The organism is Amphritea sp. 1_MG-2023 (assembly GCF_030547545.1).
Classification (GTDB): Bacteria; Pseudomonadota; Gammaproteobacteria; order Pseudomonadales; family Balneatricaceae; genus Amphritea.
Genome location: NZ_JAUOQE010000016.1, coordinates 1 through 57,671 on the forward strand (window position 1 = coordinate 1; position 57,671 = coordinate 57,671).

Below are 57,671 nucleotides of genomic sequence, written 5' to 3' on the forward strand. Positions count from 1 at the left end.
TTAGTCGCGGGCCAAGCACAAAGTGGTAGTCTCGCGTTTGCGGCAGGCGTTGCGACGCAAACCTTCACCGTTGAAGTACTGGGCGATAAAACCATCGAAGCGGATGAAGTGCTGAGTGTGAGCCTGTCCAACCCTGGTGATAACCTCACGTTAGGTTCTATCACGCAGGTGGATACAACGGTTACCAATGATGATGTTTTCGTATCCATTAGCGTTGACCGTACCGCAGTGCTAGAAGGGACCGATGGTGAAGCAACGCTATTGACCTATACCGTTGTCAGAGGCACGTCGGTAGGTGAAAACAGTGTCGATTGGGCGATCAGTGGTGTTGATCAAACCGATCTATCTAGCGGTCAGCCGATGAGTGGTACGGTTAACTTTGCTGATGGCCAAGATCGGGTCTCTTTCACCGTCTCGGTGGCGGGAGACCGTACGATTGAAACCGATGAAAGCTTACAGGTTACGTTGTCTAATCCGGGCGATAACCTTGAAATAACCATCCCTACGGCCTCTACGACACTGACCAATGATGATGGCGAAGTGGCGATCTCGGTTAGTCCTGCGAGTATCCTAGAAGGTGATTTGGGTAGTAGCCAGACGCTAACGTATACACTGACACGTGATAATACATTAACCGCCAGTAATGTTGAGTGGGCATTAACGGGCCTAGATCCGCTGCGCTTTGATGGAACATTACCCAACGGTATAGCAAGCTTTGCGATCGGTGAAGCGAGTACCACGGTAGAGCTGACCGTGAACGGTGATCGGGTGATAGAACCGGATGAAAGCTGGACACTGACGTTGAGTAATCCTGGCGCCAACCTGAATCTTGATGCTGCCGCCAGTAGTACCAGTGCGCAGGTATTGGATGATGATGCGTTGATCTCTATTGCCGCAACTCAAGTGCGCGTTGATGAAGGCCAAGAGGGTGAAGTCACTGATGTGGTCTTCAAAGTCACTCGGACATCGGCTCTTGAGGCGACAACGGTGGATTGGCGCGTAACGGATGGTGATGTTGATGCCAGTGACTTTGTTGGCGGTTTGATACCTTCTGGCTCACTGAACTTTGCTGTCGGTGAAACAGAACAGTACGTGACGGTACAGATAGCGGGCGACCGGACATTGGAAAACGATGAAACCGTTACCATGATGCTTGAAAATGCAGGCAACAATGCGTCTATTGGTGTCGAGTCGGCGAGTACGAGTGTGACGACTGACGATATTGGTTTTGGTATTTTCTCTGAAGTCACCGATGTGGTGGAGGGTGCCTCGGGCACTCAGACAGCGATCACTTTTACGGTAGTGCGCTCCTCAGTGATTGATGAGGCAACCAGTATCGATTATCGCTTGATTCCAACCGGCGATAGTGGCGTCGATTCTGCCGATTTTGTCACCGGTCAAGATCTGCTCAGCAGCAATGCTGGCCGTCCAAGTGGTAGCGTTAATTTTGCTCCAGGTGAAACTACGCAAACCGTTACCCTGTATGTGCAGGGGGATGCGATTCCGGAAGCGAACGAAAGTTTCAGCATCGTTCTTGCCAATGCACCGAGCAATGCCCAGATTATCTACGGTGAAATTTCGGGCCAAGTGCGCAGCGATGAAATGCAGTACAGTATTGAAGCTGTGACAGCTTCAACCATGGAAGGCACCGGTGTTGGGGGAACCGCTCAGTTTCTGGTGACTCGAGTGGGTGACACATCCCTAGCATCAACGGTGGGTTATCAGATTGAAGGTGTAGGGGAAAATCCGGCGGATGTGAGTGATTTTGATGGCGGCATTTATCCCTCTGGCAGTGTAACCTTTGCAGCGGGCGAATCGACGCAATTAATCGATGTGCTGTTGTCGGGTGATACCCAGTTAGAAGGCTTTGAAACCTTCGTTGCAACGCTGTTAGCGGAAGATGATAACACACTGATCATCACGGCCACGGCGAGCCATACGATAAACCCTGATGATGCCGCGGTTTCTATTGAAGCAACTGATACGGTTTTGAAAGAGGGTTCATCGGCGAGTCAAGAACATACCTTTACATTGACTCGTACCGAGTATGAAGATTCGGAAATTAGCGTTAATTGGAGTCTTGTTGGCAGCGGCGCAAACCCAGTTGATGCAGATGATTTTGGTGGTACGCTGCCATCCGGTACGATCACCTTTGCCGCAGGCGAAACGCAAAAAACACTGACCATAACACCATCGGCGGATACCTCATTTGAAGGTAATGAAGGCTACGGTATTGTTCTCACCACCGGTTCGGCTGGCTTCGAATTGTTAAATGATACGGCGGCGGGTGTAGTACTCAATGATGACGTTGGTTTAACGCTGGAAGCGACTAATCTCGATGAAGTGGAGGGTAACCCCGGTAGTCCTTCGCAGATTTCATTTACGGTACAACGTAGCGGTGACTTAAACTCGGTGACGTCTGTCGATTGGACGATCGTAGCTGATGCGCTGGATGGTGTCTCGGCTGCTGATTTTGCCGATGGCTCGGCGGCGCTTTCTGGCACGTTGACGTTTGCTCGAGGCATCAGTAGCCAGGTGGTGAATATTACCTTGGCGGCAGACAATGATCTCGAGGTAGATAAAGGCTTCAGTGTTCAACTGAGTAATCCGGATCCCGCTATTGGCACTGAAATCTTAGTAGGTGAGGTGAGCGGCAGCATTCTTAATGACGACGCGGTGTTTAGTCTGTTGCCATTGAGTGCTGTGACCGAAGGCGATAATGGTAGTCAAACCGTTACCCTGACCGTTGAGCGCAGTGGGGATCTATCCAGCACCGATAATGTTGAATATTCTTTAGCGGCGGCAGTCGGTTCGGCTATCTCTGGTGCTGATTTCGTGGGCGGAGCCTACCCTTCAGGTACATTGACCTTTGCGCCGAATGAACTGAGTAAACTGATCAGCTTTGATATCGTATCTGATTCGGTTGTCGAAGATGATGAAAGCTTTGTCGTCACCATTGATAATCCTAGTGCGGGATCAACCGTGGATGTGGATGCCAGTGAAGCGACGGTTGTGATCAGCAATGATGATGATGAGCTTACACTCTCGGCTGCTTCTGCCGATCTTGTTGAAGGCGAAAATGGTACCACCACTGAATACACCTTTACCCTCAACCGTAGCGGGTTCATCGATAAAACCACGAGTATTGACTGGAGTGTACAAGGGACGGGAGTTAATGCGGCGGATGCCGATGATTTCTCCGGTGCTGTGTTACCGAGCGGAACAGTCGATTTCGCTGTAGGACAAACCAGCGCAACCATCACCGTCACGGTTCAGGGCGATTATCTAAGAGAAGCGGATGAAAGTTTTGACGTTATTTTGGCGTCGCCAGCCGCTGGCACCGATGTCGTTGTCGGTTCGGCCACAGGGGTAATCGGTAATGATGATACCGGCTTAGTAATCGCCGCGACCACCACCGATCTCGCCGAAGGTGATAGTGGCTCAACAACGCATATCTTTACTGTGTCTCGCACCGGCACAACCTTTGGCACCACAACCGTTAATTGGACCCTATCGGGTGATGTGGATGCAGACGACTTTGGCGGTACTCTGCCAGCTGGGGTGCTGACCTTTGCCGATGGTGAATCAAGTCAAACCATCGAGTTAGCGGTGATGGGCGATACGGATATCGAAGCGGATGAAGCCTTTACCGTGACATTGTCCGGAGCCAGTGGTAATGCGGATATTGAAACCGCTTCCGCATCGGGTTCGATCTTAGCCGATGATATTCAAGTGTCGATCAGTGCATTGGCCGCCTCGGTGGTCGAAGGCGCGAGCGGCAGCAATCAAGTCGTACAGTTCAGTGTGACTCGGACGGGCGATTTGAGCTCAGCGGTGAGCATCGATTGGGCGGCAACGGGTTTGACAGCGGATGACTTTAGCGCAGGCGTGCAGTTTAACGGCACGCTGTCTTTTGCGGCGAATGAAACCAGTAAACTGATTAGCTTAACCTTAGCGGGTGATAATACCCTAGAAACGGATGAAACTCTGTCGGTTGCGTTAACCAAGCACAGCGGTGATGCCGCTTTCGATCGGACTTGGCTGGGGACAGACACAGCAACAACGCAAATCAATAATGATGATGTGCAGCTGACCATCAGTGCCGATAGTGCCGCCGTTGTTGAAGGAAATGCTGCCGATACAGCAACCACACCTTATACCTTTACCATTACTCGAAGTAGCTTGCTGGGGCCTACATCGATTGATTGGGCTGTCCAAGTGGCTGGCGGATTAACGTCGGCGGCCCTGAATGACTTTGTTACCGGTCAGGATACATTGGGCACTAATAGTGACCTACCATCCGGCACCGCGGTATTTGCTGCGGATGAGTTGACGCAGCAGATTACTGTTAATATTGCCACCGATGACAATGTTGAACAGAGTGAAACGTTTAGTGTTGTGTTGAGTGCCGCCGATGCGGATAACGTCGATCTGTCGTCACCTTCGGCAACCGGGGCCATTAGTAATGATGATTCCGGCTTCTCTATCTTTGCTGCTGACAGTGTGAAAGATGAAGGTGATAACGGCACGACAGCATTCACTTTCGAGGTGGTTCGCGCCGGTGATTTATCTGGGGCGGCTTGGGTTGATTGGAGTGTGAGCGCGGGGACGCAGAACCCTGTCGATGCTGATGACTTTGGTGGTAGCTTACCTCAAGGTACGCTCAATATCCCAGCTGATACGGAAACGGTCACGTTAACAATTGAAGTGTCTGGCGATCAGCTTGCCGAGTTTGACGAAGCCTTTAATGTGACGATCAGTAATGCACGTTTGCAGTCCGGTGGTGACTTGGGTATCTCCGCTGAAACCAATACAGCGGCTGGTAGTCTCGGTAACGATGATCAGAATTTTACCGTGACTGCGGCTAACATCAGTTTGGCTGAGGGCGATAATAGTACTCAGGAGGTTGTCTTTACGGTTACCCGCACGGGCGATGTGTCAGGCGCTGCCAGTATTGACTATGTAGTCACGGGTGACGTCGGTGTTGATAGTGATGACACTAGTAGCGCGCTGCCATCCGGTGCACTCGCATTTGCCGCTGGCGTGAGCGAATTAACGGTGTCTGTGTTTGTTAATGGCGATCTGCTAGGTGAAGACGATGAAACCTATACTCTCACATTGAGTAACCCAAGCGTGGGTATTATTACCGCCGCCTCTGCGACGACGGTGATTACCAACGATGATGCCAGCTATGAAGTGTCTGCACCAGCGGATGCCTATGAGGGGGATGCTGGTGTGCCGACCGCATTCACCTTTGTCGTGAATCGTACCGGTGATACCAGCCTTGCGGGTACAGTTGAGTGGGCGGTGCAAGCGGCAACAGGCTTAACCGCAGGCGATTTTGTCGCCGGCCAAGACGCGTTAAGTAATGGCGGTTTACCCAGTGGCGTGGTGTCATTCGCTGCCGGTGAAACTAGTCAAACCATTACCATTAATGTCTTGGGCGATCTGAATCTGGAAAGTGACGAGACGCTGTCGGTGCTGTTCTCCAATCCAACCAATGGCATTTTCTTGGATGAGACTGGCGCACAAGTCAGCAGCGTGACGGATTCGGCGACGATTCTTAGCGACGATGATAGTTTCAGTATTGATGCTCAGACCACCTCAATATTTGAAGGGAATGTCGATGATAGCACGCTGACCTATAGCGTTAGCCGTAGCGGCTCATTGGTGGGCGCTAGAGAATTGACCTGGACAATCACGGGCGTCGATGCGGCCGATTTAGGCGATGCTCAGGATATGACCGGCACGGTCAGCTTCGCCGATGGACAGGATACGGCGGATATCGAGATTACGCTCAAAGCCGATACGGTAACCGAAGCTGATGAGACTCTCACGGTAACCTTATCGGACGCGCCGGCTAACTCAGTCATTGGCACAGCTGCGGCGAGCACTGAGATTGTTAATGATGATGCCACGCTGTCGATTGCGAATTTGTTAGCGGATAAGGTAGAAGGTAATAGTGAAGAGGCATCAGGAGAAGTGCCCGACGATATTACTTCTACATTTACTGTGGATAGCACTGGGGTTGCTATTGGTGATGTTGAGGTTGCATATGATAAGGATTGGTATCGTGTCAATTTAATAGAAGGGCATACTTACCAAATTAGTGTCAATGGAAGTCCTGCCGGTGAAGGAACAATTACCTACCCTTATCTTTGGGGAGTATATAGCAGCGATGGAGATTATTTAGGGGCTGAGGATTTTAGTTATGACTCAGGATTAGGCGGCTATAAAGGACAAAGCAGCTACACCGCTAATGAGACAGGTGTCTACTTTGTGTCAGCAGGGGGCTATTCAGGTACTTTTAGTGGGACAACTGGAACTTATACCTTAGCTATTTCTGATCAGACTGCGTCAGGCACAGATGTAAGTGCACCAATAATTACGTTGGTCGACTACACGTTTACGGTGACTCGTAGCGGCTATCTTGATCAGGAAAGTAGTGTTGAGTGGCGTGTTGGTGGCGGTGATGATGCGGTCACGACGAGTGATTTTTACGGCACTGTGGATACCTTGGGTGACAATAGCGGTCTGCCCAGTGGTACCGTGACGTTTGCCACAGGAGAGACCACTAAAACCCTAACCGTTCAGATATCAGCTGACTCGGTGCTTGAAGCGGATGAGAGCCTTCAGGTGACGTTGACAGATCCTAGTAGTGGATCTGTTATTGGCACGGCCGTTGCCACCGGTGTGGTGCGCAATGATGATGCCGAATTGAATATCACCGCCGGTACTGCTTCACAGGTTGAAGGTGATGCAGGGCATGGTACTGGCGTGGCGTACACCTATACCGTCACTCGCACCGGTAATACCGATCAAGTCACTACCGTCGATTGGGATGTGGATCATGGTACTACCGATAGCAGCGATTTCAGTAATGGCAGCAATGCCAATATCACCCCTAGCGGCACCTTGACGTTTAGTGCTGGTGAAACATCGAAAGAGATTACTGTATATGCCTATGGTGATACGGGTGTTGGCAGTGTAGAAGGCGATGAAAGCTTCAGTATTTCGCTGAGTAATGCCAACGCTGGGAGCTCAATAGGGAGCGAGGAAAGTTTCGACAGTACTATTCTAGATGATGATGTAAAACTAACGCTGTCTGTCGATAATTATACTAAGGCGGAACTAAAAAGTGGTGAAACTTCAACCTACACTTACACAGTGACTCGAACGGGTGATCTGAGTGGTACGACGGATTATAATTGGTCTGTTGGAACGACCAACCTAGCAAATGATACCAATTATCCATCTTATATGCACTGGGATGAAAATAGTGGCTATTCGCTCGAGTATACAGCCTCGACAAGTGATTTTTTAAACAGTGTTTTCCCTTCAGGCACTGGCTCCTTCGCTGAGAATCAATCAACAGATAGCTTTACGATTACCATTAATGGTGATGACAGTCCGGAAAGTGATGAATGGTTTATCACCCAAATAACCGCTACCAGTGGTTATGACGAAATTGATGTTGTATACGATAATCCAGATAAGGATGATGGAACTCTCCTGCTTAGGTCATACTATCCAGGTTATAATAATTATTATGACAGTACAGCCGTAAGTAGTGCGGATAATGATGTTGCTTCAAATACAAATTACTTGTATACAGAAATTGCACGGGACGAAGCTGTTTTCTATCTCAGTGACCGCGAGGTCGCTGATACAACCGTTGAAACGCTCTCCCCGGGCAATGATCTCTATCAACGATTGGAAGGCGATAGCGCCGCCGATGGTGGCGCCGGGGCAGTCACCGTTAATGTGGCGGGCACCGATTACTCTTATGTTGAACATATTTTTGCGGTTCAGCGTCAAGTAGCTACGGCGGGTGAGGCATCGGTAGATTGGAGTGTTGGCACCTACAGCGGTAATCTGGTTGACGTTGACGATTTTATCGACCTTACCTTTGATACTGATGGCGTCGTTACAGCCGCGAGTGTGTCGAGTGCGTTTCCTTCTGGCACCGTGACCTTTGTCGACGGCCAAGAGTGGGCGTATATCACGTTTTATACACTGGCCGATGATGTGGGTGAATACGATGAAAGCTTTAGTGTTTATCTAGAAAACCCTAGTGCGGGTTCTTCAATCAATTCTTATGATACATCGAGTTATAAACAGTACAACGTGGGTATAATCGATAACGATGACACCCGCTTTGATGCCGCAGCCAGTGATACTATTGAGGGTGGCACCATCACTTTCACTATTACACGGGATGGCGATACTCGTGGTACGGATACGGTGGACTGGTTCATCACCTTTACGGGGGGTGAAACAACCAACGAAAATACCAGCGATGAGTCGACCTGGTATCAGCTTGATGCGTCTGATGTGAATGATCCTGTGCCAGAGAATGGTACTGCGACATTTGATACGGGTAACGATCAATGGACCGGCACACTGACCTTTGCCGATGGTGAAACCAGCAAAACCATCACCATGGAAACCCTCGATGACAGTTGGACAGAAACTTGGCGTGAGAGTGTTTCAATCGCATTAGGTAATGCCAATAATGTGGATGAAGGGGAAGCGAATCACGATGCCGAAACGGCTGCCACAGGTTATACAGATACGGCGTATGTTTATGATAACGAGCCAGACCCTATTCTAACCTTGACGGTCGATAACACCTCTGTATTTGAAGGCACTGCGGATAGCGTTGCCTATAACGATCAGAATACCGGCAATACCGTTACCTTCACGATTACTCGAACCGACCAAGACGGCGACTCACTCGACTATTCTTCGACGGTGGCGTGGTCCCTTAGCGGTTCACAGATTAACTATTACAACTATGGTGATGTGAAAGATTACGGTGATGTTAATCGAGCATATGAAGATACCAGCGCTAACACCTACGGTAATGTCTTCTTTGCTGCCGGAGAAACCGAGCAGACGGTGACGATTACCTTCAATGGTGATGATTATGTTGAAAACGATGAAACCCTGACGTTCCGTTTATATGAGGCCGATCAAGCAGAGAGTTGGCTCTACGATGTATACGGCGGTACCGCTGATCAGAATGGTTATGGCCCAGCTAACCTCGATACCGATACCGAGAATAATTACATCGAACAACAGGTCACGATCAAAAATGATGATGTGCGCTTGTGGGTCGGTGGTTGGGATACCTACAGCGGTGATGCTGATGGCTACAACACTAACCTCAATGTCAGTGCTTATGAGGGCAACCCGCTTTCATTTACTATGGTACGTGCCGGGCGGATGGATAACGATGTCACGGTGGGTTATGAGATTATTACCGGCAGTGCAACGACAGGCGATTTTGTCACCACCAGTGGTACCTTCACCCTAGATGCTCAAGCTTACAGTTACAGTAGTAGTTACACCTATACTATTTCAATCGAAGATCTGCTGACCGATGATGCCTTGGTGGAGGCGAATGAAACCTTTACCTTACGGTTAACAACGCCCGATGATGCCGAAGGTTCCTATGTCCGTTTCCAGAGTTATGCCACTAATTCGACGGCGTGGAATAACGGTTACAGTGGTGAATCGACCACCTTAGACCTGTCTGCCACGCTTTATGACGATGACACGACTTATACCTTAACGCCCGCGAACACGAGCCTCGTCGAGACAGATGCCGGCTCGAACCAAACCTTCTCCTTTACGGTGGATCGTGCCAGCACCGGCTATAGTGGCGCTGCCACCCTTAGCTGGCGCGTTGAAGCGGTAGGCACCGACGGGACCGATGCCGATGACTTCAGTACCAGTGATGCACTCGGCAGCAATAGCGGCTTACCGAGCGGTACGATTTCGTTTTCCGATGGCGAGTTGACCAATCAATTCAGTGTTATCGTTTCAGGCGATATCATCGCTGAAAATAACGAACAGTTCCGTGTGGTGTTATTTGAAGATACGCTCACGTCCCCGAGCCCCGATATCACCAATACTCAGAGTATTGCTAGTGCGGATCTGACGATCCTGACCGATGATACCGGTATCAGTATTGCGGATGCAGAAATAGCCGAAGCGGATGCGGATCAAACATTGACCTTTACCGTGACCCGTAGTGGTGACTTGAGTGGCACCTCGACGATGGATTGGAGCCTGGTGAACGTCTCCACAGCAGCGAGTGATTTTGTTGGCGCAACAACTGGCGCCATCAGCTTTGCTTCGGGTGAGAGCAGCCAGCAGATTCAGGTGACCGTGGCGGGTGATATCTCGCCGGAAGAGTCAGAAACCTTCACTATACAGTTGAGCAATATTGTTGATATTGATGAAGTCATCGATAGCTCGGCGGCGGGTACGATCCTTAATGACGATAGCAGCTTCTCAATTGAAGCGGGTGCTGCCGCGATTGAAGGCACGGCACAAACCTTTACCGTGACGCGAAGCCATGACACGGCGCAAGCGCAAACCATTAATTGGTCGGTCAGTGCGGGCACCGACACGGATGCAGCGGATTTCAATGGCAGCTTCCCTAGCGGAGCGGTGACGTTTGCTGCCGGTGAGCTGAGCAAGACCTTTACGGTAACCGCCCTCGATGATACGAGTGCGGAAACGCCGGAGGCGTATGCGGTTGACATCAGCTTAGGCGCGGGTACCGATGGCGATAGTATTGCCACGGCCTCAGCGGTGGGGCAGATCATTGATAATGATGCTGAATTTAGTATTACGGCCAGTGCCGCCACAGAACTAGAAGGTAACAGTGATACCCGTTCGTTGACCTTCACGGTGGATAGCGTATCGGGCTATGGCACCGTGAATTGGGCCTTATCCGGTGCCGCCGAGCTGACCGACGCGGACTTTGTGACCGCGGATGAATTAGGTACTAACAGCGGTTTACCCAGTGGCTCACTGACTTTTACCGGCGAGCGTTATCAGACCATCACTATCGAGGTCAGTGGTGATGAGACCTTAGAAGCCGATGAGCTGTTGACCGTGACCCTGTCGGATGCCGCCTCAACCAGCGATGGGTCGGCAACGATTGCCACGGCAACGGCTGAGACCACCATCGTTAACGATGACTCCACGTTGTCGATTAGCGCCACGGATGCGGTTAAGACGGAAGGGGATTCAAGCTTGACCGCCTTTACCTTTACGGTCGCGCGTAATGGTTATTTAGCGACGGCGGCTACCGTTGAATATGTGATTACCGGCAGTGGTGCTCAAGCAGCCGATGGTGATGACTTTGAAGGTGCATTGCCGTCGGGTACTCTGAGCTTAGCATCCGGCGAAGCGTCGACCATCTTAACGGTCTATGTCAGTGGTGATATTGCCGGTGAGTTTGATGAAGGCTTTACGGTGACCCTGAGTAACCCGAGTGAGGGCGTGACGCTGACACAGGCATCGGCTGAGGGTGTGATTCAAACCGATGACGTGGTGTTTGATATCAGCGGGCCTGATACACCGGTGGTCGAAGGTGATACGGGCACGACCACCTACTACGATTTTGTTGTCACGCGCAGTGGCAATCTCGATGCTAGTCAAACATTGACATGGAACGTTGCCGGTATCGGTAGCAACCCGACCGCCGACAGTGACTTCGATGCCATTACCGGCACCGTTACATTCGACGTGAATGACACCGAACAAACCATTCGTGTCCCCGTGACCGGCGATTACTTGGTTGAAGATAATGAAAGCTTCCAGATCAGCCTGACGGGCCCTGACGGTATTCATTTTATCAACAGCACTGCCGATGGGGTGATTGTCGATGATGAAACCGCCGTTAATATTACCGCAACGGATGCTTATAAAGCGGAAGGACAAGAAGGCGATCTGACCTATTACACCTTTGTTATCAGCCGTGAGGGCAATAAGGCACTGGCGGCGGATGTCGATTGGAACCTGACATTGCCAACAGATCAAGATGCCGCGAGTCTCGCTGACTTTGTTACCGGGCAAGATAGCTTGGGTGTTAATGGTGGTTTACCGTCAGGACAGGTGAGTTTTAGCGCCGGTGATACTGAGTCTAAAACCATTACGATTGCCGTTCAGGGTGATCTCTTAGTCGAACCGGATGAGCTCTTTAATATCGAAATCTCGACCAGTTCCATTGGTCATGGGGTGGTGGATGACAGTGCTACTGGCACAGTGGTCAGTGATGATGTTGCCTGGAGCGTCGAAACGACGACTATACCGGTGGAGGGCGATAGCAATAGTGAATTTGTGCTCACGGTTTCACGCACCGGTAGTTTGTCGGCGACAACTCTCGATTGGTCGATTGCCGGTAATGGTGCTGATGCCGCTACGGCCAGTGATTTTGTCGGCAATTTACTGCCATCGGGTACACTAACCTTTACTCAGGGACAGGTTAGCCAAACCTTTATCGTTAATATCAATGGCGATAATCAGCTAGAAGCCGATGAAGGCTTTACTGTTTCACTGGCCGCACCGACCGATGGGCTTAACCATACCTTTGCTCAGCAAACCGCAGATGTCACCATCGTCAATGATGATGATGTGATGTCCATCGTTGCATTGGATGCTGATCAGGCCGAGGGGTCTGGCACGAACACCGGCTTTACCTTTACGGTCACCCGAGACGGTAGCTTGGATGGGGTATCAACCGTCGGCTGGCAGATTGTTAATACGGAAACATCGGCGGCAGACTTCGAGGCGACCTCTGGCGTCGTTGAGTTTGCCGATGGTGAGTCCAGTCAGGTGTTGACCATTAATGTTATCGGTGATCGCGATGTTGAAACGGATGAGGCATTCGCGGTCGAACTTTACGAAGCGGGCAGTGGTAGCACTCTTTCGGCAACGGCAGGCAGTGCTAATGCGTTGATTAGCAATGATGATGTTGATCTGGCCCTCAGCGGCTTGGTTGTCAGTGCGGTCGAGGGGGATGAATCCAGTGCCAGCTCAACCACGTTTACCGTCAGTCGCAGTGGTGATTTGAGCGTAGAGACAACCGTGGATTGGCAGGTGGTTGCGGGTTCGGCGACCGCTGATGATTTTGTTGGTGCGGCTTTACCCTCCGGCAGTCTCACCTTCGTAGCGGGTGAAACCAGTAAAACCATTACCGTTGATCTTGCCGCCGATGGTTTGGATGAAGGTGACGAAACCTTTAATGTTGAATTGCTAAACCCAAGCAGTGAAGCGGATATTACCGTTGCGAGTGTAGAGGGCACGATTGTTGATGACGATGATACGCTGACGGTGGAGGCTGTATCGGGGGCGCAAACCGAGGGAGACAGCGGTAGCCGTTCGTTTACCTTTAGTATCGCTCGTTCTGGCACCGCCACGGGGGCTGCCAGCGTTGATTGGTCGGTGGTCGGGGCGGGTGAACATCCCCTTGAATTAGCTGAGTTTGTTAATACTACCGGTACAGTGGTGTTTGCCGATGGTGAAACCAGCCAAACCTTCACGGTTGAAGTTTATGGGGATAACGCCGGTGAATATGATGAGAGCTTTAGCGTATCGTTAGAAAGCCCTAGCTTTGGTTCGACCGTGGCTGAGGTCACGGCCGAGGCGACGGTATTGAACGATGATGCCGTATTAACCATCGCTGCCGATCAGGTATCGCGTAACGAAGGCGCTGATGGCATTGAAACGGTGTTTACCTTCACCGCCACCCGAAGCGGTGATATCAGTGGTTCGAGCAGTGCCGCTTGGACCGTTCAGCCGAGTGGTGATAATCCCGTCAATGCGTTGGATTTTGGCGGCTTCTATCCTTCTGGTGTGGTGGGCTTTAGCCCAGGCCAGGAAACCGCGACCATTAGTGTCACGGTGATGGGCGATGATACCGGTGAGTTTGATGAAACCTTTACGGTTGTTCTGTCTGAACCTGATGGTGTGGATATTCTTCAGGGCGAGGCAAGCACGGAAATCGCTAACGATGATACCGGCGTGTCGATCTTCGCGGTCGATGCGGAAAAAGCCGAAGGTGATAGCGGTGAAACCAGCAGCTTTACCTACCGTGTTGAACGTGTCGGTGATTTGTCTGCAACAACCATTACCTGGGCCGTTGAAGGCTATGGAAGTTATCAAGCCGGTGCCGATGATTTTGTCGGCGGTGTGATGCCATCGGGCACGATTGAGTTTGCTGAGAATCAAGCCTCTGCGGAGATCGTGATGGTGGTGGCCGGTGATAATGAGCCGGGCGAAGATCAAACATTCAGAGTCGTGATTGATGGCGATAACCTCGTCAACGATACGGCTCTGGGCTTGATACAAAACGACGATAGTCTGATGGCCATTACCAATGAGGGCGCGGCGAGTCAGCTAGAAGGTGATACTGGCAGCGTGATTTATGAGTTCACGGTAACCCGCAGCGGCGAGGTGGATAAAGTGGATACGGTCGAATGGACGGTGATTGGTAATGGCGGTAATCAGGTTGATGCCGACGACTTTATCGGCGGCATCTTACCGAGTGATACGATCACCTTCGATATTGGCGAAACCAGTAAAACGATAGCCGTTGAAGTGGCGTCCGATATGATTACCGAGGTCGATGAAGGGTTTGCCGTGCAGTTGCAAAACCCATCCCAAGGGGTGTCTTTAGATACCAATGCGACTCAAGCGGCCGCGACGATTGCCACCGATGATGAAGGCGTGGTGTTGTTGGGACTCGACGTCGAACGGTTTGAAGGTGAGGCGGGTACTCAGACGCAATATACCTATCAAATATTGCGTTCGGGTAATACCGATAATGCGGTGACGATCGACTATGTCATTAGTGGCGATGTGGATCAGGATGACTTTATCACCGCGATGAATGGCACTATTACTATGGAGGCTGGTGTCAGTAGCCAACAGTTTGTTGTGACGGTGCAGGGTGATGATGTTATTGAAGCCGATGAGACCTTCCGCTTAACACTGAGCGGTACCGGTCTTAATATCGATAGCACTCCAGTGGATAGCACTATTTTGGCCGATGAGCAGGGCGTTAGAATTACTGCCCGTGAAACAACGGTGGTGGAAGGCAGCAGTGGTGGCGTGACGCAGATTACCTTCGACGTGATTGCCACGGGTGTCACCGAGAGCACTCAGGTCGATTGGGGACTCGTCAGCACAGGGGCGAACGATGTCTCGGCGAACGATTTCAATGGCAACGTGTTGCCTACGGGGTCGCTGATCTTTACTGCCGATGGGACTCAATCACTGACACTTGAACTTAATCAGGATCAAACCGTTGAACTGGATGAGTTACTCACGGTTGAAATTGACAGTGAGATGACGCTATTGAGCAGTAGTGCCGCGACACAGATCACCGATGATGACAATGCCACTGAGAGTGATGATGTTGTCGAAGGTAATAATCAGGCTGATACGCTGCAAGGCTTACTAGGAGACGATCAGCTATACGGCTTTGCCGGTGGTGATCGCTTAGAAGGCGGTGATGGTGATGATAGCTTGTTTGGCGGTGAAGGTACCGATGTACTGATTGGTGGTGCAGGGGCGGATCGTTTTGTTTTCGAAGCGCCAACCGAAGGCATGGATGTTATTCAAGACTTTAATGCCGCCGATGGTGACACCGTCGTACTAAACAGTCAGACCTTTGTGGGCATACCTAGTGTAATGAGCAAGGTTGAGGCAGCGTTTGACACCGATGTTAGTACCACCTTAGGGGTATTAGCCTCACAGCCGGATGCGGATCTCTATGTGGTCAATATGGATGATAATTTCAGCTTCGATAACAGCGAAACAGGTAATCTGGATGAGCTTGAAGCGGCAATTACCAATGGTGATCATAGTGGTGCAGGTTTGTTCCTTGTGTCTAATGGCGCTCAGACGCGCTTGTATTATGATGCGGATACTAACGCGGGAGATGACGGCAGTGGTTTAATCGCCGTTGCTGAGATGACCTCTGTTGCTGATGCGACTACCGTTGCTGATGCGCTTGTTACCGAGTCACTTTAGGGTTTAATTGGAGCTTAAATGAAGGAGTTTTACCGGCGTCTCACTCAGGAGAGGCGCCTTGCTATTGAAGTGCTCGTTGTATCTTTGATGATCAACATGCTGGGGTTAGTGTCATCGCTCTATAGTATTCAGGTGTTGAATCGCTATCTCGCCTTGGGTATCGATGAGACGCTGATCACCTTAACCTTCGGTGCATTAATTGCAATTGGGCTCGAAGTATTTTTGCGCGGTGCGCGGCATAATGTGGTTAAGTGGTTGTGTCGTAAATCCGACAAGCAAATGGCTGAAGTGGCTATGCATGCCATCACCACGAGTCGTTATATGCCCTTTGAAAACCTTCCCGCCGAGGCGAGACGTGAGGCCTTGAGTGGGCTCAATACCGTGCAGATGTCGTTTGGCCCACAAAACCTGTTATCGCTGGTTGATGGGCCTTTTGGCTTGATTTTTGTGCTGTTTGTTTTTCTCTTGAGTCCCACGATTGGTGTTGGTGTGTTGTTATTGATACTGATCATTGCCGCACTGACTTGGCTGCTTTATAACGCCATTGATGATCCCTCCAAAGGCCTGATTAAGTCAGTCGTCTCTTGGGGGCGGTTACAAAATGGCCTCTGTTCTAGTTCAGAATTAACGCGAGCTTTCCCCGCTCAGCAACTAATTAGTACCAAGTGGGATGACAATGTTCAAGAGGTGACTCGCTTTAGAGGCATGGTGGCGGGGTTGCAGGGGCATATTGGTACGATTGGCGTCATCAGTGCGGCACTCGGCAGTATTGTCATTTTCGGTTTAGGTTCTCGGGAAGTGCTAGCCGGAAATCTTGATGTTGGCTCATTGATTGGTGCGAGTATCTTAGGCTCTCGCGCGATTGGACAACTCAATAGAGTGATGCAGTTGATCGAACCTGTAAAACGAGGCCTGCGGTCGCTCGAATTACTCGGTCAGTTAGCGCGATTGCCAAGGCAAAGTGAAGAGGGAATGAGCTTGACCCATGTGCAAGGGCATATCGCCTTTGAAGATCTTGCCTTCGCCTATGCAGGTCAACCGGTACCGTTATTCGAATCACTCGATTTCAGTCAGCCGCCGGGTACCGTTTTGGTATTTAAAGGCGGTAATGGTGCCGGTAAAACCACCTTTGCGCGCTTGTTAAGTGGTTTGCTCGAGCCGGCACGCGGGCGAATTAAAATTGATGACATGGATCTAAGGCAGGCCTCTCAGCTGTGGTGGAGTCGGCAATTAAGCTACTTTCCGCAGGAACCGGCGTTTCTCGATGGCTCTCTCAGAGAAAACCTGACCATGGGCAGTGATATTGATGATGTTCGATTAGTCGAGGTTATGCAGGAAGTGGGTTTGGGGACTTTTTTACAAAACAGTAAAGAGGGACTGAGCATGCCGCTGTATGCCAATGGCGCATCACTCTCGATGGGGGTTAGAAGGCGTATTACCTTAGCTCGCGCACTGCTTATCGATGGACAAGTTGTCATCTTCGACGATCCGACAGAAGCGTTAGATAGTCAAGGCTGTATTGCGATAGCCAATATTCTTAATCGCTTAGTCAAAGCGGGTAAAACCGTGATTGTGATGACGAATGAGCCGTTCATCATTAAAGCGGCAAACTTTATGATCGATCTTGATAAAAAGCCTCAGCCGACGGTTATTCATGCAGATCAACTCAACCCTGAGGCTGAATGAGCACCCATGTTAAAAATGACGTTGTTTAATTCATTCGCACATCGGCTAAAAGCCTACTTTGCGCCGGATCATGACCCTGAGAATATCGCCAGTATTTTTTCCAGTCGGTTACATATCTGGGGCTTGAGTATACTGCTATTGGTATTAGGCCTGTGGGTCTCCTTTTTTACTCTCGATATGGCAAGTCGGTCGGTAGGTGAAGTAATACCCGCCACCCTGACTAAGCCCATTCAGCACCTAGAGGGGGGTATTGTTCATGCTATTCTTGTGTCAGAAGGGCAGCGAGTCGAAAAGGGGCAGCCGCTAGTCGAGCTAAAACGGGTTGCCTCCGAAGCGGATTTAGGCGTCGTGGAAAAGCGTATCCGTTCGCTTGAAATTCGCCTGATGAGAATCCGCGCTCAGCTTGCCGGTGAAGCCTCGTTGTTAGTACCTAAGGGATATTCATCGCAAGATGCGCAACAGGTCGATAACGCCAATCAGATTCTCACTGCCGCCTTTGATCGTTATCGTTCGACTCAGGATCGACTGTTGAGATTGATCGAGCAGCGAGAGGCTGAGTTAAGGGAGTTGAAGTCGAGGGAGTTACACCTTAACCAAAAACTGCGTCTACTCAGAGAGCAAGTCAGCATTAATAACGCCTTGCTTAAAGACGGGCTCGTCACCAAGTATGAGCAGTTAAATCTGCTGCAAGAGGAGCGTTCGCTCACCGGCTCGGTGGCAGAAATTCGTTCGACTAAACAGAGCGCCGAGGCATCCATCCGTGCTGCGCAGTCAGAGCTTGAATCGTTTCGTTCAACCGAAGTGGAAACGTTAGAAACTGAGTATTCCGAAGCACAAATGGAACTCGAAGAGCTGAAAGATCAGCGTTTGAAACTCACCGACACACAAGATCGTCTAATCGTGATGGCACCTTCCGATGGCACGGTCTTAAACCTTAATGTCTTAGGGCCAGGCGTGGTGGTGAAGCCCGGCGGTACCTTAATGAATCTTGTCCCCATTGATGATCCCTTGGTAATCGAAACGCGCTTGCCGGTAGGCGATGTGGGGTTAGTGCGGGTCGGTCATCAAGTACGGATGGAATTAATGTCAGGCACCGCCAGGGGCTTTCAGCCCATCACCGGTGAAGTGGTATCGGTGAGCGCCGACCGAATGGTGGATAATGATGGTATGCCATTTTATAAAGTTAGAGTAAAGCCCGACTCCTATGAGTTTATTCGTGGTGCGCAAGCGTTTCGCTTGATACCCGGTGTGCGTGTACAGGTGTCAATATTAGTTGGTTCACGCACCGTCATTAGCTATCTATTTGAGCCGTTTATGTCGATCTCACAAAATGCCTTGATAGAGCCTTGAGGCGAGATCTGCTCGATCGAAACAAACCTCTAGGCCACAGCAAAAAAAGGCGGCTAAATGGGGCAGAGTGATTGATGTGATGAGTTCAATATATCAGACGTCATGACGACGATACCCTGATGGTGCGATTCGCAAGCTCATCAGCACCCTACGGTGGTGTTATAAAAAATGGGTTTCGAGTCATGTAGGGCGCTTTTCTAAGGGCGTTCTGCTAGGCGCGATATACCCGTTCGACACAACCCCTAGGGCGCAGCAAATAAAAGGAGACTCGATAGCGATGCACATGCTTATGGTAGCGAGTGACGCTAGCATGCCCTTTGGCTACTCGTCACGATTAAACCCACTCGAATACAGGCATTGATTTAACGGCATTAGGGAAGTGTCAATCAATGCGAGCAGAGCCCCTTTAATGCAGCGCCGCTTTAATTTAGATTAGAGCAAGTCTAAACTCACTGCTTAATAAGGCGTTATGTGCCATTAGCTAAAGAGGCCTCTATTGTGGTGATACGATGGCCTGTTTTCCATAGGTTGCTGATTGTATGACGAGTAGCTTTTCACTGATTCCTGTTCTCTTCTTACTCGGGGCGGCTCACGGTGTTTTTCTGGTGGGGGCGTTATTTGCGAATAAGTCGGGACCGCAGCGTGCAAACCGATATTTGGGCTGTTACACCTTGGTGTTTGCTTGTGCGTTGTTTGATTACTTTTTAGATATGGCCGGTCTAACAGACGCATTTATCTATGTTCGTACTTTGTTGTGGCCAAAAGAGTTTCTCTACGGGGTGTTAATTTACTTTTATACACGAGAGTTAACTCAGCCTAATCAATATCGTTTGCAAGGCAAGCAATGGTGGCATTTTGCACCAGTCATCTTACATCTGTTGGTTACCTGGCCATTACTGTTTTTAAGCCCTGAGTGGCAGACTAAGGTCTTGCTGGGAGATTCAGATACATCAGGTTTCATGATGATGTGGTCTGTGCTGCTGGGAGAGATAGAGTTAATTCTAACCATATTCCACATTACCGCTTACCTTGTCTTATCGATTCAGTTGACGCTCGTACATCAGCGCTTGCTACTGCAACGCTTCGCCAACGTTGAAAAAATCAATGTGTACTGGTTACGTAATTTATTGATAGGGACGTTGGCGGTTTACTTTATATGGTTAGCAGATGAGTTTATCGCTTACAGCGAATGGGTGGAGTACTGGCTAGATACCGCCCTAGGTTTGAGTATGGTGGTGCTGATTTATGGCATGAGTATTTTGGGTTTGCGTCAACCTCAGCCGGTTTCATTGATGCTAAAGCAAGAGCATGCTAGCGCAGAAGATCGCGCTGATGGTTTTGATGACACGACAACGGAGGTTAATGTCGTTGTCAAACAGAAGCCTCAACGCTATCTGAACTCACCTCTCTCAAACAGTATGTCGATCGGCTTGTTTCAGCAATTAGAACAACGGATGTCAGATCAAAAACTTTTTACCGATAACACCTTGTCCCTGCCTAAGTTAGCGGAAGTCATGGGCGTTTCAGTGAACTATTTATCGCAGGTGATCAATCAGCAGGCGAATCAGAACTTCTTTGATTTCATCAATCGTTATCGCGTTCTCGAAGTTCAGCGCTTAATGGCTGAAAAATCTGATAGTACGGTGCTGGATTTAGCCATGAATGCGGGATTTAATTCGAAGTCTGCGTTTTACACCGCGTTTCGTAAAAATACAGGTATGACGCCTTCTCAGTATAAGAAGTCTTTTAATAACAATAACTAGCATAAATCCTGATTGCCATTGTGAATGTCCCGATTCCTACTATTCACTTTCTTTTTGTATAATTTTATAAGCTTGGACGATTCCTAGGCCTGCATTGATAACAATGATTTTCGCCTACTTCGGTCACGCCTTTGCGTGACTGATTGGCTAGGCAATACATTCATTTAGGAGTCAGTTATGAAACGTCTAGGTATCTCTGTTATAGCGCTAACCATCACTCTAGTCGGGTGCGCCAGTTCAAACCCAAAGTACTTACCGCAATTCAAGTCGGCTAATGAGCAGGCGGCGGGAGAAGTTGTTATTTATAGAACCGATAGCTTACAGGCCAAGTTGGCTAATGCGTATGTTGGCGTCGAAGAAGGCTACTTCTCAGAATTGGGTGAAAATCAGTATATGGTGTTTAAGGTCGACCCTGGTTTTCATTTGTTTAAAACTCGTGCTCATGGCAGCGTTGCTTCACAGTCGCATATCAAAGTAGGCGCGGGCGAAAGTTTGTGTATCGAGGCTCGACCAAATTACGAAGAGATGGAGTGGCTGGTTATTCCTTTTGTTAACGCCTTAATACCTAGCTTTGTGTTAGAGGAAACACCATGCCCATCTGCTGAGGTACTTAAGGCCTTGTCCAAAGTCTAAGGAGTGAAGCATGAAATATTCGACGTCTATTGGTCTACTGTTGCTTATGTCCTCAGCCTTTTTGATCTCATTAGTGCCCGGAGGTCCCATTGAAACACGCGATTTCTCACATATTCAGCCATGGGTATTATTAAGTTTTAATGTCTACCTGACAGTCGTGGGTATCAGTTCGATGGTTTGGGGAGTACATGCATTAAGAAAGTCGCTAAATCCACTTTGGTCGTTGCTCTCGGGTCTGTCGTATTTGATCATTTATGGACTTGATCTGCTGACCCTATTTCCTGTTTCGCCAACCCCCATGAATCAAGCGCTGTGGTCTATCGAGATTACTGGTCTGCTGCTTTCATTACCCTTAATTGCGTTGAGCTGTTGGCAGTTAATGTCTGCCAACGCGGCACCACCCCGGATTAAGATGGTTAACGGCTGGCCGATTGTATTGCTCATAGGTGCTGTGGTGGTTGCTTATGCAACATATTCAGCGATGTCAGGTCTTCAAGGGATTTAGATTTAATGTAGCCGACAATCAATGGGGCAGAGTGATGGATGCGATGAGGTCGATATATCAGGTTTATGACGATGATACCCTATGGTGCGATTCGCAAGCTCATCAGTGCCCTACGGTGGTGTTACACTCAAAGGGTTTCGAGCCATGTGAGGCGTTTTTCTAGGGCTATTCTTCTAGGCGCGATACGCCTGATCGAAATAATCTACTAGAGCGCAGCAAATAAAAGGCGGCTAGATAGCGAAAATACTGATGAGGCACTTGCAGGTGCCGATGGTAGCACGTGACGCTAGCATGCCCTTTGGGTACCCGTCACGATTAAATTCATCTTGGCGAAGAATCGAATTAACGCGCAAATGTCACTAAGTGTGAAGCTTATGATTTAGGCACGTTGAGGGCAGGGATAGTGTCTCGCGCAGCATCGAGTCATGGCTCATCAGTCAGTGACTAATGGCCGTAGCTGTCGTATTGCAGCGCTACTCGGTATTGGGTGAAAAAGGGGTAAGAATGAAAAAAACGTTTTTTTATCGACTCTTTGGACTTGGTTCTGTCCCCAAGAGATTGCTCCCATTGCTTGAACAGGAGGGTATTGTTGTATCCGATGAAGGAATGAGAGGATGCTTTATAGCAAAACATGTTAATGGACCAAAGAAACGGTATCGGCATCGAGCAGAAAGTTTTTCTGGTTGCCTAGTTGTCACTAGAAAGAGCGTAATTTGTTATACATACGGGAAACGTCAAATCAATATCTCTACTGATGATCCGAAAATAGCAAACCTGTATATCGATCTTATAAAAGACGATACCTTGTGCCTGACATTTGAGTCATCGGCTTTTCGAGAGGGTTGGATGGGGTTAATGACGTTTCGCTTTAATACAAAAAAAGCTCATCAATTTTATGAAGCATTGATCGAAATCGGTGTTCAACAAGGCCCTGCACCGGTCGATGATGCCTTGCGTCAGTGAGCATAACGCCGTCTGTTAGCTGCAGCCTTTAATAAGCTGCACTCTATTGCAGTGAAGCAAAATAGAATATTCGCTTAGATACGCTATCTTTGTTAGGGAAGGTGCGAATAAGTCCGTTATATTCTCTGCGGACATTAGAATGGCCAGATACGCGAAGGCCAGAGGCGTAATTGACTTATTCGCACCTTCCTTAGGTTATCACGGGTTTAATGCGGATTTTGCGGTTGCGCCAGAGACTTTCTGCCGTAAAGAGAACTAAACCGAGCCAAATACAGGCGAAGGTTATCAGGCGCTCACTATTAAGGGGTTCATGATAAACAAGCACGGCCAGTAAGAAGGCGATACTCGGCGCGATATATTGTAGCAGCCCATTCATGGTGAGTGTTAAGCGACGGGCTCCGGCGGCGAAGCAAATAAGCGGTAGACTCGTGACGATGCCTGCTGCGGCTAACAGTAACATGGTAGTGCTACCGCTGTGGATAAAGGTTAACTGACCCTGCTGATGCAGCCAGAATAAGTAAATCAATGCGATGGGGCTGAGAATTAATGTTTCGATCAGTAAGCCGCAAAACGGATCGACAACAATACGTTTACGTAATAAACCATAGAAACCAAAACTGAAGGCCAGCGCTAGCGCAACCCAGGGTAGGCTTCCCAGTAAGATTAGTTGATAGGCGACACCGGCTGTGGCGATTAAAATGGCCAGCCATTGTGCTATGCGCAGCCGTTCACCGAGAAAGATCATGCCTAACAGGACGCTGATCAGTGGATTGATATAGTAGCCCAAAGAGGCTTCTAAGATGCGCTCCTGTGCGACCGCCCAAATAAACACCAGCCAATTGAATGAAATAATGATGGCTGAGACTGTCAGACTCGCGAGCAGTTTTTTCTGACGCAGGTTGCCCAACAGTGTTTGCCAGCGGCCGGTTGCAGCCATAAACAGAGCTAAAAAAATAACCGACCAGATTACTCGATGCGCTACGACCTCAAAAGGACTGACGCTATCCACTAATTTAAAATAAACGGGGATTAAGCCCCACATGCTATAAGCCGCGAGCGCGAATAGAATCCCTTGGTTTTGTTCTTGCTGACTTATTTTCATGGTGGATGCTTATTTCCTTGTGCTTGACCTCTGCCTGTACTGCGAAAAGGTCAAGCCGTGGCAAAATCTTGAGGTCAGTGTATCACTTAATATGTTAAGTAGAACGCACTAAGCCCGTCTATGAGTGAATGGTGGCGCGGGCTTCTAGTTGACCGTCACAGTGGACACAGGAGGGATGACCGGTGCCTGTCGTACCCGCCATATCCCTTCTGCGGTGAATATAATTAGGCCGCTCCATATTAGCACAAAGGTCACCAGTCGATTCAGATCCATAGGCTCCCCGTAAACAGCGACAGCCAGAATAAAGGTGATACTGGGTGTGATATACATCAGTAGCCCATTTATGGTGAGGGGTAACCGTTTGACACCGGCGGCGAAGCAGATCAATGGTAGACTGGTGACAATCCCCGCCGCGACCAGTAGCCAAGATGTGGTGATGTTATCAGTCAGAAAGGTGAGCTGATCATGCTGTGCCAGCCAGAATAGATAGAACAAGGCAAAGGGACTGAGCAGCAAGGTTTCAATTAACAAGCCTGAGAATGGATCTATGACTATTTGTTTACGCAGCAGTCCATAGGTGCCGAAGCTACAAGCCAGTACTAATGCCACCCAGGGTAGGCTGCCTAGTAGTATCAGTTGATAGGCAACACCGGCTACCGCTAGGCATATGGCTATCCATTGTACCTTTCTCAGTCGCTCGCCGAGAAAAACCATACCCAGTAGCAGACTGACCAGTGGGTTTATGAAATAGCCCATTGAGGTTTCCAGTATATGTCCCTGACCGACGGCCCAGATAAAGACTCCCCAGTTAATGGAGATTAAAATAGCGGAGGCGCTAAGACAGGCGAGCAATTTCTTTTGACGAAGATTCTCTGACACAACCTGCCAGCGCCCCGATGCAAGGATGAACAGAGCCATAAAGATGACCGACCAGACAATCCGGTGAGAGAGAATCTCCAGCGGACTGACAGAGGGGATGCTTTTAAAATAGATGGGGAATAACCCCCACATGCTATAAGCCGAGAGCGCGAATAATACCCCTGTACGTCGTTCACTATTATTGAGCGTCATATCGCTGTCCTTAATCTTTAGCTACCGAGTGAAGCAGCCAGCGCTGTTGAGTGTGTTCTGAGGTGCGGTTTAGCCAGCGAGTCATGATAGCAACAAAGATAAAACTAAACGCGAGACGCGCCCAAAGCACACCGGAAAGGTCGGCTCCGAGGGTCATCACCAGTAGGGTATCTTCGATAATACTATGACTGAGGCTGAGTAGGCAGAGGGCGGAAAAACAGTCTTTCGCGCTGATCTTGCCACTCTGTGCTTCTCTGATCAATAGGCCGCCGCCAAACGATAGCCCTAGCGTGACACCGATAATGGTTAATGAGGTTGCCTGCGTGCTAATACCCAGTAGCTTAAGCACCGGTTGTAACAGCCAGATCATCAATCGTTCAATATGAATCCAACGTAGAAAGCGCAGTAAGCTCATGAGTGCTGCGATGATCAAAATGATAACCCCGAAGCTTTTCAGTTGATTCAGGCCCCAGCTTAATAAGCTGTCGTCAGTCACGGGGGGTTGCCACAGCAGTACAACGGGCTGTTGTAGCCAGTCTCCCCAGCGATAGCTGTAATGTAATAAGGCCCCTAGCACTAATGCAGAGAGCAGCCGGATGAGTAGGGCGACCATCAACTTAACCCCAGCCTTTTGTACGATGCGTAGTTCTAATGGCAGGCTATGAGCGATGAGCATCATGCTGCTAAGCACGGTGACTTGAGCGACCGTAAGGTGTTCCTGCGGGGCGAGCTGGAAAAAGATCAGCATGCCTGCGTAGATATTGGTTAATAGCGTGGTGGTCCAGACGAGACCCATTGAGTCGGGTAGGCCGACTAGCTGCATAATGGGCTCTAGTGCCCGACTAATATAAGGAATGGCGCCCAGCTCTTCTAGTAGTTTTACCACCAGTAACACTGGAATCATGATCTTAAAGAGCAGCCGACAGACTTCATAGATCTCCCGTGTCAGTTCAGGGAGCGTGCTATGGCGTAGTTGATTCAATAGCTGTCGCATTAAAGGTGTTTCCGCTAAGGCATGATAATAGAGCGCTAGTCTAAATGAGAATTATGTCCTATGATTTTTTATAAGACGCTAAAAAAGAAATAATATTTTGAAATTATTAATAAAACTTTCCATAAATTAACTTACAGGCGGTTTTTATGTCGTTTAATCTCGATCGCATCGATCGCATCGATCGACGCATTCTCAATCTCCTGCAACAGGATAGTCGAATCAGTAATCAAGCCTTGGCCGAACAGGTCGGCTTATCGCCACCGGCCTGTTTGCGTCGGGTGCGCCGTTTAAGAGAGGCGGGCGTGATTATGGCGGAAGTCGCGCTGCTTAACCCTCGTCTTGTGGGGCGTGCGATTAATGTGATTGTCGAAGTGGAGATGGTGCGCGATCAGTTGGATATCTATGCGGCATTTCAGCGCAAGATGGATGCGGTGCCTGAAGTGACTCAATGTTATCAAGTGACCGGCGAAGTCGATTTTTTGTTGATCTTGATGGTTGAGGATATGGAAAGCTACGAGCGCTTCACGCGTCAATATTTATCAACCGACGCTAACTTGAGTAAATTTCGTACCTTAATCTCTCTGCGAAGGGATAAATTCAGTACCGCTATCCCATTGTAAATTAGGATTGATTGATCGGTTCTGAGCGTGTCGAGGAGGCATTTTCGCTATGACACATGGGCCGTTTTGCGTCAGTGCGGGGTGATGAAGCATTTTTTGCCAAAAATTATGAAAAATATAACAAAATCGACACAAAAGGGTTGACCGAAACAGGCCATATCAATAAGATACGCCCCGTCTTCTGGAAACAGAGCCACAGCGTCCCATTCGTCTAGTGGTCCAGGACACCGCCCTTTCACGGCGGTAACAGGGGTTCGAACCCCCTATGGGACGCCATCTTTTAATGACGCGGAATTAGCTCAGTTGGTAGAGCGGAACCTTGCCAAGGTTCAGGTCGTCGGTTCGAGCCCGATATTCCGCTCCATTTCATTATATCTTCTTTGTTTCTTTGCATCATTTTCTCTGACTACTCTCTCTAATTACTTGCTCTTTCTAATACTGCTATTGTTGCCTTCTTTGTAGTCATTTTTTGAGATGTCTGTTTAGACTTATCTCAATGTTTTTCTGTGTCCGCTTGTCTGCTTGATGCTACCGAAAGTGGCTATCGACGTCAGCGTCTTTAACGTTTTTCGTGGGTGTTGTCTTTGTTTCAATTGAATGTGTTTTTTATGGTTTTTTTGCTTGACGATGGCAGGGTTAGTCATTAATATACGCGCCTCCTCTGATGACGAGGAGATACAAACTGTTTTGTCCCATTCGTCTAGTGGCCTAGGACACCGCCCTTTCACGGCGGTAACAGGGGTTCGAACCCCCTATGGGACGCCACCTTTTGTAACGCGGAATTAGCTCAGTTGGTAGAGCGGAACCTTGCCAAGGTTCAGGTCGTCGGTTCGAGCCCGATATTCCGCTCCAATATATGTTCATCAATATGCGTCCCATTCGTCTAGTGGTCTAGGACACCGCCCTTTCACGGCGGTAACAGGGGTTCGAACCCCCTATGGGACGCCACTTTTCTTGCTTTTCTCTGTTTTTCTCATGCCCTCTGTGCATCAAAATAGCCAAATTTTTGTGATAGATCATTCTTTGTCTAATGAGCTTCGTATATACTCATTATCTTAATGATTTGATAGGTAATCATTTTAATGGTTTGGTTGATAAGGATATCGCTGCTCTTCGTTGTCGTACTGAGTCTTTCTGCCGAGAAAGCTGTTTCGCATTCAGTGATCGTCTCTCAAGACGTTAAAGAACAAACGCTCAATAGAAATTTTCTGTTTGCCGTATTTTCAATGCGCGTGACTCGTTGGCCTGATGGGCGGCCAGTACGAGTCTTTGTGTTGCCCGATAGACACCCTCTGCATAGCCTGTTCGTCAAACAGCAACTGCAAATTTTTCCTTATCAGTTACGAAATAAATGGGATCGTCAGATTTTTACTGGCGCAGGCACTGAACCTGAACAGGTGGATACCATGGATGAAATGTATCAAAAAATCAGTCGCACTAAGGGAGCAATAGGCTATATCGATGATTCGTTTAAGCTTAACCTTGAGAAAGTGAGGGTGATCGATGAATTTTAATTATATCTCCGCTGTGCTGTTCTCAGGTTTGAGTTTGATCGCTTCGATCAGTTATGCCAATGACTTCGATGAAAATTTGTCGGTGAATGGCTTCGTTACTCAGGGTTTTTTCTATACCGATGATAATAATGTCTATGGTGAAAGTAGTGACAATGGCTCGTTTGATTTCCATGAAATCGGCTTAAACGCCGCTTACCGCTTTACACCTAAATTGCGTGGGGCGGTTCAGTTGATGTCGCGTCAGGCGGGGGAGATCGATAATGGTGAGCCTAAGCTCGATTATGCTTTGCTAGATTACCGTTTTACTGACTCTGTCGAACAGGCGTTTGGAGTGCGAATCGGGCGACTCAAAGTGCCTTTTGGTTTTTACAATGAAACTCGCGATGTAGCCTTTACTCGGCCCGGTATCATGTTACCGCAATCTATTTATTTTGATCAGGCGCGTGACCTAGAGTTATCGATCGACGGTGCGATTTTATATGGTTCTATATCGGTGCCCAGTGGTTGGCTTGATATCGATCTGCTGTATGGCAGTCCGCAAACGGATACCAATGTTGAATATGCCTATCTTTCCATGGATGCCGCCGGTAAATTCGACGATTCTGAGGGGGTGATGGGGCGGGTGATCTTCAATTCGGATGGCGGGCGAGTACGTATCGGGACAACACTGGCCGAATATCGGTTGGGATATGAACCCGCTGGTGGCTCATGGCCGTATGAGTTTAACGAAGGGGATCTTAAGCTCAATGTGGCGATGTTGTCGGCACAGTACAATACCGAGCATTGGAGTCTCACCGGTGAATATATGGTGCATGATATTGACTGGACCGAGCTAGGCGGGATTTTCTCGCTACGCCCTAAAACACCGTTGGAGTCTTATTATCTACAGCTACAGTATCGGGTGAATTCTCAATGGGATCTGTTGCTGCGTTATGATCACCTGATGCTCGATGGTAATGATCCTCAAGGTAAGTTGAATAGTCAGTTATTTGGCAAAAAAGCGTATGATTTTTATAGTAAGGATATTGTCTTAGGGGTTGGTTGGCAGCCTAATTCTGATTGGTTGTTTCGTGCCGAGCTACATAATGTAGAAGGTACTGGTTGGGCGGCCGAGCAAGATAACCCCGATACCGGAACGTTGAAGAAGCATTGGCATATTTTTGCTTTACAAGCGACCTATCGTTTTTAAGTTTTGATATTGTGAGATAGCGTATGGTGAAGAGTAGTGCTCACAGTCGATTTTTGAGTCTCCGGTGGAAGATTTTTATCCTCTTGGTCGTGGTTTTAGTTGGGGTACAGGGAATGTATGCCTTCTTTTCACTCTCGCAACTAAATGAACAGTTTAGAGTGCAACGTGAACAGATTAATTTGTCGGAAGTGGCGCGTCTCGACGGTTCAGTTAAATCCTCTTATCAGCGTTTGCTCGAAGTGGCAGAATTGTTACCTCTGATCGACAGTCGAGCCGAAGCGCATGATTCCAGTCCACTGACTCAACTGAGTCAGATGATTACCCGCCAGTTCGATGCGTTTCAGTTAACGGGCTCGGTGAATTCCGCTTATCTGTATGATAATCACGCGCGTATGGTGGGGTTCTGGGGTGAGCAGGTGGATGTTAGCGCTAAGGATATTCAGCAAGTCTATGATACTGAGCGGCCGCTACGAAAGTTGGTCTGTACCTCGGTGTGCCTCCGCTATGTAGCCATTCCGATTCAGATGGCGGGAGAAAAGCAGGGCGTGCTGATGGTCGGCCGTTTTTTATATGATGTTATTTATGATATCAAGCAGCAGACCAAGCTCGATATTGGGCTGGCGTTGCAAACCCCTGGACGGGTGGGTGAATTAGATCACTGGGGTTTATCGATTGATTCATTGACTAATCGAGTTAGAAATCAGGAACTGTTAGAGCAGTTGAGTCTGCAGCAAGCCTTTAATCCGGCAGGGGGGAGTTACGTCCTCGAATATAACGATCGTTACTTTGAAGTGCTTTTTTCACCCTTGCAAGGCGTCAGCGAGGGACACGCCTACTGGGTTGTGTTGGATGATATTTCGGGACATCTGCAGAGTATTCGTCAGAGCTTGATGAATTATTTGTTATTGGGGTTGGGCGGGATTCTGACGGCGTTAGTGTTGCTATCGTTATTGCTTGAAAAGCCGATTCAGTTTTTTACACAATTAGCAGAAGAGATGTCTCGGCTGAGTCGAGGCGAATTTAGTGAATTTCGCATAACCTTGGGACAGTTTCGTCATCGAGACAAGATTTTTGGTGAGGATGAAAGAGATCTGTTGGTGCAGAGCTCTATCGTCTTGAGTGAGCAGCTGGAAAAGCTTGAGGATGAAGTGGATGAGCGAACTGATAGCCTCGAAAGAAGTCGATTGGCACTGACTCAAGAGCGTGATTTTCTGTTCGGTCTAATGGAGACCGCGCCGCTGGTTATTATTACTCAAAATGCCAAGGGTCATTTACGTAGCGTCAATCATTTTGGTTTACAGTTAATGTCGCTGGATAGCCATTCTTTCCGTAAAGCGACGTTTATCGATACCTTACAACGGGAAGAGGAGCGGCTCGATTTTCTTACTAATACGCAGCGCTTGGTGGAGGGGCTTGAGACGGAAGTGCGCACGGATAGCGTGTTATTGGATGAGAGTGGTAATCGACATGATCTGTCTTGGATTCATGTGCGTTTACGAGAATCTCAAGATGAGCCGCTGATGCTGAGCATTGGTATGGATATCAGTGATCGTAAGTTAGCTGAGCGCCGCCTGCAGTGGTTAGTCAATCATGATCCGCTGACGGAGCGACCAAATCGGCTGTTCTTTATGAGCTGTCTTAATGATGCGATTGGGCAAAGCCGTGCCCCTGCAGCGCATATCGCGGTATTGTTTGTTGATCTGGATCGCTTTAAAGAGGTGAACGACTCACTGGGTCATGCGGTGGGGGATAAGCTTCTGAAAGTGGCGACTCGGCGTATCGGTGAGTGTATTCGTGACAATGACCTTTTGGCACGACAAGGAGGCGATGAGTTTAGTGTACTGCTCACCAGTATTCGTGATCTTGAGGGCGCTGAAGTGGCGGCCAGTAAAATACTGCAAGCGTTTCAGCAGCCCTTCAAGATTAATGAGTATGAAATCGTCGTCACCGTGAGTATCGGTATCAGTCTGTTTCCAGACCATGGAACGGATGCCGCGACGTTAATCAAGCATGCCGATGTGGCGATGTTTCAGGCTAAAGATGCCGGTAAAAACTGCTATTACATCTATGATGTTGAAAAGGATCATCAGCGTTTTGAGCGCTTCTCATTGGGCGCGGATCTGCGTAAAGCGATTCAAAACGATGAGTTAGTACTTTATTATCAGCCTCAGGTGGATGCCGTCACTCATCGTGTGGTGGGGGCGGAAGCGTTGGTGCGCTGGCAACATCCGACAGTTGGACTATTATCGCCGGATCGTTTTATACCGTTAGCTGAAGAGTTGGATCTGATTATCCCCTTAGGGGAGTGGGTCTTGCGTGAAGCGTGCCGGCAGATGCAAGCTTGGATCCGTGCGGGGCTGACAACAATAAAGGTGTCGGTCAATCTAGCGGGACAACAAATCGCTCATAAGCGTCTGATTGATAGCGTCGAAGAAGCGTTGCAAGTATCGGGATTAAGTCCTGAACGTCTTGAACTTGAGGTGACGGAAAACTTCGTCATTCGTCAGCCTGAGATGGCGATAGGAAAACTAACATACCTGCGAGAGCAGGGTATTACCTTGGCAATGGATGACTTTGGAACGGGTTATTCATCACTCAGTTACTTGAAGAAGCTACCGATTGATCGGTTGAAAATTGATCGCAGCTTTGTCAAGGATATTGGTATTGATCACAGCGATGAATCGATCATTAAGGCAACGCTAGCGATGTGTGACTCGTTGGGGTTAGAGGTTGTTGCTGAGGGGGTTGAAACCCGTGAGCAGCTAGTGTTCTTACAAGAGAATAACTGTCAAATCATTCAAGGTTACTATTTTAGCAAGCCTTTACCCGCCGATGTGTTTATGCAGTATATGAGTCGCTCGCAGCCGTTGACGGATAGCTGATATAACAGATACTCTTCAACAGCTTAGCGATTGTTCAGTGGTTATCTTTAACGGGTTTAATTCTGTGCAAACAGGCTAGCGCGGGTGTTGATATAGTCAAACTCTTCACCTTGTTCCTCGGCGGCAAAGCGGAGTTCATCAAGACGTTGAAATTTTTCCAGCTCGATATCCGCCATGTTATGCAGGCAATTGCCACCGAAAAACCATAACAGATCACGAGCGATCAGATGGGCTAATTGAGGGTACATTCGAAAAGCCCGCTCAAAAAATATCTCACCATCTTCATAGATAGTCGGTTTACTCTCTTCAAAGTCGTGAATTAGCTGTTGAAAATCAAGAATAAACTGTTCTTCCTCTGTCGAAATGTCTTCCAGCGTGAACGGTTCTTGACGAATGAAATTGTTATATGCAATTTTCAAAAAGTTGAGATGGTGAAACTGATAGGCGTTCATAGAGTTCCGGTGCTGTAATCAGCGAGTCAGGTGTACGATCGTATCTAACGATATAAAATGGCTATTCTAACCTAGAATTTAAGCGACCGTCACCGTTGAAATGGTCAGCACTCGTCCCCATCTATGCTGTTTACTTGAATAAGTATTCCCTCTTAGATATACCACAGGAAACTGCATGACAACTGCACTCTCCATTAAAGATCTACGCAAAGTTTACGCCAACGGTTTTGAAGCGCTCAAAGGTATCTCATTTGAGGTGCAAGAAGGTGACTTTTTTGCTTTGTTAGGCCCCAATGGGGCCGGTAAATCTACCACGTTGGGCATCGTCTCATCGTTGGTGAATAAAACCAGCGGACAGGTTGAAGTATTTGGTTACAACCTTGATAACCAGGCCGATAGAGCTAAGTGTGAATTGGGTGTCGTGCCACAAGAGTTTAATTTTAATATGTTCGAAAAAGTCGAAGATATTTTGATTACTCAAGCTGGCTTTTATGGCATTCCAGCAGCCGAGGCGAAAAAGCGCAGTGATTTTTACCTGCGTAAGCTCGGTTTATGGGATAAGCGAGAGGAACCCTCGAGAAGCCTGTCTGGCGGGATGAAACGACGTTTGATGATTGCCCGCGCGTTAATACATGAGCCGCGTTTGCTTATTTTGGATGAACCAACGGCCGGCGTTGATATCGAGTTACGCCGTTCTATGTGGGAATTTCTACAAGAGCTCAATGCCAGCGGTACGACGATTATCTTAACCACACACTATCTTGAAGAAGCTGAGAGCCTGTGTCGCCATATTGGTATTATCGATGGTGGCGTGATTGTTAAAAACTCCAGCATGCGCGACTTGCTGCAACAACTGAATACCGAAACCTTTATTCTTGATATCAATCGCTCATTGACGGAATGCCCCGTATTAGAGGGGTATGCGGTATCGATTCAGGGGGATAATACATTGCGAGTCGATGTGGCCAAGTCTCAAGGCATGAATGGTTTATTTAGTCAGCTAAGTGAGCAAGGGATCGAGGTGACGAGTATGCGCAATAAAAGTAATCGCTTGGAGGAACTGTTTGTTTCGCTGGTAGATAAGACACTGGATGCGAAACAACAGGGGAGCGACAAGGATGAGTAATCGACAACTGTTTATCGCTTTTTGGACTTTGCTGGTTAAGGAAGTGCGCCGTTTCACCCGCATCTGGGCACAGACGTTGTTACCCCCTGCGATTACCATGACGCTCTATTTTATCATTTTTGGTAATCTCATCGGTGCACGCATTGGTGCAATGGATGGTTTTGATTACATGCAGTTTATCGTGCCGGGTCTGATAATGATGTCGGTTATCACTAACTCCTACAGCAATGTGGTGTCTTCGTTTTATAGCACTAAATTTCAGCGTCATATCGAAGAGTTGTTGGTTTCACCCACGCCGAACTGGATTATTTTGGCCGGTTATATCTTCGGCGGTTCGGTGCGCGGCTTATTGGTCGGATTAATTGTTACCACGTTATCGCTGTTCTTTACCGATCTGCATATTCATAATATCTGGATTATCACCTCGATTGTCTTTTTGACTGCGATTCTGTTTTCATTGGGCGGGTTTATTAATGCGATTTTTGCGAATAGTTTCGATCATATATCAATCATTCCGACCTTCGTGTTGACACCACTGACGTACCTAGGTGGCGTATTTTATTCGATTACTCTGTTACCTGAGTTTTGGCAAGGGGTGTCGCAGTTAAACCCAATCCTGTATATGGTTAATACATTTCGTTATGGCATTTTGGGGGTCAGCGATATTAATATTGGTATGGCCTATGCCATCATCATCGGTGTGATTGTGGTGTTGTTTAGTTACTCAATGCACTTACTGAATACCGGTAAAGGCATACGTCAGTAGAGAGGTGGCAGATGAAAGATCAACACAACGCTTTGGATCACGCACCGTTGGGAGCCGATACGGAGTATGTCAATCAGTACGATGCATCGTTGTTGTACCCGATCGCTCGGGATTTGAATTGGCAAGCGCAGGGTGTTGAGCGAAGCAGCTTACCTTTTCACGGCTGTGATATTTGGAACGCCTATGAAGTGTCTTGGCTGAATAGTCGAGGCAAGCCCGTGGTTCGCTTAGCTGAGTTTCGGATTCCTGCCGATAGTCTGCATATCATCGAATCAAAATCATTTAAGCTGTATCTTAACTCCTTCAATCTGACGCGTTTTAGTTCAGAAAGTGATGTGCAATCGCGGCTGATGGACGATTTATCCGCCGTCGCGGGTGGTACCGTTGAGGTCATATTGCAGCCTGTGGATAGCCCTGCGGTGATCAGTTACTTTGAGGGTGAGTGTTTAGATGAAATCGATATCGAGGTGGTTGATTATAGCCCCGCGCCGCAGCGTCTGAGTGCGGCAGGGAAGGTGATCGAGGAATCGCTTTATAGTCACCTGCTGAAATCGAATTGCCCGGTAACAGGTCAACCCGATTGGGCCAGTATTGCGATTGACTATCGTGGCCCAGCTATCGATAAAGCCGGATTGCTCCAATATTTGATCTCTTACCGTGAGCACGGTGATTTTCATGAGCAGTGTGTCGAATCCATCTTTATGGATATCTGGCAGGTTTGTCAGCCAGAAGCATTGACCGTCTATGCCCGTTATTTGAGACGCGGAGGGCTGGATATTAATCCATGGCGCAGTAGTGAGGCCGGTCAACCGGATAATCTGCGTTTAAGTCGTCAATAATAGGAGTGAATATGGACGCATTGGAAAATCTACATCAGCGAGTGTCTATCCCTGCACTTGAAGCGCCGGGGCCTAGCGCACAGCAGTTAGATAATATGTATCGTGCGGCACTTAGGGCTCCGGATCATGGTGCGATACAGCCATGGCGCTTTCTGAATATTGCCGGTGATGCACGTCAGAAATTGGGTGAGCTATACCTTCAAGCGGCAGCAACCGATCAATCGTTGTCGCCTGAACAGCAAACGAAGTTTAGTAACATGCCGCTACGGGCACCGTTGATTATTGTGGCTATTGCGGCAACTAAAGATCACCCAAAAGTGTCACGTTCTGAGCAAGTGATAGCGGCCGGTTGTGCTGTACAGAATATGTTATTGGCGGCCCACGCGCAGGGATTAGGGGCGATTTGGCGAACCGGTGCGTTAGCCTATCACCCAGTTGTTATGGACGGCTTAGGGTTACAGGAAGGCGAAGAGATTATCGGCTATCTCTATGTTGGAACACCGATGCGTCAGCGTGCTGTGCCTCAGCCGGATATTAGTCAATTTGTTAGTGACTGGGGTTAGCCTTTCGATCAACGACACAGAGCTTATGTGATGAATCATCAGCAATCAGCAGAAACCTTTCAGTTATGGCTCAAAGATCAGATTCCATTAATTAACCATATGGGGCTAGATGCCCCTGTTTATGATGGTCAGTGTTTGGTTTTGTCGGCGGCACTCGCACCCAATGTGAATGATAAAGGCACTGGGTTTGGCGGTTCATTGGCGACGCTGGCCACGTTATGTGGTTGGGCGCTGGTAACGCTATACCTGCGAGAACAAGGACATGATTGCGATGTTATGATTCGCGATAGTCAATTGAATTATTTAGCGCCGATCAACGATGATTTTGTGGCCGTTACGCGTCTCCCTGAACAGGCCGAGTTAGATGGTTTTATGAATTATCTGCAGGCTAAAGGGCGTGCCCGACTCAAGCTTGAGGTGGAGATTCGACAGGGTGATAAAGTCGCAATGACTCTAGCCGGCGCGTATGTCGCGGTGGAGAGGCTTTAAAGGCCAAGGTTCGAAGTTTAAAGTCCGAACCTCGGATGGTGGTGTTATTTCAAACTGACACTCTGAATCAGGATGGGGTCAAGTGGGACATCTTTGTAAGGGCCCTGACGACCGGTTTGTACATGACCTATCTGAGTGATGACATCGATACCGCTGATCACCTTACCGAAGACTGTGTAGCCTGGGCGTGAGCCCTTGGCATTGAGAAATTCGTTGTTTTTCAGGTTGATAAAAAACTGCGAAGTCGCACTGTGAGGATCATTGGTGCGTGCCATCGCAATGGTGCCACGCATATTAGGCAGTCCTTCTACTGATTCGTTACGCACGGGCGGTAAGGTATCCTTTTTTTCCAGATCGACACTGAAACCTCCCCCTTGAATCATAAAGTTATCGATGACACGGTGGAAAATAGTATCGCTGTATAAACCATTGTCGACATAACGCAGGAAGTTAGCGACTGTCAGTGGTGCTTGTTCAGGCAAGAGTTCTAATTCGATCACGCCCGCGCTGGTGGTCATTACCACCACTGGGTTTATCTCATCGGCAACAGCCGTATTTAACAGGGTGACGCTCAGTAGAAGAGACAGCAGGTATTTCTTAAGCATTATTATTCCTTAAAAGTTAAATACTTGTTTCAATAGATCGGTAGTACGGGCGGCAGGGTTTTCACGAATCTTTTTCTCTTCTGCTGCCAACATGGTAAACAGACCATCCAATGCGCCTTCGGTTACATAGTCTTCAAGATTATAGTTCTGCGCGAGATCGCCCACCATTGGCACTTGTGAGGCCTGTTGCGTCAGATCGCTATAAGATTTAGTCACTCCAACCTGTTCCATTGAGCTTTTGATGGAGGGACGAAACAGTTCTTCTAAACGAGTCGAGGTTTTTTCGCGGAAATATTCCGTTGCGGCATTATCCGAACCGTTAAGAATCGTACGGGCATCTTCGATGCTCATCTCTTTGATCGCCCCGACTAGAATCTCTGTCGCTTCGGGTGCGGCTTGTTCTGCCGCGCGGTTCATACTCAGTTCAAACGCTTCTACCTGCGACCCAAGCCCGAACTTTTTCAGCAGACTGCTAACCTTTTCTACTTGATCCGGTAGCGGGATTTTTATCTGATCATTATTGAAGTAGCCGTTTTCTTGGCTCACTGATTCAATCGCTTCACGGCTGCCGACTTCCAATGCTTCTTTTAAGCCTGCGATGACCGTGTCATAACTCAAGCTACTATCTGCGCTACTGGTTGAGGTGGAGCCGCTCTGTTGGCTTTCGAGTAATTGTTTACCGCCTTCTTCTACTTTCTTCAGTAGGTCACCGAAGCCGCCAAAAGCGGTAGCAGTGAGACTGCAGGTGAACAGCGTGATAGCAACTTTGCTAAGAGTCTTGTTACGCATAGTGTGTACTCCGAATGGGATGACCGATCTATTTACTGCAGTCTAATCATTAATGCTTAAAATAACCTTAATCATTATGCCGATAAGGGCGAGAATTGCTGAAAATGTTTTGCATATCGGTTTATAAATCAAAACTTTACCTTTCTTAACATTTTAGCGGCTTATTTTTTTAATTCATCAGTTTAAAGTAAATGTATAGACGCACGCGCGATGTTTAGGTGGCGGGTAAGCGTCAAGGGCCGCTCCGCATTGGCCGAGCTAGCACAATCTCGAGATACGGTGATGAAAAGGTGATGGCCTCGCTATTCGCTCAGCAAAGCCTACCGGCTGAGTTAAACGCCATTGAGTTTGAAGGGGATCAAAAGCCGCGTACAGCGGCTTTTTTTTTGCGGGAGGTCATCGAGCGGTTAGCGGTTAAGGCAGCGGTTTTCGATCGCTTTACCCGAGGGTAGGCTAAAGCGGCTTTTGTCATCGTTGAAGCGGCTGACGTTAGGGCAGTTATCTGGGTCAATCGCGATGCTCGGCAGAGGCAGTGCCCAGCCATTCTGGATGTCGTCATGACGACGCGGTATTTTATAGCCGAAAATACTGCTGAAAGGTTTATCAGGGCGGTGAAGGGTCTCTTTTTTGAGAAAAAGGTGCCATTGATCGGTAGAGCCTATATAACGTGGTGGACGTTTATAGGCAGAAAGCACTCTGATCGATAACTGACGAAAATCAGTTAGAGAGGTTTCCGTTACAGTCAGATGGTCTTGACTGTTGAGAGTCATTCCTGAGTAACACTGACTCGTCAGCATCATACTCAGTACCATTGAAGATATACGTAACAACATAGGTTTATACAATATAGAGTTAAGGAAGGTGCGAATAAGTCCGTTATGTTCTCTACGGACATGAGAATGGTCAGATACGCGAAAGCCGGTGCAGCGAAATGTCTGGACCTTTTCGAGCTGGCTGACAAAGTAGATGACCATTCTAATATCCGCCCTTCGGGGCTTTCAGAGAAGCAGGATCTCAGCGTTAACATTTTTCGACGTACAAACCAGTATGCCTGTAACGGTTGCCTTGATCTCCAGCTTCTCTGTCAGCCAGAGGCGTAATTGATTTATTCGCACCTTCCCTAAACAACGGTTCGAGTTTTTAGCATGACGGTGAATAGACCGGTAGCGGCTATCAAACCTGATTATTGTAGAAAAATTCCATTGATTATAAAGCGTTATGTTCTTCTAGTAGTGATGCGATACGCTTCGATAGCGCCTGATAGCCTTCATTATTAAAATGCACAGCGTCAGACTTATACGCCGGTGTACGCAATAGCTCGGCAATGATCTGCGGTTCCCATACCAGTGAATAGTCTTCAGCTAATTGTTGATATAACGGCGCGCTATTGGAAAATAGTTTTTTTTCAGGCACCGCTAGCAATACAACATCGATCTGCTGTTGTTGTGCGAGGGTGATCATCTGTGCCAAATTTTGCTTTAACTGATGACGGTCTTGATTGCGAAGAATATCGTTACCGCCTTCCAGCAGTATTAACAGCGCCGGCTGATGTTGTTGCAGTAGCGTCGGCAAACGTTGTAAGCCTGCCGCACTCATTTCACCCGCGATGCCAGCATTGATGACGATGCGTCCCGTGAGTTGTTGCAGTTGACTCGGATAGTCACCGCCTGCGGTACTGCCAATGCCTTGCGTGAGGCTATCGCCGAAGGCGAGAATAACGCCTTCGGGGGGAATATAGTTCAGTTCAGTTTTATCACTGCAGCCACTGATGATGAGCAGTAGTGAGATTAGCGCGCTTCTAACGGTTATTCCAAGCAATGCACTGCTCCAGAGTGACACCGTTACCGCCGAAGATATCCAGTGCGCTGCCGATGGTTAGGTCAACTTTACCGGCGGATAAGCGATCGACCAGCTTGAGATCATCGAGTGAGCGGGCCCCACCGGCATAGGTCACCGGAATAGGGCAGGCTTCACCCAAGAGCGTCACTAAGTCTTCATCGATACCGGCTTGTAGGCCTTCGACATCGGCGGCATGAATAAGGAATTCCGCACAGTGCTGACTCAACTCAGCGAGTGTTGCGGCGTTGACGGCGGTATCGGTGACCGTTTGCCAGCGATCGGTGGCGATATGCCAGCCGCGGTCTGTGCGGCGACAACTGAGATCTAGAATGAGACGTTCTTTTCCGGTTAGTGCTTTGATCTGTTCTAATCGTTGCCAGCTAAACTGCCCGTTATCAAATAGATAAGAGGTGACGATGACATGCGATGCACCCGCCTGAAGAAACTCTACCGCATTGCTATGATTGACGCCGCCGCCAAATTGTAAGCCATTGGGCCAAGTGGCCAATGCTTTCAAGGCTTGCTCTTTATTGCCAGGCCCCAGAGCGATGACATGGCCGCCGGTCAGGTTATGCTGACGATAAAGGTTAGCGTAATATTCGGCATCATATTGACTAACGAAATTGGTTTTTGCGCCCTGATCATTCAGGCTACCACCAACAATCTGTTTAACTTGACCTTGATGTAGATCAATACAGGGGCGAAACTGGGTCAAAAGGTTCTCTCCGAAATTCTCGATATCAGCGGGCTATTGTAGCAGAAAGCGGTCTTACCACTAACAGGCGAAAGAATTTCTGTCATACTTCAGGCATAATTATACTGAACAAATCTTCGTGATGAGGGTCACACCATCATCCCGTGGTGTAGTCTATCGTTAAGTATTATTAAGACAGAGTGGCAGCGTTTGAAAATCGATAATATTAGTGTGCGACTAACGTCGTTTGCTCGCTCGGTCAAATCCGTGCTGAGTCATCTTCCAACTCCGCACCGCGTTGTGCTGGGGAGTGTTTGTCTGGTCTTGTTAGTGTCATTGACGCTCTCCGATGATAGTTCTGCTGTGCCGGTGGCGCCAGGACAGTTTCGTAGTAACCTCGATCTTGAGCTACCTAAAGCTGAATCAGTCAGCCTAGATGAGCCGTCTGAGAGTGCCCAAGAGCCCAGCGCTATTGATGACCCCTCGATCAGTTATGTAGTGAAAAAAGGCGATACCTTAAGCACCATTTTTGATTTCTTGCACATTTCGCAAGCAACCCTCTATCAGTTAATGGAAGCCGATCTTAACCTGTTGGCGCTGGATACCATTCAGCCGGGTCATCAGTTGGGATTTAATTTTGATGAGCATGGCTTGAAGCAGTTTATCTTCCGCTCGGGGCTGACCTATCAGGTGACGTTTGATCGCAGCGCTAAGGGCGATTTTGAGTTTAAAGAGTATATCGAAAAAGGCGGTTATCGTCGGCAAATTATCAGCGGTACGGTTGAGGGTGATCTACCGCGCTCGATGAAACGCGCCGGTGCGCGTATTGCAGAAGCCTATCAGGTGACGAACCTGTTGAAAGAGCGAATGAACTTTAGAAGTCATCTGCGAGCCGGTGATCAGTTTCAGTTAGCGGTGTCACGTCAGTATGTTAACGGTGAATATACCGGTAACAGTATTATCGAGGGCTTCGTCTATGAGGGTGCCGTTCGTCAACAGTCAGCGTTTTTGTTTGATGGTAATTATTTTGATGCCGATGGTGAAAGTCTAGAAAAAGCCTTTCAACGTATTCCGCTGGCAAAGCGTTATCGCATCTCTTCAAGTTTTAATCCTAAACGTCGGCACCCCGTTACCAAGTTGATTCGTCCCCATAATGGTACTGACTTTGCCGTTGGCATCGGTACACCGGTACTCGCTGCGGGTGATGGCGTAGTGCGTCGAGTGATCAAGCACCGTTATGCGGGTCTATATATTGAGATTCAGCATAATCAGAAATACAAAACCCGTTATCTACACTTGAGCAAAGCCTACGTGCGTAAAGGTCAGAAGGTTTCCCGTGGACAGAAAATTGCGGCATCTGGTAATTCAGGTCGTTCAACGGGGGCCCATCTCCACTATGAGTTACACGTCAATGGTCGTCCGGTGAACGCGATGACGGCGAAGATTCCGGTGGTACAGACGATCGCGCGTAACAAGCGAAACGCCTTTAAACAACAGGTGGCCATGCTGACAACTCAGATGTCAGAGCAACTGATGTTGGCCGAAAAGCAGCCATCAGAATAGCGCCGCTTGCTGCGGTGCATAACTGATGGGAAAGGTAGAGAGGTATTAACGGATGATAATCCTCAGCGTGCGGCAATCAGTGATCGACACGCTGAGTTATCCACAGTGAAGGTTAGATCAATCTAGCCGTAGGCTGTAACCGGTTGGCATACTCTGTTAATTGACGCTCGGTTAAACAGGAAAAATCACATTGCACTGTCCGGTGCCTGAGCTTGGGAAGTACTCGGTCATTATTTCGGCACAGCCGGTATAGTTATCCCAACCCAATAGGCCAAACAGCATGGCGGTATCGTGCATCCCCCCTTCGCCCGCACAATCTTTGGCGTATTTTGGCAGAATTTCAAGAAAGGCTTTAGCTTTGCCTGATTTCCACATATCCAGCACCATTAAATCAATCTCCTGATTCATTGGTTCACTGATTTTGAACATGTAGTCGCCAACCACCTTGTTGGGTGGGATGCGGTGGGATAATGAGCCGCTGGCGAGGAAGGCTACGCGTTTATCGGATTGTTTAATCGCTTCGAGCACCGCTTCGCCAACCTGTTTAGACTCTTCCATATCTGCGTCATACATCCAGCCGGCGATGGAAACCACTTTGATATCGTTACCAATACCCAGATAGCGCAATGGCACCAGAGTGCCGTACTGTAATTCTAGGGTTGCTACTTCATGGTGGCAGAGAGTCTTGACTCCGTTAGCGGTGGCGATAGCCGCAATCTGTTGCCCCAGTTCGGGGTCACCCCTGTGGCTATACTCCATATTATTCAGAAAGTGTGGAAACTCGGTGCTGGTGAACACACCGGACATATCCGGCTTGGCATTGATATGAAAACCCGCATTCACCAGCCAGTGGGTATCTGAAATAACCACCGTATCGACGTTTAGCTCACGACACATATCCCCGATGCGACGCAACCCCTGAATAGCTGATTCGCGGATACCGTTGAGCGGTCCTTCTTGTTCAGAAATAAACATCGATGGCACATGTGTTATTTTTGCTGCTAGAACCAATTCGCCCATAACTCACCTCAGTTGTTTTTTATTTGAATAGTCGTGCTGGATCAAATATCCATTGAGCGTGAGTATACGGCGGGTTTTGTATAGCCCTTTGCCATTTAAAGCAAAGCTCTTACCATTTAAGACAGATGTTTTTTAATGCAACGGTGAGTTGCTCCTATGACAAATTACGTTGTCGGATTCGCTAAATGACGGGCACGAAAGGCGGTGGGTGTTTCGCCGGTCCAGCGTTTAAAGGCGCGGTTAAGGTGGGCCGGATCAGAAAAACCCAGCGAGTAAGCGATTTGAGTAATATTCTGCCGTGAATGTTGTAAATACTGACGGGCCAACTCTTCACGGATCTGATCTCGCAGCGCCTGTAGCGGGGTACCGTTTTGACTCAGCTTATATTGTAGGGTTCGGGGAGACATCTTTAGTTCATTGGCAACCGCATCTAAGGTTGTCAGCCCGAGGGGCATCAGATTAATCAGAGCACTGCGTACGGTGCCAGAAAGGTCGGCCATTTGTAACCGTTGGAGATACTCTTCAACTAACTTGTCATTTTGCTCTGCCAGTAAACGGTTGCCTGCCGGGAGGGGGTGATTCAGTTGCTCGGCACTGAGCTGTAGAGCGTTGCAAGGCTGACCGAACAGTACCGGGCACTGGAAGTAAGTTTCCCAGCGGTCGGGGTTAGCCGGGGTTGGGCGGGTAAAACTGACCGCATGGGGCGAAAAGTGCTGATCGGACATATCGCGAAACATTTTCACTACCGCGCCGAAAAAGTAATCGACACCTTCATCGGTGACCAAAGGTTGTTGAGCGGATTTTTTTACCTGCATGTAGAAGTCAACGATTTGCCTGTTTGACGCCTTAAGCGACAGAGAACAACCATCATTGAGTAATACTTCAAAACGCACCATGCGTTGAAGTGCATCGAGCAGGTGGCTACTGGCCCAGAGTGAAAATCCCAGCGCATGGAAGGTGGTTGGGCAAACATACTCAGCGACCCGTAACCCAATATCCTCTTGGCCAGTTTCGGCCAGCGCCAAACGCCATAACTGCCGAGTATTATCAGAGGAGAAACGGATATCGGTGTCGCGCTGGCGGGATAAATCGACGCCTGCCGCCTGTAGTAAACGGTCGCCATCATACCCTAGGGCATCCAGCGCCCGCCCCACGGCGACAGACCAACCTCCCACCACGGTGGAAGATTGTTGGGCGTTCATGTCGCTTGGCTGAGTCTTTTTATTCATGGCACTTGTGACACACCTAACCGAAGAAGTGCTCAGTGTATTGAAAATCCTATAAGGGATACAAACTTATCCACTGCAATGGATGATATTGGTCAATAAGCGCCCGGTAGTGGTTGACCCTTTGAATCAGTGGGTGAGTGATTAGTGGTTTCGGCGTTGCGACACACAAGACAACGGTTTTATCGATGTTGTGTTAAGGGTGGAACAGAGTGTCGCATCGGCTGCGACACCTTGATCTATTGACGTCGCAGAAACGATCAGGCGTGATTCATATTTAGCTTTAAATTGTTTTAAATCAATGGCTTATTGTTTTGGTATGGGGCTTGCTTTTACCTAGGTATAAAAAAATAACTGATACCTTGGAGTCCGCTATGAAACCGAATCAGGAACAGCTGCTATGGATGTATAAGCACATGCTTATTAGTCGCTTCTTCGAAGAAGCGATTGAAACTATTTACATGGAAGGTAAAAAACCTGCGTTCAACATGGCCAATGGGCCGATTCCCGGAGAAATGCATCTGTCTAATGGGCAAGAGCCGTGTGCGGTGGGTGTCTGTGCTCATCTGACAGCGGAAGATATCGTCACTCATACCCATCGTCCCCATCATGTGGCAATCGCCAAAGGCGTTAACTTAAAAGCGATGACGGCGGAGATCTTTGGCAAGGAAACCGGGTTGAGCGGTGGCCGTGGCGGCCATATGCATATTTTTGATAGCGCCGTTAATTTCTCGTGTTCCGGCATTATTGGCCAAAGTCTTGGACCTGCGGTGGGGGCAGCGTTATCCCGTGTGATGCAAAAGAAGAGTGGTGTTGCTGTGGCTTATCTCGGCGATGCAGCGGCCAATCAAGGGGTTTTTCATGAGGCACTGAATATGGCGGCTGTTTGGCGCTTACCCGTGATTTTTATCATTGAAGATAATGCCTGGGGTATCTCTGTGCCTAAACGAAGCAGTACCGCGATTGAGCGTAACTCCGACCGGGCTGCTGCTTACGGTATGCCGGGTGAGTTTATTCCTGGTAATGACCCGGTTGCCATCTTTGATGTGGTGGGCGAAGCCATTGCCCGTGCTCGACAGGGTGAGGGGCCGACGCTTATTGAAATTGAAACCTCGCGTTTAGCGGGTCACTTCATGGGTGACGCTGAAGCTTATCGTCCGGCTGGAGAGAAGGACGCCTTGCAAAAGCTTGATCCTATTCCTGCGATGAAGCAGCGACTTCTAGAACAAGATTTACTGAATGATACCACCGATGCCGCACTGATTGAGGAAGCGCACGCCATTGTTGATGACGCTATTCAGTTTGCCCGTGACAGTGATTATGCCGCACCAGAAACCGCGATGGACAAAGTATTTATTTAAACGGTGCTGGCAAATTAGATCCGCTTTCAGGAGAGATAAAAATGACACAAGTAAAACAAAAAGAACGTAAGTTGACGATCGCCCGAGCAATGGCAGAAGCGATTGCTCAGGAGATGCGCACCGATGACAAAGTGTTTGTGATGGGTGAAGACGTTGGTGCACTCGGTGGCGTATTTGGTAATACCCGAGGCTTACACGAAGAGTTTGGTGATGAGCGTGTGCGCGATACGCCGATTTCCGAAACCGCGTTTATTGGTGCAGCGGTCGGCGCTGCTTCCGATGGAATGAAGCCGGTTGTTGAATTGATGTTTGTTGATTTCTTTGGCGTTTGTTTCGATGCCATCTACAACATGATGGCCAAAAATACCTATTTCTCGGGCGGTAATGTGTCTGTTCCTATGGTGCTGATGACTTCGACGGGGGGAGGTTATTCCGATGGCGGACAGCATTCGCAATGTGTACATGCCACGTTCGCCCATCTGCCTGGCATGAAGGTGGTGGCGCCATCGAATGCTTACGATGCTAAAGGAATGATGATCGCGGCGATACGGGACCCGAATCCAGTGGTGTTTATGTTCCATAAAGCCTTGCAGGGAATGGGATGGCTGGGGACTGAAAAAGACGCCATCGTGCATGTGCCGGAAGACGCTTATGAAGTTGAGCTTGGTAAAGCCGTTGTGACTCGCCCGGGGACGGATGTCACCATCGTGGGCATCACCTCGGGTGTTCATGACGGGCTGAAAGCCGCACGTACGCTTGAAGAGCAGGGTGTCAGTGCGGAAGTGATCGATCTACGTTCACTGGCGCCACTGGATCGTGACACCGTGATTGAATCGGTGAAAAAGACCGGCCGTTTGATTGTAGTGGATGAGGATTACCACAGCTATGGCATGACCGCCGAAGTGATCGCCAGTGTCGTTGAAGCAGGGGTTCCGTTGAAGGCCGCACCTCAGCGAGTGGCGTATCCAGATATTCCAATCCCATTTGCTCGACCGATGGAACAGTGGGCGTTGCCTAGCCCAGAAAAGATTATTGCCGCTTATAACACGATGAAGGAAGACTAAAAATGACTGATGTAATTGTACCCGTAGATATGTGGGAAGAAGACGCTGAGGGTGTACTGACCTCTTGGTTAGCCAGTGATGGTGGTGATGTGTCCGAAGGAGATGTGATTGCCGAATTGATGGTTGAAAAAATTCAGTATGAACTGGAGGCAACGGCGTCAGGTGTTTTAACAATTATCAAAGATGTCGATGAGATTGTCGAAAAAGGTGACACCATCGCCACCATTGGTTAGTTGATTAGGAGAGTTCGATGACAACCTCAGACATCCTCAAGGTAACCCCCCTCAAAGGTTTGAGAGGCATGATTGCCAGCAATATGTGTCGCAGCCTTAATGAGGCGGCTCAATTAACGCATCACGCGGTTTGCTCAGTCGACAATATGTGGCACCGCAAAGAAAAAATGGCCGAACAAGGTGTGAATATTTCGGTTGAAGACTTATTGGCAGATTACGTTGTTAAGGCTTTGCTCAAGCATCCGGTTTTGAACGGCCGTATTGAGAATAATGAGATCTCAATTTATCGCAATATTGATCTGTGCTACGCCATTGGATTGCCCGGTGGAAAGTTGCTCGCGCCAGCGTTGTTCTCGGCGGATCAGCATGATATTGAGGCCAGAGCATTAGCTCGACGTGAGTTGCTTAACCGAGCAAAAGAGGGGCAATTGAGTGTGTCTGAGATGAAAGGGGGGACCTTTACCTTGACGAATCTTGGGCGCAGCCGAGTGAGGTTTTTCACGCCGATTATCAATCTGCCACAACTGGCGATTTTAGGAATCGGTGAAACCTACAACGAAGTGGTTATTGAAGAGGGGCAAGTCGTCACAAAACGACGAATGGGCCTATCACTGACCTTTGATCACCGGGGCGTTGATGGCGGTCCCGCCGCGGATTTTCTGAGCGACCTGTGTCGGGAGATAGAAGGTGAATAGTTTGGCGCTCAAGGGGCGCAGCCAGATTGCGAAGATAAAGCTCAATACGCCGGTTGATATTAATGAGGGGCTTGCACTGGAGCAAACGTTACTGGATCAGGTGCTAAGTGGGCAAGTGTCTTGCGGTTATGCGCTGTGGCGCAGTCAGCAAGCGCTCGTGGTGCCTAGAAGCGCCACGAACCGGCCCAATTTTCAAGCCGCCAGTGACTATTGTGCCGAACAGGGTTGGCCGGTGGTTATTCGCAGTACTGGTGGCGAACTGACGCCACAGAGTGAAGGCTTTATAAATCTGACAATGGCGATTAAGTGTCAAAAGGGTCAGATGAGTATCAAAGAAAGCTATCAGGTTATCTGTAATGGGATCCTAGGATGGCTTTCAACAAATGGGATTCAAGGAGGTTGTTCTGCGATTGAAGGGGCGTTCTGTGATGGTGATTTTAATGTTGTGATTGATGGTCAAAAAATCGCGGGCACTGCACAGCGTTGGAAAAAGATCACCAACCCTTTAGGGCTTGAGGATAGTCGTGATATGGCGTTGTTAATGCATGCGGTTATTTTATGTGAGGGTGACTTGCCGACGATGTGGGGGATCTCAAATGCATTTTATGAAAAGTGTCAATTGAACCCTTTTATTGTGGCCAATAAGCATATTTCACTCGCGCAAATAATGAATCAATCCGGTGAGCAATTTGTTTTAAGGTCACTCGATGGGCTGGATTCATATCTCAATCGTTATATCGAAAAATATCGTTAGGTCGCTGTGTTTTTGACTGTTGAGTTTGGTCTCAATTCAGTTTTAAAAATAATGATAATCCTGGAGATTATAATGAATAAAAATAATAAAGATTTACCGCAATCTATCAGTGCCGATAAAGGCAATGATGCTGTCTGCCTAAATCGGAGACGTTTTTTGTCTAAAACCAGTCGCTGTGCCGTTGCTGCATCCGCAGTGGTTTTAGGTGTCGGACTGTTTGCGCAAAACTCATATGCGGCTAATAAAATTGGTAGCCAGGCAAATGTGTCATTGCTGAAAATGGCACGTGATATTTATCCCCACGATAACTTGGCGGATAAATATTACACTCAAGTGTTAACTCCTATGATTGAAACTGCCGCAAAGGATGATGACGCACTCGCGATATTAGCCGACGGTGCTAAGTCTTTGGATCAAATTGCTCAGCAGCAGTTTGGTATGCATTATATCGACATCAAATCTGAACAGGAGCGAGTTGTTGTCTTGAAACAGCTTGAGTCTGCTCTTTTCTTCCAGAACATCAAAGGTGCGCTGATGATGGGCATCTACAATAACCCCGAGTTATGGCCTCTGTTTGGCTACGGCGGATCCGCTTGGGAAAAAGGCGGTTATATCAACCGTGGTTATAACGATATTGATTGGATCTGAAGAGGGGAATAACGATGTCTACTAAGTTTGATTTAAACGATGCTAGTTTGGTTGTGATTATTGGTTCTGGCGCGGGTGGTGGAACCTTGGCAAATGAATTGGCGCAAAAGGGTATCAGATCCGTTGTGCTTGAAGCGGGTAAACGTTTCAACCTAAGTGATTTTGAAAACGATGAATGGAAAATGTTTAGCAAAATATCCTGGTTGGATAAGCGCCATCTTGTTGGGCCGGCACGGCTTGCCAGTGATTTTCCTAACCTCCCCGCTTGGCTGGTAAAAGGTGTGGGTGGGGCCACGATGCATTGGGCGGGTGTGGCGATGCGTTTTCAAGCGCACGAATTTAAGATGAAAACGACGAACGGCACAGTGCCAGGTGCAAATGTACTCGACTGGCCTATCACCCTGAAAGAGCTAGCGCCTTATTACTATAAAGCCGAGCAAAAAATGGGTGTGTGTGGTACAGAAGCCACCGGTATGCCATTTCATGGCGAGAGTAATCACTATAAGGTGGTTGCCGAAGGTGCCCGCCGGGTGGGCGCTAAATGTGAACAAGCGACCTTGGCGATCAATACGGAAGTTCGAGATGGGCGACCGCCCTGTCAGGTCAATGGTTTTTGTCATCAAGGCTGTCGTATTGGTGCTAAATGGTCAACCATGTACACCGAAATTCCAAAGGCTGAAGCGACCGGTAAAACGGAAGTTCGTCCTGAGTCGATGGTGCTTAAAATTGAGCATGATGAAAGTGGCAAAGTCACCGGCGTATTGTATGCGGATAAAGACGGCAATCAGCGTCTACAAAAAGCACGGGTGGTTGCGGTCGCAGGTAACTCAATTGAATCGCCGCGCATGTTGTTAAATTCTGCATCATCTATGTTCCCCGATGGCTTGGCCAACTCATCTGGTCAGGTGGGGCAGAACTATATGACTCATACCGCGGGTGGTGTTTATGCTGAATTTGAAAAGCCGGTACATATGTATAAGAGCACCGTGGTGCCTGGCATTGTACATGAGTGGAAAGACAATGATCCGAGCCGAGGCCACTTAGGTGGCTATGAACTTGAGATTCTTCATCTTGGCTTGCCCTTTATGTCGGCTTTTCTGAATCCCGGTAAGAGTGGTTGGGGTCGAGGTGTGTCGGATTCACTCGCTAACTACGACAATATGGCTGGTTTTTGGATTTGCGGTGAAGATATGGCGGTCGAGTCCAACAATATTACCCTTCATCCAACTGAAAAAGATCAATATGGACTGCCGATACCGGTGATATATAAAACGGACCATATCAACGATACCCGTATGCGTGACCATGCGTATGCCCGTTCTCAGGAGCTGTTCGATTCTATCGGTGCGCTCAAAGTTAATAAACTGCCGTCTTACCCCGCCAGCCATAATATGGGCACCAACCGAATGAGTGAGCGTGCTAGAGATGGCGTGGTTAATCGTTGGGGACAGAGTCATGATATTAAAAATTTGTTTGTCTCTGACGGTAGTCAGTTTACCTCTAGTGGTACTGAAAATCCGACCTTAACTATTGTGGCATTGGCGATTCGTCAAGCCGATTACATTGCGGATCAGATGAAGAAAAAAGCACTTTAATTTCAAGGTTTTCACTCGGTGTAACTCTTTGGCACGCTTTCGGGCGTGTCTTTTTTTCGTTTTAAGCTTACCGATCAGCGATCAGCGATCAGCGATGAGGGGGTGAATTCGCGAATATCTTTAAGCGGATGGCTGAGTTCTGTCGTCAATCAATGCTGTTTTCTATGCCATATTGACCTATGGCCATCTCAGAGGCTTTCGTTGTCTGATCTCTTGTATTCGCTGCCTTACCTCTTTTTACTCTTCAGAATATTTTTATAAGAAAGCATTTTTTTAGTTGGTGATGACTCATGGCTGTCGCCAACGGATATGGCACTTTAATACTGAATCGCTGTTAGTGAGTATTGACTTGGGGAGCGTCGTTGCCTGCTAGCGGAAGCGTCTTGCGAGAGCTATGTAACATAGCGTCAGAGTTTTCTGACTCAGCCCGATCAGCGGTTGTGAGATTAACGGTTTATGTTGTTGGATGCTGAAAGCTTAGAGACGCTGCGGCCCCTCTTTGTGTAGAGCGCAAGTCGACATTTTGTTTGTGACCCATGTCTTGAATGAAGCGATTCAGCTAGCAGGTAGAATAATCTTTCTAGTCCCAATGCCGGGTAAGATGATGCAGGATAAGCCAATGGATATGTCGCGCCCTCGCACGGTTGAAGATAACTGGTTTTATGACGGGTAAACTGAACGACTTCCCGCAATGGGGCTGTTAGAGGGCGGTTTTTGCCATGGCTGTAATACTTCTCGGTGCTGCTTCTGAGGGGACGTTTTAGATAGGCATTGTTTCAAGCAGGGGAATCGATCGCGTGACAACCCAATAGGTTGATATCACAAGAGCGACAAGTGAGACGTAATAATCGAGGGGTCTAGCCATGCTGAGATACTTTCTTATCAAGGCAGTGAACACAAATGCTAGGCCATAGATAAATAGTTGTCCCGCTTCAATACCCACATTGAAGGATAATAAGTGGCTAAAGCTGCTTTGTGAGCCTGCCTGTGTCAGTTCATTAAAGACAAACGAAAAGCCAAATCCATGGATGATACCGATCATCAAAATAGGTGTGGTACTGATATGCTGTGCTTTTTTGCAGAGCAATAGTATGGCGGTGGCACCGATGGTTAAGGCGATGAGTAACTCTATTCCGGGGGTAAATAGTGGCGAGGTGGTAGCGATGTTATGACCAAAGAGTAGGCTGACAGAATGGCCGGCTGTGAACGCTGTGGCCAATGCCAACAGCCGGAAAAGCCCCGTCGCACTGAAAAATAACAATAGAATGAATAGCACATGATCCGCGCCAATCAGAATATGACTAAAGCCGTCGTTAAAGCCTACGATGAATTTGGTCATTAATGAGGGCTGCTGGGTGGTGGTGTAGTCGAGAATACCAACCGTTGTTTCCGAGCTTATCTCATCATTGCGGTAGAGGTTTATGATATTTGCTAAGCGTTTGATAGCGTTGAACTTATCCCCTAAATCGCTGGTAATGGACAGGCGGTCATTGTTCAATGAGGTATCACTTAGCCGTAGCTTGATATCGAGTCCGGCATCAAAGAGCGTGTAGGCATCGTTGCTGATCGATAGGTCGTGGTCAAAATTACGCAGGGCTGTTTCTAAACGACTGAACGGTTGGCGACTATCTGAATTAAAGATGTTCACTGACTCGATGGTGTAGTGTTGATCCTGTCCATTTTTTGTAATGGCGTACCCTGATGCAATACGTGCTTTTAATCCCTTTAAGTTGCTTTTGATCTCGGCGTGATTAAGTCTGTAATCGGTGTTGTCGGCGAGGGTTATTTTTTGAGTGAAAGGGATATCTTGCTGGCTGTCTATGCCTTTCCAACTATCATCTAGCAGGACTAGAGGCAACGGCATACGCATGAGAATGATCGTATCTTGACCTTCTTCGTAGAGATAGATAATTCTGGGTTCAAAGTGGGTGAAGTGAGCAGATGCGACAGTGCTGAATATTGAACTGGTGAGAATCAGAAATAGTGTGAGGAGAGTCTGCATAATCGGTACCGTTGAATCAGTGCATCGATATCTGTGATAGCACCACGGGCGTGATGCTATGATTAGGTTGATAAATGTTAGCGGCGGCGCCTTTTAGTAACGCGGGTCCCACATCCGGCGTCCCGTTTCTTTTTCATACCCCTGGCCAAATGGATAGCTGACAATTTCCATCTGCATGCCCCATGGCGCTAAAAAATAAACCCAGGTTAGGCCTGCCATGCCGGTATCGGTAAAGGTTTTCGGTTTGCCGAGTACCTCGATACCATTTTCTTCCAAGAACTGAACTGCAGGTGCCATATCATCGACATAGAAGGCGAGATGGTGCCCGCCAATATCACTATTTTTCGGTGGCTGCTGTATTTGGTCTGGTGCGGTGTATTCAAAAATCTCTAGGGACGGGCCCGTGCCGCAACGCATCATGTGTGCCGTGTTGATGACGGCTTTTTTATCGACATTGAGGTTGTCTGTCATCCAGTCATTCTCAAAGGGACCGAAGGGGCCAATGGAAAAGAACGATTCGCAACCGATGATATCGGTAAAAAAGGTGATAGCTTGTTCAATATTTGGCACGGTGAGCCCTAAGTGTTGAGTGCCTCGCATACCGGGAATACCCGCTTGAGCGGATTGACCGAGCAGCGATAATAAAAACAGTGAGGCAGTGATTGTTTTTATTTTTTTCATGATTAATCTCCATCGTTTATTAACATAGAATATTTATCAACGCAGCTTTCATGCCAGTTGCTGATAAGCCCATGGTGACGGCGTTTAAAAAGGATGGTGTATAAAAAAATAAAGGATATGAAACACTTTGACGCAAACCATGAAACAGAGTGTTGCAGTAATAAAGCCAAGGTGAAGCGCGTTGTTCAGTATGATGATTTTATTGAACTTGCTTCAGGTTTAAATTTTACGATAGAGGTTATTACGATTTAGAACACTTTCAGTGGAATACGTTTTAATGAGGGGGAGAATTAACGCTATTAACCTGAAGGGGCTTGAGTATGAGCCGCGATCTTAGTGATAAGGTGGGGCGCGTTGTGTTTAGTCGCGCAAATGATAATATAAGCCCTCAATAAGGGGCAACGAGGGTGCAGAGTGCGACCTATGCTATAATTATTTGATGTGATTTTTATGCCAACGTCTGGTTTGAAAATAGACAAGCAAAGGTTAGGGAAGGTGCGAATAAGTCCGTTATATTCTCTGCGGACATTAGAATGGCCAGATACGCGAAAGCCAGTGCAGCGAAATGTCTGGACCTTTTCAAGCTGGCTGACAAAGTAGATGATCATTCTAATATCCGCCCTTCGGGGCTTTCAGAGAAGCAGGATCTCAGCGTTAACATTTTTCGACGTACAACCAGTATGCCTGTAACTGTTGCCTTGATCTCCAGCTTCTCTGTAAGCCAGAGGCGTAATTGACTTATTCGCACCTTCCTTTGCCAACGCCTGACTTTGCGTTCGCGCTTTCAGTTTGATTTCAGTGTCACCTTCTAAAGTATTCAACATCAAGTCACGGGACGGCAATAGCGTCAATATGGCTAGCGCGGTAGGCATTAATCACTGCGGGTCAGTCCGTACTTGAAGGCGTTTTTTAACTGAAACATTAACTGTAGAAATGACCAACGCAACATTATCGGTTTAATTGGGAGTCATCAAAATGAAAAAAACAAGTTTAGCGACCGCATTACTGATCGGTGCATCGACCGCGCTATTGAGTACGGGCTCTGTTGCAGGGCCAAATAATCAATTGAAGGTGTCTGAAACGGCTTCTGCTGAAGTGCAGGCTAAGGTTAATGGCTGGTTAGCGGGTGATAAAGTTAGCGGCCGTAAAGATAAATGCTTTGGCATTGCGCTAGCGGGTGAGAACGATTGCGCCGCCGGTGCAGGCACCAGTTGTGAAGGCACGTCGACTCAAGATTTCCAAGCGAATGCATGGACCTATGCCCCTAAAGGTACATGCGAATCCATCGTCACGCCTAATGGAACAGGTTCGCTTGAAGGCTAATGTCTCCTCGCCCCAGCAATCAAGGCTTGCTGGGGCACAGCTGGGAGCTGGCCTTGGTTTAAAGCTTGAGCATTTGGATGATATTTTAGCCTTGCCACGCGCAGACACTCTGCCCGCAGTTGAGTCGTTGTGGTTTGAAGTGCATACCGAGAACTACTTTGTCGCGGGTGGCCCGCGACTCAATGCGCTCCGCTCGATCCGTGACAACTACGATGTTAGTTTTCATGGGGTCGGCGGTTCACTCGGCTATGATCATCAATCGATGCATGAGCATATTCAGCAAGTGAAAGCGTTAATCAATGAGTTTCAGCCAGTCCTCGTCTCTGAGCATGCGGTTTGGTCACGATCTGGCGGGACCTATTTTGCTGACTTAATGCCGTTACCTCGTACTCAAGATGCCTTGCAGTCATTGGTGGATGGTGTGGATCGTTTTCAATCGGGTATCGGGCGGCGTATTTTAATTGAAAATCCGAGTAACTATTTGGATTTTACCAGTGAGATGGATGAACCCGCGTTTTTAGTGGAAGCCGCACGGCGTAGCGGCTGTGGATTATTAATCGATATCAATAACTTGTATCTCAGCAGCAAGAATACCGGTATTGATGCTGCACAGTATTTATCGCAGATTCCGGTTGAGTTGGTAGGTGAAATTCATATTGCCGGCCATGACCCAGATCCAGAGTTAGGCCAAGCGCTATTAATTGATAGCCACGCCTCACCCGTCGATTTGGCGGTCTGGGAGCTATTACAGTATGCCTTAACACTGTTTGGTCACCAACCTGTGCTGGTGGAACGAGACGCCAATCTACCGCCGTTTGCTGAATTAATGAATGAACGTCAGCAAGCACAAGATTGCTTAGAACAATGCCGTCATGAAGCTGCCTCTGCTAACGTTTCTCTAGGGGAGATTCGGTAATGGCATTTAGCCCTTATATTGATGCTTTTACAGACTACCTGCGTACCGGCGACACACGCGGGATGAATGACTATTGCGTTGATGCAACGCAGCTAAAACGATTAGCGGTTTACCGGAATGGTTTTTATAAAGGCTGTATTGACGCACTAGCCGCTAATTTTCCGGTGTGCGAAAAAAGCCTAGGGCGAGAGTATTTTAACCAGCTTGCCCGTCTTTATGTGGATCATTATCCACCGGAGATCGGCACACTGGTCGGTTATGGTGAATATTTTCCTTATTTTATAAGGGATTTATTAGAGGTATTAGAACAGCAAGAATCAATGCGCTTATCCGCGAGTCTCGTTGATTTGGCACGTTTGGATTATGCCTGGTTAACGAGTTTGATGAGCGCCGATGCGACGCAGACCCTAACCGCCGAAAAAATCACTTGGTTGGTTGAGCATGGTGAGGATTTTACTCAAGCGCAGGTAACCTTGAGTGCCAGTGTTGACCTGCTGCGGGTTAATGCTGGTACTTTAAATCAATGGCTTGGCTTTAAAACCAATAGCCCGGATGTCGAGCCATTGGTGTTGTTGCCAGAAGGGCATATGAACCTGTCTGAGTTGTCTCAGGCGGATAGCGCGCCGGCGGTTGATACGGTGATGTTTTGGCGGCTCAACGATGCGGTGCAAGCGCGTTTACTGTCAGTCCCTGAAGTGGCATTGATGCGAGCGTTACAGGATGTCGGTGTATTGGAAAAAGCGTTTGCTGCCGCGTTGGCTTTAGACCCCAGTTTTGATGTGAGCGAAGTGTTCTCTGCCTGCCTGCAGAACGAAATATTAGATATTGATTTGACGAAATATAATTATAAAAATTAGGACATTAACATGAAGATGGTGGAGAAGTTTCGCGCACTATATGTGCAAATTGGTTTGCAGTTGTCTCGCTTTATCGAGCCGTTTGCCTTGTTTTTCATGCGTTTTATGGTGGCTAAAGTCTTTCTCGACTCAGGGCTCAGCAAGTGGGACGGTTTTCTAAGCTTTAATGTCGATAAATATGATCTGTTTAAATATGAATTTTTCTGCCCTGATCCGGTAAGGCCAGGCGCGTTGCAGTTATGTAATCCGGAAACACTCGATTATGTTGAAGGCTCATTGGTAGTGAAAATGATTGAGTGGTTGGCGGTGTTTGCTGGTGTTGCAGAAGTATTGTTACCCCTATTATTGATTATCGGTTTATTTTCGCGTTTTGCTGCCTTAGGGCTAATCGGTATGACGATGTTCATTCAACTGGCGGTGTTTCCAACTTGGGATCATTGGATCAACCCTGCATCTTGGTGGGCGATCTCTTTATTGGTGATTGTTGCACGAGGGCCGGGTGTTTTGTCTGTGGATAAGTTAATCGGCTTAGATGCCAAATCGGCGCGTCATTAACTGAACTTTTGCTGTATATAAGCGCCCTAGTTTATAACTTAAAGCGCGTTTATCGCTCGCTATCTTAGGATCGATTACGGCGATGCCGCGCCTATTTAGGTTGCTGGAAGCGATATTCCGTGGTGATATATTGTTACGTATCACGTTATTGCAGCATACGCCGATTGAGCGTCGCCGTGTGCATGAGCAAGGCGCTTGACTGAATAAATAGGTTGTTCCCTTGATTGTCAGAATGTAATGATGGTGCAATAGCGATTAGCCGCTGACTTTCTCTATCATGAGGTACCCCATTGATAAATCGATTGCCCGAAAACGATCAATCCGATCAACCGACCGTTGAGACGTTAGAAGATCTCGCCGCGTTAACCAATTACTCACTCATGGACACGCTTCACGTTGATCCCGATGCGCAAGCCAATGGGGCCAACCACTCGCCACGACAAGTCTTTACGGGACATTATGTGCCGGTTACGCCGACGCCCATTGAAGCGCCCGAATACGTGACACATAGTTATGGCTTTTTTCGAGAGTTAGGGCTTGCTGACAGCATGGCGCAAGCGCCTGATTTCATGGCGATGTTCTCGGGTAATCTCTCTCATGCGCCGGCGCCCATGCGTCAGGTTGGCTGGGCATGTGGTTATGCCTTGTCTATTTTCGGTACCGAATACACGCAGCAGTGTCCGTTTCAAACGGGTAACGGTTATGGTGATGGGCGTGCCGTGTCTGTACTTGAAGCTGTTATCAACGGTCAGCGTTGGGAAATGCAGTTAAAGGGGGGCGGTCGAACACCGTATTGTCGTGGCGCTGATGGTCGTGCGGTGCTGCGCTCCAGTGTTCGCGAGTTTTTAGCACAAGAGCATATGCATGCCCTAGGTGTGCCCACCTCACGCTCGCTGAGTTTATATGC

Annotated in this window: 42 protein-coding genes and 5 tRNA genes (1 of these 47 running past the window's edge); 34 read left to right on the plus strand and 13 right to left on the minus strand. The window is 48.2% G+C overall.

Translation table 11 applies throughout. The annotated features are described in order from the left end of the window. The first annotated feature begins 117 nt into the window (after positions 1 to 117). The 7 genes from Q4488_RS10020 to Q4488_RS10050 all read left to right on the plus strand — a co-directional run bounded on the left by Q4488_RS10020 (position 118) and on the right by Q4488_RS10050 (position 22,737). Positions 118 to 15,837 (plus strand): Calx-beta domain-containing protein, encoded by a 15,720-nt coding sequence (locus tag Q4488_RS10020; protein ID WP_303580332.1) that lies wholly within the window; start codon positions 118 to 120, stop codon positions 15,835 to 15,837. Positions 15,838 to 15,855: 18 nt separating this feature from the next. Next, positions 15,856 to 17,523, plus strand: a complete 1,668-nt coding sequence (locus Q4488_RS10025) for an ATP-binding cassette domain-containing protein (protein WP_303580333.1) — start codon at positions 15,856 to 15,858, stop codon at positions 17,521 to 17,523. 6 nt (positions 17,524 to 17,529) lie between these two features. Further along, positions 17,530 to 18,873 (plus strand): HlyD family type I secretion periplasmic adaptor subunit, encoded by a 1,344-nt coding sequence (locus tag Q4488_RS10030; RefSeq protein WP_303580334.1) that lies wholly within the window; start codon positions 17,530 to 17,532, stop codon positions 18,871 to 18,873. 539 nt (positions 18,874 to 19,412) lie between these two features. Then, positions 19,413 to 20,636 (plus strand): helix-turn-helix domain-containing protein, encoded by a 1,224-nt coding sequence (locus Q4488_RS10035; RefSeq protein ID WP_303580335.1) that lies wholly within the window; start codon positions 19,413 to 19,415, stop codon positions 20,634 to 20,636. Positions 20,637 to 20,813: 177 nt separating this feature from the next. After that, positions 20,814 to 21,269, plus strand: a complete 456-nt coding sequence (locus Q4488_RS10040) for a hypothetical protein (RefSeq protein WP_303580336.1) — start codon at positions 20,814 to 20,816, stop codon at positions 21,267 to 21,269. 10 nt (positions 21,270 to 21,279) lie between these two features. After that, positions 21,280 to 21,774, plus strand: coding sequence for a hypothetical protein (locus Q4488_RS10045; RefSeq protein ID WP_303580337.1), 495 nt, complete (start codon positions 21,280 to 21,282; stop codon positions 21,772 to 21,774). 504 nt (positions 21,775 to 22,278) lie between these two features. Further along, positions 22,279 to 22,737: a hypothetical protein gene (locus Q4488_RS10050; RefSeq protein ID WP_303580338.1), complete on the plus strand. Its 459-nt coding sequence runs from the start codon at positions 22,279 to 22,281 to the stop codon at positions 22,735 to 22,737. A gap of 190 nt (positions 22,738 to 22,927) precedes the next feature. Here Q4488_RS10050 and rarD (Q4488_RS10055) read toward each other — a convergent pair whose 3' ends face one another. The 3 genes from rarD (Q4488_RS10055) to Q4488_RS10065 all read right to left on the minus strand — a co-directional run bounded on the left by rarD (Q4488_RS10055) (position 22,928) and on the right by Q4488_RS10065 (position 25,904). Next, positions 22,928 to 23,839, minus strand: a complete 912-nt coding sequence (rarD, locus tag Q4488_RS10055) for an EamA family transporter RarD (protein ID WP_303580339.1) — start codon at positions 23,837 to 23,839, stop codon at positions 22,928 to 22,930. 144 nt (positions 23,840 to 23,983) lie between these two features. After that, entirely contained in the window at positions 23,984 to 24,910 is a 927-nt protein-coding gene (gene rarD / locus Q4488_RS10060) for an EamA family transporter RarD (protein ID WP_303580340.1), read from the minus strand. 10 nt (positions 24,911 to 24,920) lie between these two features. Further along, the gene (locus Q4488_RS10065; RefSeq protein WP_303580341.1) at positions 24,921 to 25,904 is read right to left on the minus strand and encodes a nucleoside recognition domain-containing protein; all 984 of its coding nucleotides are present in this window, start codon (positions 25,902 to 25,904) and stop codon (positions 24,921 to 24,923) included. A gap of 146 nt (positions 25,905 to 26,050) precedes the next feature. Here Q4488_RS10065 and Q4488_RS10070 point away from each other — a divergent pair, with 146 nt between their 5' ends. From Q4488_RS10070 to Q4488_RS10110, 9 genes are all read left to right on the plus strand, one after another. Next, positions 26,051 to 26,524, plus strand: coding sequence for an Lrp/AsnC family transcriptional regulator (locus tag Q4488_RS10070; protein ID WP_303580342.1), 474 nt, complete (start codon positions 26,051 to 26,053; stop codon positions 26,522 to 26,524). Positions 26,525 to 26,724: 200 nt separating this feature from the next. Beyond that, positions 26,725 to 26,800, plus strand: a tRNA-Glu gene (locus Q4488_RS10075). A gap of 12 nt (positions 26,801 to 26,812) precedes the next feature. Further along, positions 26,813 to 26,888 (plus strand) — tRNA-Gly (locus Q4488_RS10080). Between the two features lie 325 nt (positions 26,889 to 27,213). After that, positions 27,214 to 27,289, plus strand: a tRNA-Glu gene (locus Q4488_RS10085). An 11-nt stretch (positions 27,290 to 27,300) separates the two neighbouring features. Beyond that, positions 27,301 to 27,376 (plus strand) — tRNA-Gly (locus tag Q4488_RS10090). A gap of 20 nt (positions 27,377 to 27,396) precedes the next feature. Continuing rightward, positions 27,397 to 27,472, plus strand: a tRNA-Glu gene (locus Q4488_RS10095). A 134-nt stretch (positions 27,473 to 27,606) separates the two neighbouring features. Then, positions 27,607 to 28,038, plus strand: coding sequence for a hypothetical protein (locus Q4488_RS10100; RefSeq protein WP_303580343.1), 432 nt, complete (start codon positions 27,607 to 27,609; stop codon positions 28,036 to 28,038). Continuing rightward, entirely contained in the window at positions 28,028 to 29,227 is a 1,200-nt protein-coding gene (locus Q4488_RS10105; protein ID WP_303580344.1) for a hypothetical protein, read from the plus strand. Before Q4488_RS10100 ends, Q4488_RS10105 begins: the two co-directional genes overlap by 11 nt. Before the next feature lie 23 nt (positions 29,228 to 29,250). After that, positions 29,251 to 32,109: an EAL domain-containing protein gene (locus Q4488_RS10110; protein WP_303580345.1), complete on the plus strand. Its 2,859-nt coding sequence runs from the start codon at positions 29,251 to 29,253 to the stop codon at positions 32,107 to 32,109. Between the two features lie 56 nt (positions 32,110 to 32,165). Here the strand turns inward: Q4488_RS10110 and Q4488_RS10115 are convergent, their stop codons facing one another. Further along, positions 32,166 to 32,561, minus strand: a complete 396-nt coding sequence (locus Q4488_RS10115; RefSeq protein WP_303580346.1) for a PA2817 family protein — start codon at positions 32,559 to 32,561, stop codon at positions 32,166 to 32,168. 175 nt (positions 32,562 to 32,736) lie between these two features. Here Q4488_RS10115 and Q4488_RS10120 point away from each other — a divergent pair, with 175 nt between their 5' ends. Genes Q4488_RS10120 through Q4488_RS10140 form a run of 5 tightly spaced genes read left to right on the plus strand, consistent with a single transcriptional unit; the run spans position 32,737 to position 36,344 of the window. Then, positions 32,737 to 33,687: an ABC transporter ATP-binding protein gene (locus Q4488_RS10120; RefSeq protein ID WP_303580347.1), complete on the plus strand. Its 951-nt coding sequence runs from the start codon at positions 32,737 to 32,739 to the stop codon at positions 33,685 to 33,687. Beyond that, on the plus strand, positions 33,680 to 34,453 hold the full coding sequence (locus Q4488_RS10125) for an ABC transporter permease (RefSeq protein WP_303580348.1): 774 nt from the start codon (positions 33,680 to 33,682) through the stop codon (positions 34,451 to 34,453). The genes Q4488_RS10120 and Q4488_RS10125 overlap by 8 nt, the downstream gene beginning before the upstream one ends. 11 nt (positions 34,454 to 34,464) lie before the next feature. Beyond that, positions 34,465 to 35,292, plus strand: a complete 828-nt coding sequence (gene queF / locus Q4488_RS10130) for an NADPH-dependent 7-cyano-7-deazaguanine reductase QueF (protein ID WP_303580349.1) — start codon at positions 34,465 to 34,467, stop codon at positions 35,290 to 35,292. 11 nt (positions 35,293 to 35,303) lie between these two features. Further along, a complete protein-coding gene (locus tag Q4488_RS10135) occupies positions 35,304 to 35,855 on the plus strand; it encodes a nitroreductase family protein (RefSeq protein WP_303580350.1) in 552 nt (183 codons plus the stop codon). Between the two features lie 30 nt (positions 35,856 to 35,885). Continuing rightward, the gene (locus Q4488_RS10140; RefSeq protein WP_303580351.1) at positions 35,886 to 36,344 is read left to right on the plus strand and encodes a YiiD C-terminal domain-containing protein; all 459 of its coding nucleotides are present in this window, start codon (positions 35,886 to 35,888) and stop codon (positions 36,342 to 36,344) included. Positions 36,345 to 36,388: 44 nt separating this feature from the next. On the opposite strand, the gene Q4488_RS10145 is transcribed toward Q4488_RS10140, so the two are convergent. The 5 genes from Q4488_RS10145 to hisA form a co-directional block, all read right to left on the minus strand. Then, positions 36,389 to 36,949, minus strand: coding sequence for a peptidylprolyl isomerase (locus tag Q4488_RS10145; protein WP_303580352.1), 561 nt, complete (start codon positions 36,947 to 36,949; stop codon positions 36,389 to 36,391). Between the two features lie 9 nt (positions 36,950 to 36,958). Next, a complete protein-coding gene (locus Q4488_RS10150; RefSeq protein WP_303580353.1) occupies positions 36,959 to 37,738 on the minus strand; it encodes a DUF4197 domain-containing protein in 780 nt (259 codons plus the stop codon). A 407-nt stretch (positions 37,739 to 38,145) separates the two neighbouring features. Next, on the minus strand, positions 38,146 to 38,538 hold the full coding sequence (locus tag Q4488_RS10155; protein WP_303580354.1) for a hypothetical protein: 393 nt from the start codon (positions 38,536 to 38,538) through the stop codon (positions 38,146 to 38,148). A gap of 406 nt (positions 38,539 to 38,944) precedes the next feature. Beyond that, positions 38,945 to 39,556 carry a GDSL-type esterase/lipase family protein gene (locus tag Q4488_RS10160; RefSeq protein ID WP_303580355.1) on the minus strand — a complete coding sequence of 204 codons (612 nt, stop codon included), beginning with the start codon at positions 39,554 to 39,556 and terminating at the stop codon, positions 38,945 to 38,947. Further along, on the minus strand, positions 39,537 to 40,292 hold the full coding sequence (gene hisA / locus Q4488_RS10165; RefSeq protein ID WP_303580356.1) for a phosphoribosylformimino-5-aminoimidazole carboxamide ribotide isomerase: 756 nt from the start codon (positions 40,290 to 40,292) through the stop codon (positions 39,537 to 39,539). Before hisA ends, Q4488_RS10160 begins: the two co-directional genes overlap by 20 nt. A gap of 189 nt (positions 40,293 to 40,481) precedes the next feature. On the opposite strand from hisA, the gene Q4488_RS10170 reads away from it, so the two are divergent. Next, positions 40,482 to 41,834 (plus strand): peptidoglycan DD-metalloendopeptidase family protein, encoded by a 1,353-nt coding sequence (locus tag Q4488_RS10170; protein WP_303580357.1) that lies wholly within the window; start codon positions 40,482 to 40,484, stop codon positions 41,832 to 41,834. A 171-nt stretch (positions 41,835 to 42,005) separates the two neighbouring features. Here Q4488_RS10170 and hpaD read toward each other — a convergent pair whose 3' ends face one another. Further along, a complete protein-coding gene (gene hpaD, locus Q4488_RS10175) occupies positions 42,006 to 42,854 on the minus strand; it encodes a 3,4-dihydroxyphenylacetate 2,3-dioxygenase (RefSeq protein WP_303580358.1) in 849 nt (282 codons plus the stop codon). 164 nt (positions 42,855 to 43,018) lie between these two features. Continuing rightward, a complete protein-coding gene (locus Q4488_RS10180) occupies positions 43,019 to 44,083 on the minus strand; it encodes an AraC family transcriptional regulator (RefSeq protein WP_303580359.1) in 1,065 nt (354 codons plus the stop codon). 371 nt (positions 44,084 to 44,454) lie between these two features. Between Q4488_RS10180 and Q4488_RS10185 the strand changes: the two genes are divergently transcribed. From Q4488_RS10185 to Q4488_RS10215, 7 genes are read left to right on the plus strand one after another with little or no spacing between them, the layout of a single operon-like run. Next, positions 44,455 to 45,441: a thiamine pyrophosphate-dependent dehydrogenase E1 component subunit alpha gene (locus Q4488_RS10185; RefSeq protein ID WP_303580360.1), complete on the plus strand. Its 987-nt coding sequence runs from the start codon at positions 44,455 to 44,457 to the stop codon at positions 45,439 to 45,441. A gap of 41 nt (positions 45,442 to 45,482) precedes the next feature. After that, positions 45,483 to 46,505 (plus strand): alpha-ketoacid dehydrogenase subunit beta, encoded by a 1,023-nt coding sequence (locus Q4488_RS10190; RefSeq protein WP_303580361.1) that lies wholly within the window; start codon positions 45,483 to 45,485, stop codon positions 46,503 to 46,505. A 2-nt stretch (positions 46,506 to 46,507) separates the two neighbouring features. Beyond that, a complete protein-coding gene (locus Q4488_RS10195; RefSeq protein WP_303580362.1) occupies positions 46,508 to 46,738 on the plus strand; it encodes a lipoyl domain-containing protein in 231 nt (76 codons plus the stop codon). Between the two features lie 17 nt (positions 46,739 to 46,755). Beyond that, entirely contained in the window at positions 46,756 to 47,433 is a 678-nt protein-coding gene (locus tag Q4488_RS10200; RefSeq protein WP_303580363.1) for a 2-oxo acid dehydrogenase subunit E2, read from the plus strand. Next, complete coding sequence (locus Q4488_RS10205; RefSeq protein WP_303580364.1) at positions 47,426 to 48,187, plus strand: lipoate--protein ligase family protein; 762 nt, start codon at positions 47,426 to 47,428, stop codon at positions 48,185 to 48,187. The genes Q4488_RS10200 and Q4488_RS10205 overlap by 8 nt, the downstream gene beginning before the upstream one ends. Positions 48,188 to 48,199: 12 nt before the next feature. Further along, the gene (locus tag Q4488_RS10210) at positions 48,200 to 48,835 is read left to right on the plus strand and encodes a gluconate 2-dehydrogenase subunit 3 family protein (RefSeq protein ID WP_303580365.1); all 636 of its coding nucleotides are present in this window, start codon (positions 48,200 to 48,202) and stop codon (positions 48,833 to 48,835) included. Positions 48,836 to 48,849: 14 nt separating this feature from the next. Then, on the plus strand, positions 48,850 to 50,430 hold the full coding sequence (locus Q4488_RS10215) for a GMC family oxidoreductase (protein WP_303580366.1): 1,581 nt from the start codon (positions 48,850 to 48,852) through the stop codon (positions 50,428 to 50,430). Between the two features lie 760 nt (positions 50,431 to 51,190). On the opposite strand, the gene Q4488_RS10220 is transcribed toward Q4488_RS10215, so the two are convergent. Both Q4488_RS10220 and Q4488_RS10225 read right to left on the minus strand, forming a co-directional pair. Further along, positions 51,191 to 52,432: a HupE/UreJ family protein gene (locus Q4488_RS10220; protein ID WP_303580367.1), complete on the minus strand. Its 1,242-nt coding sequence runs from the start codon at positions 52,430 to 52,432 to the stop codon at positions 51,191 to 51,193. A gap of 93 nt (positions 52,433 to 52,525) precedes the next feature. Then, positions 52,526 to 53,113, minus strand: coding sequence for a VOC family protein (locus Q4488_RS10225; protein WP_303580368.1), 588 nt, complete (start codon positions 53,111 to 53,113; stop codon positions 52,526 to 52,528). Positions 53,114 to 54,088: 975 nt separating this feature from the next. Here Q4488_RS10225 and Q4488_RS10230 point away from each other — a divergent pair. The 5 genes from Q4488_RS10230 to Q4488_RS10250 all read left to right on the plus strand — a co-directional run. Then, complete coding sequence (locus Q4488_RS10230) at positions 54,089 to 54,436, plus strand: DUF2282 domain-containing protein (protein ID WP_303580369.1); 348 nt, start codon at positions 54,089 to 54,091, stop codon at positions 54,434 to 54,436. After that, complete coding sequence (locus Q4488_RS10235) at positions 54,411 to 55,352, plus strand: DUF692 domain-containing protein (protein ID WP_303580370.1); 942 nt, start codon at positions 54,411 to 54,413, stop codon at positions 55,350 to 55,352. The genes Q4488_RS10230 and Q4488_RS10235 overlap by 26 nt, the downstream gene beginning before the upstream one ends. Next, a complete protein-coding gene (locus tag Q4488_RS10240) occupies positions 55,352 to 56,209 on the plus strand; it encodes a DNA-binding domain-containing protein (protein WP_303580371.1) in 858 nt (285 codons plus the stop codon). The genes Q4488_RS10235 and Q4488_RS10240 overlap by 1 nt, the downstream gene beginning before the upstream one ends. 9 nt (positions 56,210 to 56,218) lie before the next feature. Then, a complete protein-coding gene (locus Q4488_RS10245) occupies positions 56,219 to 56,764 on the plus strand; it encodes a DoxX family protein (RefSeq protein WP_303580372.1) in 546 nt (181 codons plus the stop codon). A gap of 290 nt (positions 56,765 to 57,054) precedes the next feature. After that, positions 57,055 to 57,671, plus strand: partial view of a YdiU family protein gene (locus Q4488_RS10250; protein ID WP_303580373.1) — the beginning only. 1,126 nt of this gene lie beyond the right edge of the window; only the first 617 of its 1,743 coding nucleotides appear in the window; its start codon is at positions 57,055 to 57,057; the stop codon falls past the right edge of the window.

Bases quoted from the DNA above. Each gene is read 5' to 3' on its own strand.
- Q4488_RS10230 (WP_303580369.1), top strand. From the start codon at position 54,089: ATGAAAAAAACAAGTTTAGCGACCGCATTACTGATCGGTGCATCGACC.
- Q4488_RS10225 (WP_303580368.1), bottom strand. From the start codon at position 53,113: ATGAAAAAAATAAAAACAATCACTGCCTCACTGTTTTTATTATCGCTG.
- hpaD (WP_303580358.1), bottom strand. From the start codon at position 42,854: ATGGGCGAATTGGTTCTAGCAGCAAAAATAACACATGTGCCATCGATG.
- Q4488_RS10200 (WP_303580363.1), top strand. From the start codon at position 46,756: ATGACAACCTCAGACATCCTCAAGGTAACCCCCCTCAAAGGTTTGAGA.
- Q4488_RS10110 (WP_303580345.1), top strand. From the start codon at position 29,251: ATGGTGAAGAGTAGTGCTCACAGTCGATTTTTGAGTCTCCGGTGGAAG.
- Q4488_RS10035 (WP_303580335.1), top strand. From the start codon at position 19,413: ATGACGAGTAGCTTTTCACTGATTCCTGTTCTCTTCTTACTCGGGGCG.
- Q4488_RS10025 (WP_303580333.1), top strand. From the start codon at position 15,856: ATGAAGGAGTTTTACCGGCGTCTCACTCAGGAGAGGCGCCTTGCTATT.
- Q4488_RS10040 (WP_303580336.1), top strand. From the start codon at position 20,814: ATGAAACGTCTAGGTATCTCTGTTATAGCGCTAACCATCACTCTAGTC.
- Q4488_RS10045 (WP_303580337.1), top strand. From the start codon at position 21,280: ATGAAATATTCGACGTCTATTGGTCTACTGTTGCTTATGTCCTCAGCC.
- Q4488_RS10195 (WP_303580362.1), top strand. From the start codon at position 46,508: ATGACTGATGTAATTGTACCCGTAGATATGTGGGAAGAAGACGCTGAG.
- Q4488_RS10155 (WP_303580354.1), bottom strand. From the start codon at position 38,538: ATGATGCTGACGAGTCAGTGTTACTCAGGAATGACTCTCAACAGTCAA.
- Q4488_RS10245 (WP_303580372.1), top strand. From the start codon at position 56,219: ATGAAGATGGTGGAGAAGTTTCGCGCACTATATGTGCAAATTGGTTTG.
- Q4488_RS10120 (WP_303580347.1), top strand. From the start codon at position 32,737: ATGACAACTGCACTCTCCATTAAAGATCTACGCAAAGTTTACGCCAAC.
- queF (WP_303580349.1), top strand. From the start codon at position 34,465: ATGAAAGATCAACACAACGCTTTGGATCACGCACCGTTGGGAGCCGAT.
- Q4488_RS10140 (WP_303580351.1), top strand. From the start codon at position 35,886: ATGAATCATCAGCAATCAGCAGAAACCTTTCAGTTATGGCTCAAAGAT.
- Q4488_RS10050 (WP_303580338.1), top strand. From the start codon at position 22,279: ATGAAAAAAACGTTTTTTTATCGACTCTTTGGACTTGGTTCTGTCCCC.
- rarD (WP_303580340.1), bottom strand. From the start codon at position 24,910: ATGACGCTCAATAATAGTGAACGACGTACAGGGGTATTATTCGCGCTC.
- Q4488_RS10150 (WP_303580353.1), bottom strand. From the start codon at position 37,738: ATGCGTAACAAGACTCTTAGCAAAGTTGCTATCACGCTGTTCACCTGC.
- Q4488_RS10220 (WP_303580367.1), bottom strand. From the start codon at position 52,432: ATGCAGACTCTCCTCACACTATTTCTGATTCTCACCAGTTCAATATTC.
- Q4488_RS10180 (WP_303580359.1), bottom strand. From the start codon at position 44,083: ATGAATAAAAAGACTCAGCCAAGCGACATGAACGCCCAACAATCTTCC.
- Q4488_RS10240 (WP_303580371.1), top strand. From the start codon at position 55,352: ATGGCATTTAGCCCTTATATTGATGCTTTTACAGACTACCTGCGTACC.
- Q4488_RS10100 (WP_303580343.1), top strand. From the start codon at position 27,607: ATGGTTTGGTTGATAAGGATATCGCTGCTCTTCGTTGTCGTACTGAGT.
- Q4488_RS10190 (WP_303580361.1), top strand. From the start codon at position 45,483: ATGACACAAGTAAAACAAAAAGAACGTAAGTTGACGATCGCCCGAGCA.
- Q4488_RS10065 (WP_303580341.1), bottom strand. From the start codon at position 25,904: ATGCGACAGCTATTGAATCAACTACGCCATAGCACGCTCCCTGAACTG.
- Q4488_RS10125 (WP_303580348.1), top strand. From the start codon at position 33,680: ATGAGTAATCGACAACTGTTTATCGCTTTTTGGACTTTGCTGGTTAAG.
- Q4488_RS10185 (WP_303580360.1), top strand. From the start codon at position 44,455: ATGAAACCGAATCAGGAACAGCTGCTATGGATGTATAAGCACATGCTT.
- Q4488_RS10135 (WP_303580350.1), top strand. From the start codon at position 35,304: ATGGACGCATTGGAAAATCTACATCAGCGAGTGTCTATCCCTGCACTT.
- Q4488_RS10030 (WP_303580334.1), top strand. From the start codon at position 17,530: ATGTTAAAAATGACGTTGTTTAATTCATTCGCACATCGGCTAAAAGCC.
- Q4488_RS10235 (WP_303580370.1), top strand. From the start codon at position 54,411: ATGGAACAGGTTCGCTTGAAGGCTAATGTCTCCTCGCCCCAGCAATCA.
- Q4488_RS10105 (WP_303580344.1), top strand. From the start codon at position 28,028: ATGAATTTTAATTATATCTCCGCTGTGCTGTTCTCAGGTTTGAGTTTG.
- Q4488_RS10145 (WP_303580352.1), bottom strand. From the start codon at position 36,949: ATGCTTAAGAAATACCTGCTGTCTCTTCTACTGAGCGTCACCCTGTTA.
- Q4488_RS10070 (WP_303580342.1), top strand. From the start codon at position 26,051: ATGTCGTTTAATCTCGATCGCATCGATCGCATCGATCGACGCATTCTC.
- Q4488_RS10115 (WP_303580346.1), bottom strand. From the start codon at position 32,561: ATGAACGCCTATCAGTTTCACCATCTCAACTTTTTGAAAATTGCATAT.
- Q4488_RS10215 (WP_303580366.1), top strand. From the start codon at position 48,850: ATGTCTACTAAGTTTGATTTAAACGATGCTAGTTTGGTTGTGATTATT.
- rarD (WP_303580339.1), bottom strand. From the start codon at position 23,839: ATGAAAATAAGTCAGCAAGAACAAAACCAAGGGATTCTATTCGCGCTC.